Origin of the sequence: Kribbella catacumbae DSM 19601, from assembly GCF_000372465.1 — a bacterium.
Classification (GTDB): Bacteria; Actinomycetota; Actinomycetes; order Propionibacteriales; family Kribbellaceae; genus Kribbella; species Kribbella catacumbae.
Map to the genome: position 1 here is coordinate 1 of NZ_AQUZ01000067.1, position 45623 is coordinate 45623.

The 45623-nt window shown below is 67.8% G+C and carries 36 protein-coding genes; 23 read left to right on the forward strand and 13 right to left on the reverse strand.

The features are described 5' to 3' along the window. Positions 1 to 212: 212 nt before the first annotated feature. The 3 genes from A3ES_RS0139695 to A3ES_RS0139705 form a co-directional block, all read right to left on the reverse strand. Positions 213 to 746: a DUF6886 family protein gene (locus tag A3ES_RS0139695; RefSeq protein WP_020392408.1), complete on the reverse strand. Its 534-nt coding sequence runs from the start codon at positions 744 to 746 to the stop codon at positions 213 to 215. A 62-nt stretch (positions 747 to 808) separates the two neighbouring features. Then, the gene (locus A3ES_RS0139700) at positions 809 to 1567 is read right to left on the reverse strand and encodes a M23 family metallopeptidase (protein ID WP_020392409.1); all 759 of its coding nucleotides are present in this window, start codon (positions 1565 to 1567) and stop codon (positions 809 to 811) included. Between the two features lie 347 nt (positions 1568 to 1914). Then, positions 1915 to 2760: an esterase/lipase family protein gene (locus A3ES_RS0139705; RefSeq protein WP_020392410.1), complete on the reverse strand. Its 846-nt coding sequence runs from the start codon at positions 2758 to 2760 to the stop codon at positions 1915 to 1917. Positions 2761 to 2957: 197 nt separating this feature from the next. On the opposite strand from A3ES_RS0139705, the gene A3ES_RS0139710 reads away from it, so the two are divergent. From A3ES_RS0139710 to A3ES_RS54655, 5 genes are all read left to right on the forward strand, one after another. Then, positions 2958 to 3374 (forward strand): coenzyme B12-dependent isobutyryl CoA mutase small subunit, encoded by a 417-nt coding sequence (locus A3ES_RS0139710; protein ID WP_020392411.1) that lies wholly within the window; start codon positions 2958 to 2960, stop codon positions 3372 to 3374. 352 nt (positions 3375 to 3726) lie between these two features. Next, complete coding sequence (locus A3ES_RS0139715) at positions 3727 to 5043, forward strand: ABC transporter substrate-binding protein (protein ID WP_020392412.1); 1317 nt, start codon at positions 3727 to 3729, stop codon at positions 5041 to 5043. A gap of 94 nt (positions 5044 to 5137) precedes the next feature. Then, positions 5138 to 6187, forward strand: a complete 1050-nt coding sequence (locus A3ES_RS0139720) for a carbohydrate ABC transporter permease (protein ID WP_020392413.1) — start codon at positions 5138 to 5140, stop codon at positions 6185 to 6187. Further along, positions 6187 to 7035, forward strand: coding sequence for a carbohydrate ABC transporter permease (locus tag A3ES_RS0139725; protein ID WP_020392414.1), 849 nt, complete (start codon positions 6187 to 6189; stop codon positions 7033 to 7035). Before A3ES_RS0139720 ends, A3ES_RS0139725 begins: the two co-directional genes overlap by 1 nt. Positions 7036 to 7131: 96 nt before the next feature. Further along, the gene (locus A3ES_RS54655) at positions 7132 to 7290 is read left to right on the forward strand and encodes a hypothetical protein (protein WP_020392415.1); all 159 of its coding nucleotides are present in this window, start codon (positions 7132 to 7134) and stop codon (positions 7288 to 7290) included. 25 nt (positions 7291 to 7315) lie between these two features. On the opposite strand, the gene A3ES_RS0139735 is transcribed toward A3ES_RS54655, so the two are convergent. Further along, positions 7316 to 7912: a TetR family transcriptional regulator gene (locus A3ES_RS0139735; protein ID WP_063746047.1), complete on the reverse strand. Its 597-nt coding sequence runs from the start codon at positions 7910 to 7912 to the stop codon at positions 7316 to 7318. Positions 7913 to 7969: 57 nt separating this feature from the next. Between A3ES_RS0139735 and A3ES_RS0139740 the strand changes: the two genes are divergently transcribed. Continuing rightward, positions 7970 to 9226 (forward strand): cytochrome P450, encoded by a 1257-nt coding sequence (locus A3ES_RS0139740; RefSeq protein ID WP_020392417.1) that lies wholly within the window; start codon positions 7970 to 7972, stop codon positions 9224 to 9226. Here A3ES_RS0139740 and A3ES_RS0139745 read toward each other — a convergent pair. Then, the gene (locus A3ES_RS0139745; RefSeq protein ID WP_026163623.1) at positions 9223 to 10875 is read right to left on the reverse strand and encodes a glycoside hydrolase family 13 protein; all 1653 of its coding nucleotides are present in this window, start codon (positions 10873 to 10875) and stop codon (positions 9223 to 9225) included. The genes A3ES_RS0139740 and A3ES_RS0139745 overlap by 4 nt on opposite strands. Positions 10876 to 11056: 181 nt before the next feature. Here A3ES_RS0139745 and sucC point away from each other — a divergent pair, with 181 nt between their 5' ends. Together sucC and sucD are read left to right on the forward strand one after the other, a co-directional pair. Then, entirely contained in the window at positions 11057 to 12229 is a 1173-nt protein-coding gene (sucC, locus tag A3ES_RS0139750) for an ADP-forming succinate--CoA ligase subunit beta (RefSeq protein WP_020392419.1), read from the forward strand. 12 nt (positions 12230 to 12241) lie between these two features. Then, entirely contained in the window at positions 12242 to 13147 is a 906-nt protein-coding gene (gene sucD, locus A3ES_RS0139755) for a succinate--CoA ligase subunit alpha (protein WP_020392420.1), read from the forward strand. 61 nt (positions 13148 to 13208) lie between these two features. Here the strand turns inward: sucD and A3ES_RS0139760 are convergent, their stop codons facing one another. Further along, complete coding sequence (locus A3ES_RS0139760; RefSeq protein ID WP_020392421.1) at positions 13209 to 14543, reverse strand: hypothetical protein; 1335 nt, start codon at positions 14541 to 14543, stop codon at positions 13209 to 13211. 190 nt (positions 14544 to 14733) lie between these two features. Here A3ES_RS0139760 and A3ES_RS0139765 point away from each other — a divergent pair, with 190 nt between their 5' ends. The 5 genes from A3ES_RS0139765 to A3ES_RS0139785 all read left to right on the forward strand — a co-directional run bounded on the left by A3ES_RS0139765 (position 14734) and on the right by A3ES_RS0139785 (position 20283). After that, positions 14734 to 15993, forward strand: a complete 1260-nt coding sequence (locus tag A3ES_RS0139765) for a cell division protein PerM (RefSeq protein WP_020392422.1) — start codon at positions 14734 to 14736, stop codon at positions 15991 to 15993. 10 nt (positions 15994 to 16003) lie between these two features. Beyond that, a complete protein-coding gene (purN, locus tag A3ES_RS0139770) occupies positions 16004 to 16636 on the forward strand; it encodes a phosphoribosylglycinamide formyltransferase (RefSeq protein ID WP_026163624.1) in 633 nt (210 codons plus the stop codon). Beyond that, positions 16633 to 18192, forward strand: a complete 1560-nt coding sequence (purH, locus tag A3ES_RS0139775) for a bifunctional phosphoribosylaminoimidazolecarboxamide formyltransferase/IMP cyclohydrolase (RefSeq protein ID WP_020392424.1) — start codon at positions 16633 to 16635, stop codon at positions 18190 to 18192. The genes purN and purH overlap by 4 nt, the downstream gene beginning before the upstream one ends. Before the next feature lie 177 nt (positions 18193 to 18369). After that, on the forward strand, positions 18370 to 19647 hold the full coding sequence (locus A3ES_RS0139780) for a glycoside hydrolase family 18 protein (protein ID WP_020392425.1): 1278 nt from the start codon (positions 18370 to 18372) through the stop codon (positions 19645 to 19647). Continuing rightward, complete coding sequence (locus A3ES_RS0139785; RefSeq protein WP_020392426.1) at positions 19648 to 20283, forward strand: phosphotransferase; 636 nt, start codon at positions 19648 to 19650, stop codon at positions 20281 to 20283. Here the strand turns inward: A3ES_RS0139785 and asnB are convergent. After that, positions 20252 to 22063, reverse strand: a complete 1812-nt coding sequence (asnB, locus tag A3ES_RS0139790; RefSeq protein WP_020392427.1) for an asparagine synthase (glutamine-hydrolyzing) — start codon at positions 22061 to 22063, stop codon at positions 20252 to 20254. The genes A3ES_RS0139785 and asnB overlap by 32 nt on opposite strands. A gap of 130 nt (positions 22064 to 22193) precedes the next feature. On the opposite strand from asnB, the gene A3ES_RS0139795 reads away from it, so the two are divergent. After that, positions 22194 to 23507, forward strand: coding sequence for a beta-ketoacyl [acyl carrier protein] synthase domain-containing protein (locus A3ES_RS0139795; RefSeq protein WP_020392428.1), 1314 nt, complete (start codon positions 22194 to 22196; stop codon positions 23505 to 23507). A gap of 19 nt (positions 23508 to 23526) precedes the next feature. Here the strand turns inward: A3ES_RS0139795 and A3ES_RS0139800 are convergent, their stop codons facing one another. From A3ES_RS0139800 to A3ES_RS0139815, 4 genes are all read right to left on the reverse strand, one after another. After that, the gene (locus tag A3ES_RS0139800; RefSeq protein ID WP_157631000.1) at positions 23527 to 23961 is read right to left on the reverse strand and encodes a hypothetical protein; all 435 of its coding nucleotides are present in this window, start codon (positions 23959 to 23961) and stop codon (positions 23527 to 23529) included. 136 nt (positions 23962 to 24097) lie between these two features. Next, on the reverse strand, positions 24098 to 25084 hold the full coding sequence (locus A3ES_RS0139805; protein WP_020392430.1) for a pirin family protein: 987 nt from the start codon (positions 25082 to 25084) through the stop codon (positions 24098 to 24100). 362 nt (positions 25085 to 25446) lie between these two features. Beyond that, entirely contained in the window at positions 25447 to 27618 is a 2172-nt protein-coding gene (locus tag A3ES_RS0139810) for an MMPL family transporter (protein WP_020392431.1), read from the reverse strand. An 84-nt stretch (positions 27619 to 27702) separates the two neighbouring features. After that, a complete protein-coding gene (locus tag A3ES_RS0139815; protein ID WP_020392432.1) occupies positions 27703 to 28254 on the reverse strand; it encodes a TetR/AcrR family transcriptional regulator in 552 nt (183 codons plus the stop codon). Positions 28255 to 28342: 88 nt separating this feature from the next. Here A3ES_RS0139815 and A3ES_RS0139820 point away from each other — a divergent pair, with 88 nt between their 5' ends. From A3ES_RS0139820 to A3ES_RS0139840, 5 genes are all read left to right on the forward strand, one after another. Next, positions 28343 to 29209, forward strand: a complete 867-nt coding sequence (locus A3ES_RS0139820) for a bifunctional methylenetetrahydrofolate dehydrogenase/methenyltetrahydrofolate cyclohydrolase (RefSeq protein WP_020392433.1) — start codon at positions 28343 to 28345, stop codon at positions 29207 to 29209. Further along, positions 29209 to 29478, forward strand: a complete 270-nt coding sequence (locus tag A3ES_RS0139825; RefSeq protein WP_020392434.1) for a DUF3017 domain-containing protein — start codon at positions 29209 to 29211, stop codon at positions 29476 to 29478. Before A3ES_RS0139820 ends, A3ES_RS0139825 begins: the two co-directional genes overlap by 1 nt. Before the next feature lie 402 nt (positions 29479 to 29880). Further along, complete coding sequence (locus tag A3ES_RS0139830) at positions 29881 to 33186, forward strand: S8 family serine peptidase (protein ID WP_020392435.1); 3306 nt, start codon at positions 29881 to 29883, stop codon at positions 33184 to 33186. Between the two features lie 148 nt (positions 33187 to 33334). Continuing rightward, positions 33335 to 36673, forward strand: a complete 3339-nt coding sequence (locus A3ES_RS0139835) for a S8 family serine peptidase (protein WP_020392436.1) — start codon at positions 33335 to 33337, stop codon at positions 36671 to 36673. Between the two features lie 90 nt (positions 36674 to 36763). Next, a complete protein-coding gene (locus A3ES_RS0139840; protein WP_020392437.1) occupies positions 36764 to 40102 on the forward strand; it encodes a S8 family serine peptidase in 3339 nt (1112 codons plus the stop codon). Between the two features lie 57 nt (positions 40103 to 40159). On the opposite strand, the gene A3ES_RS0139845 is transcribed toward A3ES_RS0139840, so the two are convergent. Next, positions 40160 to 41152 (reverse strand): malate dehydrogenase, encoded by a 993-nt coding sequence (locus A3ES_RS0139845; RefSeq protein WP_026163628.1) that lies wholly within the window; start codon positions 41150 to 41152, stop codon positions 40160 to 40162. Positions 41153 to 41326: 174 nt separating this feature from the next. On the opposite strand from A3ES_RS0139845, the gene A3ES_RS0139850 reads away from it, so the two are divergent. The 4 genes from A3ES_RS0139850 to A3ES_RS50100 all read left to right on the forward strand — a co-directional run bounded on the left by A3ES_RS0139850 (position 41327) and on the right by A3ES_RS50100 (position 45249). Continuing rightward, the gene (locus tag A3ES_RS0139850) at positions 41327 to 42463 is read left to right on the forward strand and encodes a glycerophosphodiester phosphodiesterase (RefSeq protein WP_020392439.1); all 1137 of its coding nucleotides are present in this window, start codon (positions 41327 to 41329) and stop codon (positions 42461 to 42463) included. A gap of 21 nt (positions 42464 to 42484) precedes the next feature. Beyond that, positions 42485 to 43285 (forward strand): spermidine synthase, encoded by an 801-nt coding sequence (locus tag A3ES_RS50095; protein ID WP_020392440.1) that lies wholly within the window; start codon positions 42485 to 42487, stop codon positions 43283 to 43285. Between the two features lie 96 nt (positions 43286 to 43381). Next, a complete protein-coding gene (locus A3ES_RS0139860) occupies positions 43382 to 44245 on the forward strand; it encodes an MOSC domain-containing protein (RefSeq protein ID WP_026163629.1) in 864 nt (287 codons plus the stop codon). 35 nt (positions 44246 to 44280) lie between these two features. Next, positions 44281 to 45249 carry a gluzincin family metallopeptidase gene (locus A3ES_RS50100; RefSeq protein ID WP_020392442.1) on the forward strand — a complete coding sequence of 323 codons (969 nt, stop codon included), beginning with the start codon at positions 44281 to 44283 and terminating at the stop codon, positions 45247 to 45249. A 104-nt stretch (positions 45250 to 45353) separates the two neighbouring features. Here A3ES_RS50100 and A3ES_RS50105 read toward each other — a convergent pair. Next, a partial coding sequence (locus tag A3ES_RS50105) for a DUF6788 family protein (protein ID WP_020390865.1) occupies positions 45354 to 45623 on the reverse strand: 270 nt, incomplete at its 5' end.

The following is a 45623-nucleotide window of genomic DNA, read 5'->3' on the forward strand; positions in this document are numbered from 1 at the left end:
GCGCACGCTGTACGCGGGGTGGGTGCGGGCGGGGTGCTGTACGCCGTACGCGGGCGGCGGTTGGGACGGTGGCTCGACTTTGGGCAGGGGCCAGGTAGCCCGAGGTGGGTTGGGTGGCTGGGCGGTGCTCAAGGTCGGAGGGCCGCGAGTACCCGTACGAGGGCGGAGGCAGCGCACGCCGTACGCCGGTGCTGGCGGTTGGGGGATGGAAGTCAGCGGGTGAGGGCGTTGCGGAGGCGGATGCCGCTGAACTCTAAGGTGCTGGTGGTTACGGCGTCCCAGAAGTCGTGCAGGCGTGGCAGCACGCGGAGCTGGATCCCGGCCTCCGCGTGTAGCTCGAGCAAGTCGCCAACCCGCTGAGGCGGGCCGAGCGGCTTGACCTCGGTTGTCGCTACCACGGCCGCCTCCGCGGGCTGGAAGGGCTCGGCAGGCAACCGGTACGCGTAGAGCTCGACCGTGCGCATGGCCTCCAGCCAGCCGTACTCGATCGCGTGGACTCGCGTGCCGCAGCCGTCGCCGATGATCCGTGAGCGGTCCTCTGCCGACGTCTCGGCACTCACCCATGCCATCGCACGAGGACACTGCCGGGGAAACCAGTAGTCGGGCGCACGATCGTGGCCGACGGCCCAAACGTACGGGGTGCCCACCCTGTCGACACGGACCGACGTCGGAGCGATCTGCGGGCGGAAGATCCGGATCGCCGGATCTTCGGAGAAATGCAGTACCTGACCAGGCGCCGGACGCATGCGCGTCAGCGTAGTACGGCGAGCCAAGCCTTAAAGGCCAAGCCGTGCAGGGAAGGGCTGGATCAGGGGTTGAGGCCGCAGTGGTCGCGCAGCCACGGCATCGGGTTGATCGGCTCGCCGCCGCCGGGGCGGACCTCGAAGTGCAGGTGCGGGCCGGTGGTGTTGCCGGTCATGCCGACCGCGCCGACCTGGTCACCGGCGTACACGGTCTCGCCGAACGAGACGCTGAACTTCGACATGTGGTTGTACCAGGTCTCGGTACCGTCCTCGTGCCGGACCCGGACCTGCCGGCCGTAGGCCCCGGCGAACTCGGCGCCGACAACCTCGCCCTTCATCACGCTGCGGATCGGAGTGCCGAGATCGGCGGCGAAGTCGGTCCCGGTGTGGTTGCGGGCCCAGCGGCCGCCGCCCTGACCGAAGGTGGCGGTGATGCGGTAGTCCGAGATCACCATCTCGCAGCGGGTGGCCGACTCGCGGGCCTTCTGCTGCGCCAGGTCGATCGCGGCCTTGGCTTTGGCGAGCGCGCTGGCGCGCTTGGCAGTCAGCGCGCGGGTGGCGTCGAGCTTCGCGGCCCGGGCCTTGGCGGTCCGGTCGGCCGCGGCCTGCTTCTTGTTGGTCTGTGTGACGGCCAGCTCGACCCGGGACGAGTCCCGGGTGGCCAGGTTGCGGCGCTCGATCCGCGCCGTGGTCAGCTCGGACAGTTGCCCGTTGCCCATGCTGAGGGCAGCGATGTTGACCGCGGAGTTCGCCTGCGTCGGTGCTGCCAGGGAGCTGTGGCTGAAGCCGACTGCACCTGCCGCTGCCGCGAGGGCTGCGGTCAATCCGACTACCTGCGTACTACTGGGGGTGTTACGCCTGGCAACACGATGCTTGGCACTGTGACGTCCTGCGCCGGTCTTGCGCGCAGCGTTGCCTGGCGTGACGCGGCTGGCCGCGGCACGGTGCTGGGACACAACGTGGCCTTTCGGTCACAGGGGAGGGGCTGGAGCACTGTCCACTCCCGGGGAGGTTTTATTCCCCTCGGGGGCTCATGCACCATAACGGAACCGCAACGAGCCGACAAACCCTGCCACCCCTTTTTGGGCCCCTCCTTCACGAAACCTTTGCATGCGCTGCTGCACGTGCATCGGCTTGAGCGCTCAGAAGGCTGCTATGTCAGGAAGAACTTTCATGCAACTGTGTCCTGCTCGTCGAGGTGCGAGAGCATCCCGGTGATCTGGTGGACCACCTCTCCGTGGAACGGCAGCGACAGGTGTCCCACCCCGTCGACCCGGATATTGCGCGCGATCAGGTCGGGGTGCCGGATCCGGGCCCGGCGCTGCGGCACGATCAGCTGGTCGACGTCGCTGTAGAACGCGACGAACCGGGTCATGCAGTCCGGAGCCGGCTCGGCCAGCTCCTCCATCAGGTCGCTGTCCGGCCGCAGTTGCTTCACCAGTGGCCAGGGCAGCAGCCGCGCGGCGACGGTGCCCTGGTGTGGGGTCCCGAGCGTTACGCAGGTGTGTACGCGCTGATCGCCGCCGAGCCGCTGGACGTAGTACCGGGCGATCAGGCCGCCCAGGCTGTGCCCGACGATGTGGATCTGCTCCGATCCCGACTCCTCGCAGAGTCGCTCGACCTCGGCGGCCATCCGCTCGGCGGTACTCCGGACGTCGAGCGTCAGCGGCGAGTAGGAGAAGGACTGGATCCGGGTGAAGCCACGACGGAGCAGTTGGCGGCGCATCAGGGCGAACACCGTGTGGTTGTCGATGATCCCGTGCGCGAGCAGGATCGGCGTACCGGCGGCTTGGACGTCCCCAACCAGCAGACTGCGCTGGGCCGGCGTCAGGCCGCTCAGGTTGAGCCGCTCGGCCCGGCTGCCGGAGCCGCTGACCAGGCCGAGGGGATACATCGCGAGACGGGTGGTGATCCAGCCGATCTCCACGGCGGCACCCTGCAGCACGCGGGGTGACAGCGCCGAGCGGGCGCCGTACCTGAGTCCTTCGAGAGCCTCGCGGATGCCGTCGGCGCTCATCGCGTCTCCTCACTCCCGAAATCAGACCCCCCAGGCAACGTCACCGCACTGGTCCGATCACTTTCAACGATATCCGGTTCCCGGTTCGCGTGGCCGGGAACACACACCTCCGTGTCTTATCCGTGAGGTGCGGCTCGGATAGCCTGCCAATGTTCCTTGGCGCAACGCCGCGTCCGCGTACCGAGAGGCCTGTTCATATGCCAGCCACCAGCCCACTGCGAGTCGTCGTCGCCAAGCCCGGACTGGACGGACACGACCGGGGCGCGAAGGTGGTCGCCCGCGCCTTGCGGGACGCCGGCATGGAGGTCATCTACACCGGCTTGCACCAGACGCCGGAGCAGATCGTCGAGACCGCGATCGCCGAGGACGCCGACGCGATCGGCCTGTCGGTGCTGTCCGGCGCGCACATGACGCTGTTCAAGAAGGTCCGCGAGCTGCTCACCCAGCGCGACGCGGACGACATCGTGGTGTTCGGCGGCGGGATCATCCCCGAGGCCGACCTGCAGCCGCTGGCCGAGCTCGGCGTGCACAAGATCTTCACCCCCGGCGCGACCACGGTCGAGATCGTCGAGTGGGTCCGCGGCAACGTCGGCGACGCCTCCGCGACCGCCTGAACCCATCGCAGTCGTTGCCTTCCACAACTCCGTTGCCTGCGCGACGGATCCGTTCCGGAGCGTGTCGGCGACTTAGTGCAGCGGATCTGGGCTCTCCTGCCCGTGGATCGCTTGTTACTGATCGGTAATACCGAATCGTTAAGAAACACCTGGTTGTGCCCGATGGGGAATCGCGGTCGCATACAGCCATGCGCTTGTCCGTGCATGATGCTGGGATCGACAAGATGTGTGGCTCAGGACACATCGCCCCCGATCTCGGTTACTGTCCGGATAGGGCGTTTCGCAGTGTGGTGGGGAGCTGCGGGCGGCCTGCGCAGGACCAGAGTTCGCATCGGGAGAGGGCAGGTACACGATGAGGTTTGAACGATCACACACACGCAAGGCGGTCGCTACTGCGGTCGCCGGCAGCCTTCTGCTGCTCGCGTCCGCGTGTGGCGGTGACGACACCAGCGGTGGTGGGGCGACGACTGGGGGTACCGCACTCGAGGGTAAGGGCCCGATCACGTTTGCCACCGGCAAGGACACCTCCGGCAACCTGACGAGCCAGGTCGCGGCGTGGAACTCGCAGCACCCGGAGGAGAAGGTCACAGTCTCGGAGCTTCCCGAGTCGGCCGACGCTCAGCGGCAGCAGATGGTCCAGAACGCCCAGAACAAGCAGGACTCGTTCAGTGTCCTCAACCTGGACGTCGTCTGGACCGCGGAGTTCGCCGCGAACCGGTGGGTTGTGGAACTGCCACAGGACCAGTTCCCCAGCCTGACCAGCGCGATCCCGGCGACAGTCGAGACCGCGAAGTACCGGGACAAGCTGTACGCGGTCCCGATCACGTCGGACGGCGGGCTGCTCTACTACCGCAAGGATCTGCTGGACAAGGCCGGTCTGAAGGCGCCGACCACCTGGGACGAGATGCTCGCTGCCTGCCTGAAGGTTGCGGCATTGCCCGAGGGTAAGGGCATGAGCTGCTACGCCGGTCAGTTCGAGAAGTACGAAGGCCTGACGGTGAACTTCTCCGAGGCGGTCAACTCCGCGGGCGGCGTCGTCGTCGGCAAGGACGGCAAGCCGAACGTGGACACCCCGGAGGCGCTGGCCGGTCTCGAGGAGCTCACCAAGGCCTTCGCGTCGGGAGCCATTCCGAAGGCCGCCATCACCTACAAGGAGGAAGAGGGCCGTCGCGCCTTCCAGGACGGCAAGCTGCTCTTCCACCGCAACTGGCCCTACGTCTACTCGCTGGCATCGAAGACCGATGGCTCGTCGAAGATCGCGGGTAAGTTCGGTGTCGCTCCGCTGGCGGGCAAGACCGGCCCGGGTGTCTCGACGCTCGGTGGTCATAACTACGCCATCAGCGCTTTCGCGAAGAACAAGGCGACCGCGGCCGACTTCATCAAGTTCATGGCCAGCGAGGAGCGGCAGCGCGCCAACATCGAGAAGACTTCGCAGGCACCGACCTGGGCGTCGCTGTATGACGACCCGGCGCTGAACAAGTCGTTCCCGTACCTGGCGCCGCTGAAGGCCTCGATCGAGAAGGCGCAGCCGCGTCCCTCGGTGGTCAAGTACGGCGATGTCACCGCTGCCGTCCAGGAAGCGGCGTACGACGCTCTCACCAACAAGAAGCCGCCGAAGCAGGCGCTAACCGACCTGCAGACCAAGCTGAGCAGCCTTATCACTCAGTGATCCGAGTGGAAGGGGTCGGTGCGCGGCAGCACGCCGCGTACCGGCCTCTACCTGTCAGAGCCCGGGCTCTGCCCGGAGCTAGAAGGAGGCAGAGGTGAGTGCATCCGCTCCGGTCGCGGCACGACCGGCGAACGAACCCCCGAAGTCCGGGAAAGCGAGACGGCACGACGAGGGCACCGGGAAGCTTGCGGCCCTACTGCTGTCGCCAACGCTGCTGGTGCTTGGCCTGGTCGTCATGTTCCCGATCATCTCGGCACTGCGTACGTCGCTGTACAAGCCGGGCGGCGTAGATCCCGAGACCGGCTTCGTCACCGAGGGCGACACGTATGTCGGCTTCGACAACTACACGGCGATCTTCACCGGCGACACCGCCGAACGATTCTGGAACGCGTTTTACAACACCACGTTCTTCACGATCACCTGCGTCGTCCTCGAGACGATCCTCGGTGTCGCGATGGCCCTGGTGATGCACAAGGCGTTCAGGGGCCGTGGCATCGTCCGTGCCAGCATCCTGGTCCCGTGGGCGATCCCGACCGTGGTCTCCGCCCTGCTGTGGAAGTGGATCTTCCAGGCAGACGGTGCCGCGAACGCGATCCTCGGCACGCAGATCCTCTGGTCAACGGAGGGCTGGCAGTCGGTGGCCTCGGTCATCGTCGCCGACACCTGGAAGACCGCTCCGTTCATCGGACTGCTGGTACTGGCGGGCCTGCAGACGATTCCGGCGGACGTCTATGAGGCTGCCAAGGTGGATGGTGCCAGTCCGCTCCAGCAGTTCCGGATGATCACGCTTCCGCTGGTGAAGCCGGCATTGCTGGTCGCAGTACTGTTCCGGATGCTCGACACGTTGCGCATCTTCGATCTGCCGTTCGTGCTGGTCGGTCCACACAAGGACTCGGTGGAGACGCTCTCGATGCTTGCCTACGACGAGGCGTTCAACACCAGATACGGGCCGGCGGCGGCCTACGCGACGATCCTCTTCCTCTATGTCGCGGTCGTGGCGTTCGCCTTCGTCAAGCTGCTCGGCGCCGACATCATCGGTGACGTCGCGGCGAAGAAGTCAAAGAAGAAGAAGTCGTCGGGCGATGCTGCACCGCCCGGTGTTGGCACAGCCGGCCTGGCCGGAGTGTCCGGCGGGGGTATGTGATGGCTACGAAAATCAGGGCCGAAGGCGGCCCGCTCCGCAAGTACGCGCCGCTGCTCGGCGTTGCCGTGATCGTGCTGTACTGCCTGTTGCCGTTCTACTGGATGATGGTGTCCGCGCTCCGGCGGCCCAGCGACCAGTTCGACAACTCGATCATTCCGAGGCCGTTCTCGATCGACAACATCAAGGACGTCTTCAAGGAGGGCACCGGCTTCGGCCGTGGTCTGCTGAACAGCCTGCTGGTGGCCGGGACGGTGACGATCCTGACCCTGCTGATCGGTCTGGTGGCTGCGTACACGCTGGCGCGGCTGGAGTTCCGGTTCAAGAATCTCGTCCTCGCGATCATCATCACGACGTCGATGTTCCCCGGGATCTCGCTGATCGTTCCGCTGCTGAAGCTGTTCGTCGACATCAAGTGGATCAACACCTACCAGTCGATGATCGTGCCCAGCTTGTCGTTCGCCTTACCACTGGCGGTCTGGACGCTGACCTCGTTCTTCCGGCAGATGCCACGAGAACTGGAACAGGCGGCGATGGTGGACGGCTGTACCCCGGCGCAGGCCTTCCGCAAGGTGATCCTGCCGCTGGCGGCGCCCGGCGTCTTCACGACCGCGATCATCACCTTCATCGCGGCCTGGAACGAGTTCCTGATCGCGCTGGCAATGGTCCAGCAAAAGGATCACCAGACCGCGAACGTGATCATCTCGCAGTTCACCGGTGCGTCGGGACGGGACCAGCCGTTCGGAAGCCAGATGGCGGCCGGTGTCATCGTCACGATCCCACTGGTGATCGCGGTGCTGCTCTTCCAGCGCCGCATCGTCGCCGGTCTGACCGCGGGTGGCGTGAAGTAGCGTCCGTTCGCTGAGAACTGCCGTACCAAATAGCCGGGATGCCTTTCGGAGAGGCATCCCGGCTATGTTGGTTGTAATCCGAGACGGAGGCGCGAAATGAGCTACGGAGACAACCGCAACCGGCGCGATCGTGAGGATCGCGAACGGGCCGCGCGGGAGGACCAGGAGCGCCGTGATCGGGATGAGCGGGATCGCCGTGATCGGGAGGATCAGGACCGGCGCGACCGCGAGGAACGCGACCGCGCCAGGCGCTGACCGCCGGGCTCCGTCGGGGCGGCGGTCAGGGGGTCGGGCCGATGCCGGTGAGGGCGGTGTCGAGTACCAGGGCGGCTGCGTCGCGGGGGGCGAGAAGGCCGGCGGTGATGGCTTCCCAAGCCGCGTAGGTGAGGGCGTAGAGGCTTGATACAGCCCACCACGGCGGTACGCCGGCGCGGAGGGCGCCGGCCCGCTGGGCGCGGCTGACAAATTCCTCCAAGGGTGTGTCGAGCTGGTCGGTCCGGGCCGCCAGCTCTTTGTCCAGATCGAGTTCTGGCTGGCGGAGGAGGAACTCGATCCGCGGGCCGAGCGGGATCATCGCCTCGATGAAACGGCTCAACGCCGCCCGCACCTCTTCGGGAGCTGCGTCGGCGCCGACCTCGGCCAAGCGGGCGTCCTGAATGACAGTGGCGCACCTGTCCAGAGCATCGTGCGCGACGGCGAGCAGCAGTGCCTCGCGAGTCGGAAAGCGGTTGTGCAGCGTCGTCCGGCCGACTCCAGCTGCCGCGGCGACGTCGGCCAGTGAGGCGGCGGCGTTCGCGCTGAACACCTCGGCGGCGATCTCCAGGATCACCTGCGGGTCGCTCGAGCTGACTCTTCGCGCTCGGGATTGAACACTCATGTTCAATAGCATACCGTGATGTTCGGAAATGGCGTCAATCGTTCTGGGGAGGATGTCGTGGATCTCAGACTCAGGTCACAGCTCGCCGGCCAGCGGATGGCCCTTCAGGTACTCCGGCTGCTCGGCGACCCGGTCAGCGAGTACACCGCCGAGCGCTGGCGGGCCGATCCGTACCCGCAGCTCGAGCGAATTCGCCAGCGGGGCCCGCTCTGGAAGTCGCTGTCCGGCGTGTGGGTCGCCACGTCGTACGACGTTTGCTCCGCGCTGCTGCGGGACCGGCGGATCGGAGTACGGCATGCCGACGGGCGGCCGCCGTACTCGATCAGCATGCACAAGGTGCCACCGCCGTGGATGCATACGTTCCTGGAGATGGATGCCCCGGACCACACCCGGCTGCGGCGACTCGCGACACCCGCGTTCGCGCGCAGCAAGATGCCGGCCTACCGGAGCCGGATCGAGGCGGTCACCGACGGACTGGTCGACCGGATGCGGGAGCTCGGCGAGTTCGACCTGGTTCGCGAGTTCGCCAGGCCGCTGCCGATCACGGTGATCAGCGACCTGCTCGGCATCCCAGACGGGGACAACGAGACGTTTGCCCACTACGGGCGGATCGTCGGGGCATCGCTCGATATGGAAGCCATGAGTCAGGTGGAGGAGGTCCAGGAGGTCAGCATCGCGCTGCGCAGGCTGTTCGCCGAGCTAATCGACGAGCGCTCGGTGAACCCCGGTGACGACGTGATCAGCACGCTGGTCGTCGCCCTGCGGGAGGACGAGCTCACCCCGGAGGAGCTGATGACAACGGCCGGCCTGCTGTTGCTCGCCGGCTTCGAGACGACGGTGAACCTGCTGGGCAACGGGGTCCGGCTGCTGCTCGATCACCCCGAGCAGTGGCGTGCGCTCTGCGCCGACCCCAGCCTCGCGCCGCAGGTCGTGGAAGAGGTACTGCGCTTCGAGACGCCCTTCCAGTACGGCGCCCGCTTCACCCATGAGCCGATCGAGGTCGACACCGGCCGCGGCATCGTGAAGCTTCCCGCCGACGCGGAGGTGTTGATCCTGTTCGGCCTGGCCAACCGGGACCCGGAGGTGTTCGACCGGCCCGGCCAGTTCGACATCTGGCGGGTGCCGGACCAGGAGCACCTCGCCTTCGCGAACGGAGCGCACTATTGTCTGGGCGCTCCGCTCGCGCGACTCGAGGGTGAGATCGCGTTCCGGACACTCGCGACCCGGCTGCCGTCGTTACGGCGTACCGGGCCGGAAGAGTGGCGGATGTCCAGCTTGGTGCGTGGTGTCAGTGCTTTGCCGGTAGCTGCCTAAAGGGTCTTCAGCCACACAGTGGCGTCCACCGGCAGCTTGCCGTCGGTGGGTGACTCGCTGGACAGCAGTACTTCGGTGTCGCCCGGCAGGTCGAGTGGCTCGTCGCTCAGGTTGACCACGCAGCGGAAGCCCGGGTCGCGGGTGAACGACAGCACGCCCTCTGGTGCATCGGTGTCCCACTCCAGCCGGCCCTCGCCAAGAGCTTCCTGCTCGTGGCGGATGCGCAGTGCTGCCTTGTAGAGAGCGAGATGGCTGTTGGAGTCGGTCGCCTGGGCTTCTGCCGTCAGGGGCGCCCAGTCGGCCGGCTGCGGCAGCCACGGCTGACCGTCGCCACTACCGAACCCGTACGGCGGTTCGCTGCCGCTCCACGGGATCGGCACGCGACAGCCGTCGCGCCCGCGCACTGTGTGACCCGACCGCTCCCACGTGGGGTCGTCCAGCACCTCCTCCGGTAGGTCCTCGACCTCCGGCAGGCCCAACTCGTCGCCCTGGTAGATGTACGCGCCACCGGGTAGCGCCAGCTCCAGCAGCGCGGCAGCCCGGGCCCGGCGCAGGCCGAGCGCCAAGTCCGTCCGCACGGTGCCCGCAGGCATACCCGCCTCCTTCTGGTCGCGACCGTAGCGGGTGCGGTGCCGGATTGTGTCGTGGTTGCTCAGCACCCAGGTGGCAGGTGCGCCGACGGCCCAGAGGTGCTCAGTGGTGTGGTCGATGACCTCACGCAGTTCGGCGGCGCTCCACGGGCATTGCAGGGCGTCGAAGTTGAAGGCCGAGTGGAGCTCGTTCGGCCGGACGTACTGGGCGAGCCGATCCGCCGGGGACAGCCATGCCTCGGCGACGAAGACCCGCGGGCCGAGTGGTGTGCCGGCGTACTCGTCGGCGATCATCCGCCAGCGCTGGTGGATGAGATGTACGCCGGGCTGGTCGTACGTCGGATGGCCTTCGTACTTGTCCCGCGTGACATCGCCGTCCGGGCCGGGCACCACGTCGGGCAGGGACGCGTCCTTCGCCATCGAGTCGGCCACGTCGATCCGGAAACCGTCGACTCCGCGATCGAACCAGAACCGCAGGATCGAGTCGAACTCCTCGATCACCTTCGGGTGATCCCAGTTCCAGTCGGGCTGGCTGATGTCGAACAAGTGCAGGTACCACTGACCATCGTCGATGCGGGTCCAGGCCCCACCGCCGAAGGCCGCCGGCCAGTTCGTCGGCGGCTCTGAGCCGTCAGGGCCCTTGCCGTCGCGGAACCAGAACAGGTCCCGCTCGGGCGAGCCCTTGCCCGCCGCCAGCGCCGCCTTGAACGCGGGGTGCTCCCAGGAGCAGTGGTTCGGCACCAGGTCGATCAGGATCCGCATCCCCAGCGCGTGCGCCTCGCCGATCAGCGCGTCGGCGTCGGCCAGCGTGCCGAACTCCGGGTTGATGTCGCGATAGTCGGACACGTCGTACCCGCCGTCGAGCAGTGGGGACGGGTACCACGGGCTGATCCAGATCGCGTCGATGCCGAGCTCGGCCAGGTACGGCAGCCGGGCGCGGATCCCGTTCACGTCGCCGGTCCCGTCACCGTCCGCGTCCGCGAACGACCGCGGGTAGACCTGGTACACGACGGCGCTACGCCACCACTCGTCAGCTGGTCTGGTTGCTCCTTCAGTCATGCCGTCCAGCCTTTCACGGCCGGGCAAGCGCGCTGTGACGGTCGTCTCAGCCTGTACCCCGGCTGTCGCAACGTGTGCGGAGGTGGCTAGTCTCAGGCCGACGGAACGCGCCGGCGACCGTGCCCTCCGCACCGCAGCCTGCCGCGGCCTAACTCGAACAGGCGAGAGAGGGACCACACTCGTGGATCTGATGGAGTACCAGGCGAAGTCTGTCTTCGCCAAGCACGGTGTACGGACGACGGTGGGTGAAGTCGTCCACACGCCCGAGGAAGCCCGCGCGGCGGCCGAGAAGCTCGGTGGCACCGTGGTCGTCAAGGCCCAGGTGCTGACCGGTGGCCGCGGCAAGGCCGGCGGCGTCAAGCTGGCCTCCTCGCCCGATGAGGCGGAGGAGAAGGCCCGCGAGATCCTCGGTCTGGACATCAAGGGTCACATCGTCAAGACGCTGAACATCGTGCCGGCCGCGGCGATCGCGGAGGAGTACTACTTCTCCTTCCTGATCGACCGGGCCAACCGCAACTACCTCTGCATCGCCTCCGCCGCCGGCGGGATGGAGATCGAGGAGGTCGCGCACACGAACCCGGACGCGGTCGCCAAGATCTCGATCGACCCGGCCACCGGTGTCGATGAGGCGAAGGCCCGGGAGATCGCCGAGGCGGCGAAGTACCCGGCCGACATCCTCGACGCCGTCGTACCGGAGATCGTGAAGCTCTACCAGGTGTTCCTGGCCGAGGACGCGACGCTGGTCGAGGTGAACCCGCTGGTCAAGCTCAAGGACGGCAACGTCGAGGCGCTCGACGGCAAGGTCAGCCTGGACGAGAACGCCGACTTCCGGCACCCGGAGCACGCGGCGTTCGCCGACGCGTCCGCCGAGGACCCGCTGGAGGCCGCGGCCAAGGCCAAGGGCCTGAACTACGTGAAGCTCGACGGCTCCGTCGGCATCATCGGCAACGGCGCCGGCCTGGTCATGTCGACGCTCGACGTGGTCGCGTACGCCGGTGAGGAGTTCGGGGGCGTCAAGCCCGCCAACTTCCTCGACATCGGTGGTGGCGCCTCGGCCGAGGTGATGGCCAACGGGCTGGAGATCATCATCTCCGACTCGCAGGTGGAGAGTGTCTTCGTCAACGTCTTCGGCGGTATCACCGCCTGTGACGCGGTCGCGAACGGCATCGTGCAGGCGTTCGAGCTGCTGGCGAGCCGGGACGAGCACGTCGACAAGCCGCTGGTCGTCCGGCTGGACGGCAACAACGCCGAGGAGGGCCGCCGGATCCTCGACGAGGCGAATCTGCCCGGACTCGAACGGGTCGACACGATGGACGGCGCCGCCAAGCGGGCCGCCGAGCTGGCTGCGAAGTAAGGGATCGCTGAAATGTCTATCTTCCTGACCAAGGACAGCAAAGTCGTCGTCCAGGGCATGACCGGCTCGGAAGGCACCAAGCACACCACCCGGATGCTTGCCTCCGGCACCAACATCGTCGGCGGCGTGAACCCGCGCAAGGCCGGCCAGTCCGTTAAATTCTCAGCCTTCGACGGCCAAGACACTGAGGTCGCGGTCTTCGGTACCGTCGCGGACGCGATCAAGGAGACCGGCGCCGACGTGTCGATCATCTTCGTGCCGCCGAAGTTCACCAAGGACGCGGTGCTCGAGGCGATCGAGGCCGGCATGCCGCTGGTCGTGGTGATCACCGAGGGCGTACCGGTGCACGACACCGCCGCCTTCCACGCCGCCGCGCAGGCCTCCGGCACGACCCGGATCATCGGGCCGAACTGCCCGGGCATCATCACCCCCGGTGAGTCCAACGCCGGCATCATCCCGGCGAACATCGCCGGCGCCGGCCGGATCGGCCTGGTGTCGAAGTCGGGCACGCTGACCTACCAGATGATGTACGAGCTGAGCGACATCGGCTTCTCCACCGCGATCGGTATCGGCGGCGACCCGATCGTCGGGACCACCCACATCGACGCGCTGCGGGCGTTCCAGGACGACCCGGACACCGACGCGATCGTGATGATCGGCGAGATCGGAGGCGACGCCGAGGAGCGCGCGGCGGCGTTCATCAAGGAGAACGTGACCAAGCCGGTCGTCGGCTACGTGGCCGGCTTCACGGCTCCCGAGGGTAAGACGATGGGCCACGCCGGCGCCATCGTCTCCGGCTCCTCAGGCACCGCGGCCGCCAAGCAGGAAGCTCTCGAAGCAGTAGGCGTCAAGGTCGGCAAGACCCCGACCGAAACCGCCAACCTGATGCGCGAAATCATGCAGAACCTCACCAAGTAACACCCAGCAGCACCAAGCAGGCCCCCGGGATCACCCGGGGGCCTGCTGGCGTTGCAGCGATCTACTTGTACGACGCCGAGCGTTCGGCGGCCCGGATCAGGACCTCGTTGAAGGCTGAGTTGGCGATGTCCAGGTCTTCGAGCAGGGGGTAGAGGACGTAGACGGCGCGGGAGCCGGCCGCGGCGATGCCGATCCGGTAGGTGAAGATCTTGCCGCCGCCGGTGTCGTAGGAGACTCGCCAGCTCTCGCCCTTGATGCTGCCGAGCGTCACCTCGCCGGTCTGCTTGACCGTTGCGTTCGAGGTCGTCTTCTTGCAGCCGTCCACGGCTTTGCGGATGTCGCTGACGAAGCTGCTCGCCGCGGCCGGGGTGGCGAACGCGGCCACCATCGTGTCCAGCCCGAACTCGGTCGGCACCTTGGCCTCCGGTACGACGTACGTCTGCGACTTGTACGCCTTGGCCTTCGCCTTCTTCAGGTCGAGCCGGTCGCAGCCGGTGCCCTTCGGGGTGGTGCTCCCGGTGCTCACCCAGGGCTTGTCGATGCTCGGCAGGACCGGCAGGTCGATCGGTGCCATGAAGCCGGCCGGCTCGGTGGTCGGCAGCAGTCCGGGCTTGGCCGTCGGCGTACCGGTTGTGCATTTCGCCTCGGCGCAGATCCGCTTCAGCGCGGCGCCGGCAGTGGCGATCACGCTCTCCGGCTTGGGCGGGGTGGTGCCGACCGTGTCGTACTCCACCACCATCGTCGCCTGGCCGGCGGTGCTCACGCTGATCGTGCGGTACTTGTTCGTCTTGGGACCGGGCTGGCCGAAGACGGCCACCACACCCTTGCTGCCGAGGCCCTGCGTCGTGTAGCTGGTGATCAGCCGGATCTGCGGGGTGTTGCAGGCGCTGAGCCAGCCGAGGATCGTCGAGTACGCCTTGCCGGCCGCGGCCTCGTCGTTGGAGACCTCGACGTACTGGACGGCCGTGTCCTTGGTCGACGGGTTGCGGAAGTTGCGGATCCACGTCCGGATACCGGCCGGGTCGGCGAAGCGCTGCGACTGGCAGACGAAGGACTTGTCCGGGGCGTTGCTGCCGTTGTCGGTGCTGGCGACGGCCCATGCTCCGGCGGCCGGGGCGAACTGCTTGGCCGCCGTACCGTCGAGCAGGACCTTGGCGTCGCCGAGCAGGCCCGAGTCGTTGCCGCCCGGCCGGTCGTCCGGGTTGCTGGACTTGGCGTCGCCGGGGGAGCCGTCACCGCCGAAAGCGTTCAGGGCCACTATCCCGCCGCCACCGAGGAGTACTGCGACGGCGGCGCCGGCGCCGATCAACTGGTTCCGTCGGCGCGTCTGCTGACGGCGAGCCTCCCGGGCGGCGGCACGACTGCCGCCCCGCGAGGCGCGGTGGGAACCGGTCACTAGTTCTTGACCTCCAGACTGATTCCACCCGACGGTACCTGGTGGCCTGTTGTCATCCACCCCGACCAAGAAAATGAGACAGCACAGCGAGTAAACGAAGACAGACCACAGCGAGCAAGCGGGCCGAAGTCTTCCATATCCGGCGTGTCAGAACGAGCAGTCCCCCGGCAGCGGGTGACGATGGCTACAGATGACCGACATGTTGAGCCGTCCGGGCGCCCGTGACGGCGGATCTCACCAGGCGCCCGGGCCCGCCCAGCCCGACGCCACCGCACCGACCAAGCCGGTAGTCGTTTCGGCCGTGATCGGAGCGGGTGCCTGCCTGCTCACTGGGCTGCTGGCCTGTGCGGTTGTCGCAGTGATCGGCTGGCTGGCTGCGGCCTTCGGTGGTGCGTCCGGTGCGGTGCGGGCCGGTGCCACTGTGTGGCTGGTCGCTCACAAGGCCGGTGCCACGCTCGGTGACGCCAGACTCACGATTGCTCCGCTGGGGCTGACTCTGTTCCTCGCCTGGTGTCTGTACCGCGGTGGCCGGTTCACCGCCCGAGTCAGCGGCGCAGACGAGACCAAGGACCTCGCAATGGCCTCCGGGGTGTTCGCAGCCGCCTACGGGCTTGGTGCGCTCGTCATCGCGCTCCTGACCTCCGACGGCTCAGTGAAGATCTCTCCAGCGAGTGCCTTCCTCGGTGCCGCCACACTGGCGTTGATAGCGGGCACGGCCGGGGTACTGGTCGAGTCCGGAGCGGCAGGCGACATCGCCGAAGCGACTCCACAGGGCCTGCGTGACGCGTTCACTGCCGCTGCGGCCGCAGTACTGACGATCGTGGCCGTCGCAAGCCTCCTGTACGCCGTACTGCTGGCCGTGCACTTCTCCCGGGTCACCTCGATGCTGGAACTGCTCGACGCCGGTGCTGTCGGCTCAGTGGTCCTCTTCGGCATCTGCTTGATGCTGCTGCCCAACATGGTCATCTACGTCGTGGCGTTCCTCGCAGGACCCGGCTTCCAGCTAGGAGTCGGTACGACGATCGCCCCGACCGGGGTAGACGTCGGCAACCTGCCTGCGCTGCCGCTGCTGGCCGCAGTACCGGCTGATGGCGCGACACCGACGTACCTGCTGGTGCTGACGGCTCTGGTGCCGCTGGCGGCTGGGGTAGTCGCCGGCTTCGTGGTAGCCCGGCGAGGGCTAGCAGCGGAGGACTCGGATGCGCTGGGCTGGGACGCCTTCGCGCTCCGCGGCGGCATTGCGGCTCTGCTGGCCGGTGTCGGCTTGCTGGTGCTGATGGTGCTCTCAGGTGGCGCTGCCGGACCGGGCCGGATGGCTGAGGTCGGCGTACCGGCTGCGGTGCCGGCGGCCGGCGTACTGGTCGCCGGGATGGCGATCGGCGCGGCCATCACTGCTGCCGCCGTGGCTGCGCGGCGACCGGTTGAGAGCGGGAGCGACCCCGAGCGATAGGGTTTGCCGCGTGACAGACCCGGTTGCGCCCACTCCTGAGCCCGCGCGCCTCGTCGTGCTCATCTCCGGTTCCGGCTCGAACCTGCAGGCCCTGCTCGACGCGTGCACCGATCCGGCGTACGGCGCCCAAGTGGTGGCCGTCGGTGCGGACCGGGAAGGCATCGCCGGACTGGACCGGGCCGCGAGCGCCGGAGTGCCGACGTTCGTGCACAAGGTCAAGGAGTACGCCGAGCGGGCCGACTGGGATCGCGCGCTGACCGCGTCCGTCGCGGAGTACCGGCCTGACCTGGTCATCTCGGCCGGGTTCCTCAAGCTGGTCGGCGACGACTTCCTGAAGAGTTTCGGGGATCGCTACATCAACACCCATAACGCGCTGCTGCCGGCCTTTCCCGGCATCCACGGACCGCGCGACGCGCTCGAGTACGGCGTCAAGGTGGCCGGCGCGACCCTCTTCTTCGTCGACGGCGGGGTGGACACCGGGCCGATCATCGGCCAGGTCGTCGTACCGGTCGAGGACGACGACACCGAAGACACCCTGACCGAACGGATCAAGGAGGTCGAACGCCGCCAGCTGGTGGAGTGGGTCGGCCGGCTGGTCCGTAACGGCTGGACCATCACCGGACGAAAGGTTCGACTGAAGTGAGCACCGACCGCAGGCCGATCCGCCGGGCGCTGATCAGCGTCTACGACAAGACCGGTCTGGAGGAGCTCGCGAAGGCACTGTCCGGCGCCGGGGTGCAGATCGTGTCCACCGGTTCCACCGCGGGCCGGATCGCGGCCGCGGGCGTGCCGGTGACCAAGGTCGAGGAGCTGACCGGGTTCCCCGAGTGCCTCGACGGGCGGGTCAAGACGCTGCACCCGAAGGTGCACGCCGGACTGCTCGCCGACGTCCGCAAAGCCGACCACGTCGAGCAGCTGGCCGAGATGCGGGTCGAGCCGTTCGACCTGCTGATCAGCAACCTGTACCCGTTCAGCGAGACCGTCGCCTCCGGTGCGTCGCCCGACGAGTGTGTCGAGCAGATCGACATCGGCGGACCGTCGATGGTCCGCGGCGCGGCCAAGAACCACGCGAACGTGGCCGTCGTGGTGTCGCCGTCGCGGTACGCCGACATCGTCGCCGCGCTCGACGCGGGCGGGTTCACGCTGGAGGAGCGGCGTCAGCTGGCCGTCGCCGCGTTCGTGCACACGGCGGACTACGACGTCGCCGTCGCGTCCTGGATGGGCAGCGTGCTCACCGACAGCAGCGCGGGGTCGGGCTTCCCGGCCTGGGTCGGCGCGGGCTGGGACAAGAAGGCGGTACTGCGCTACGGCGAGAACCCGCATCAGCCGGCTGCCCTTTACAGCAACGGGCGCAACGGTCTGGCTTCCGCGGAGCAGTTGCACGGCAAGGAGATGTCGTACAACAACTACGTCGACGCGGACGCGGCCCGGCGTACGGCGTACGACTTCAGCGAGCCGGCGGTCGCGATCATCAAGCACGCGAACCCCTGTGGCATCGCGGTCGGCAAGGACATCGCGGAAGCACACCGGCGTGCGCACGAGTGCGACCCGGTCTCGGCGTACGGCGGCGTGATCGCCACCAACCGGCCGGTGTCGGTCGAGCTGGCCAAGCAGGTCGCGGAAATCTTCACCGAGGTGCTGGTCGCCCCGGCGTACGAGGACGGTGCGGCCGAGATCCTGCAGGCCAAGAAGAACATCCGGCTGCTGGTCTGCCCGGCGGGCGAGGACGGTCCGCCGGTCGAGATCCGTGCGATCAGCGGCGGCCTGCTGATGCAGCAGAAGGACGTCTTCCAGGCCGACGGCGACGACCCGTCGAACTGGACCCTCGCCGCCGGCGAACCCGCCTCCGAGCAGGTGCTGGCCGATCTCGCCTTCGCCTGGAAGGCCTGCCGCGCGGTCAAGTCCAACGCGATCCTGCTCGCCTCCGACGGCGCCTCGGTCGGCGTCGGCATGGGCCAGGTCAACCGCGTCGACTCCTGCCGCCTGGCCGTCTCCCGCGCCGGCGAGCGCGCTGCAGGCTCAGTGGCCGCCTCCGACGCCTTCTTCCCCTTCCCGGACGGCCTCGAGGTGCTCCTCGAAGCCGGCGTAAAGGCAGTCGTCCAGCCCGGCGGCTCCATCCGCGACGACCTAGCCGTAGCAGCCGCCACCAAGGCCGGCGTCACCATGTACTTCACCGGCACCCGCCACTTCTTCCACTAGAGGTCTTGGTGCGGCGAACAGCCCCCTGCCCTCCGGTCCGGAAGGCGGGGGCTGTTGCGTTGTCGCAGCAGCCGGAGCCAGCGGGAAAAATGCTTTCGTTAGAGACGTTGCCTAAATAACTCGACGCGCCCTAGGGTGAGGCCACCTGTCCCTCAAACCCGCCCGTTGGGGAGAAGCATGTCGGTGAAACGTCGGAGTCTCGCGCTGCTGCTGGCAGCCGTGGTCACGGTCCCGGTCGGACTGTCCGCGGTGCCCGCCGAGGCCCACAGTCAGAAGCGTGTTGTCGGTTACTACACCCAGTGGAGCGGCTACGACCGCAACTTCCTGGTCGGCGACCTGGTCAAGAACGGAACGGCCGCCAAACTCACCCACCTGAACTACGCGTTCGGCTTCCTGGACGAGCACGGCAAGTGCATCAGCAGTGATCCGTGGGCCGACTACCAGCGGCCGTTCACCGCCGAGCAGAGCGTCAGCGGCAAGGCCGACGAAGCGGGCCAGCCGCTGTCCGGCAACCTGAACCAGCTCAAGCAGCTGAAGCAGAAGTTCCCGAAGCTGCGGATCAGCATCTCGCTGGGTGGCTGGACCGGGTCGAAGTACTTCTCGGACGCCGCGCTCCCCGCCAACCGTGCCGCGCACGTGAAGTCGTGCCTGGACATGTGGCTGAAGGGCAACCTGCCGGGCGCTCCGGCCGGGGCCGCGAAGGGGGTCTTCGACGGCATCGACCTGGACTGGGAATGGCCTGCCAGCGAAGGCAATCCCGGCAACGTGATCCGTCCTGAGGACCGGGAGAACTTCACCGGTCTGGTGCGCGAGTACCGCAAGCAGCTCGACCGGGCTTCGTGGCCGTTCCGCGGCCGGTACAACCTGACCGCGTTCCTGCCTGCCGATCCGGTCCAGATCGACCGGGGGTTCCAGGTCAAGGAGGTCTTCAAGGAGCTGACCTTCGCGACGACGCAGGGCTACGACTATCACGGCGCGTGGGACCCGGTGACGAACCAGCAGTCCGCGATCGACGGACCGGAAGGTGATCCGTCGACGGCGGAGTTCAGCTCGCAGGTCACCATCGATGCGTACCTGACGCGAGGTGCGTCGCGGAACAAGCTGGTGATGGGCGTGCCGTTCTACAGTCGCGGCTGGACCGGCGTGACGAACCAGAACAACGGCCTGTTCCAGCCCGCGACGGGGCCGGCGCCGGCGACGTACGAGGCGGGCTATGAGGACTACCGGATCCTCAAGACGAAGGCGAGCACGTTCACGGTGCACCGCGACACCAAGGCCGGGTTCGCCTGGCTGTTCGACGGAACGACCTTCTGGACCTGGGACGACCCGACGGAGATGAAGCGCAAAGCGCAGTACATCTCCCAGCGCGACCTCGGCGGCGCGATGATCTGGTCGCTCGACGGTGACACATCAAATGGGGAGCTGATCTCTGCGTTGCACCGTAATCTGCGGTAGGTGAGCAACGACTTCCTGATGGACCGGTTCGCCGCGACGAGCGCCGAACCGGTCCATCTCGGTCTTTCCGAGGCGACCGTGACCCGGCTACACCGCGGCACCGAAGTCCTTTTCCACAAGGAAGGCCCGGGTGTTGACGACGAGGCCGACCGCCTCGCCTGGCTCGGCAGCACAGGCTTCCCGTGCCCTCAGCTCCTCGACCGCGGCGTCAACTGGATGCTCACCTCCGAGCTCCCAGGCCGAGACGCTTCCCAACCCTGGCCGGCTGCCCAGCGCCCCGCCGTACTGCGAGCGATCGCCGACGGCCTGCGCCAACTCCACACCTTGACCGACTGCCCTTTCATCTCACCGTTCCCAGGCGATCCCCAGGTCCTCACCCACGGCGACTACTGCGCGCCAAACGTCTTCATAGACCCGGAAACCCTCCGTTTCACAGGCGTCCTGGACCTAAGTCACCTCGGCCTCGGCGACCCCTACGTCGACATCGCCCTGATGATGAACAGCCTCTCCAACAACCTGAACCCCCAGTACGGCGGCCCACCCGCCGCCCGCCTCTTCGCCAAAACCTACGGAGCCAACCCCGACGACCCACGCGTCAAGTACTTCATCGACTGGACAGCCACAGGTTCAGGTTGAGGGTGAAATCGATGCCTGCCCGGGTGGCGCGGGTGGTGATCGGGCGGGTCAGGCGGTCGCGGAGGCGTTGGGGGTCCAGGTAGGTCCAGACGGGGGCGGTCGGGGTTGCCAGGAGGTCGGAGGCCTGGTCCCGGATCGCCCTGTCGTACAAGGGATCCTGGGTGATCGGGTAGGGGGCTTTGGTGCGGGTGGCGACGCTGGCTGGGAGGAGATCGGCCGTGGCGGCTCGTAGTACGGACTTCTCCTGGCCGTCGAAGGTGTGGTGGGTCCAGGGTGTGTTGAAGGCGTACTCGACCAGCCGGTGGTCGCAGAACGGGACCCGTACTTCGAGACCGACGGCCATGCTCAACCGGTCCTTGCGGTCGAGCAGATCGGGCAGCCAGCGGGTCAGATGCAGGTGGAATATCTCGCGCATCCGGCGCTGGATACCCGTTTCCCCTGCCAGTACAGGGACTTCGGCCAAGGCCTGCCGGTAGTGGTCGGCGCGGTAGGTGGCGAGTGCGAGACCGGCAGCGACCTCGTCTCGCAGTAGAGCCTGGTACGTGCCGCTGCGGCCGGTGAAGTAGCGCCACGGGTACCCGTCGGTGGTCAGCGTGTCCGGCTGATGGAACCACGGATAGCCACCGAAGACCTCATCGGCGCTTTCCCCAGAGATCGCCACGGTCGTGTGCTCGCGAACCGCCTTGAACAGCAGGTAGAGCGACGTGTCCATGTCGCCGGTCGCAGGTGCATCGCGCGCGCTGACCGCCGCCTGCCGGACGGCCGGATCGGTGAGGGCGGCCGAGTCGAGCACGATGTCGTGGTGATCGAGGCCGCAGTGCGCGACCATGTCCCGCACGTACGGAGCGTCCGGAGTGGTGCGGAGCTGGTCGGGAACGAAGTGACTTCCAGCGAAGTCGACAGAGAACGTGCGCAGGGCACCCTGTCCGGTACGACGTGAGGCGCGTTGCCCCAAGGCAGCCAGCACACTGGAGTCCAACCCGCCCGACAGCAACGCACCGAGCGGAACATCAGCGTGCACGTGGCGTTCGGCGATGTCCTCCAGCAGGCCACGCACCCGATCGACGGTGGTGGGCAGGTCGTCGAGGTGCGGACGAGCCTGCAGTTCCCAGTAGCTCCGCTCGCGGAGGCCGTGAGCATCCAGCACCAGCATGCTGCCCGGCCGGAGCTCGTGAACCCCTTGGTAGAGGCTGCTCCCCGGCGTACGGACAGAGGCGAGGAAGTCGCGCAGACCGTCCGTAGCGACGGCCGGGGTGATCATTCCGCTGGCGAACAACGCCTTGGGCTCGGAGGCGAACAGCAACCCGTCGCCGTGACGGGCGTAGAACAGCGGCTTGACGCCCAGCCGGTCGCGGACGAGCAGGAGCTGGTGCCGCGCTGCGTCCCACAGCGCGAAAGCGTACATCCCGTTGAAGCGGGCGGGAGCGTCTACTCCCCACTCCTGGCAGGCGTGCAGCACGACTTCGGTGTCGGTGTCGGTGCGGAACTTGTGGCCGGCCAGCTCCAGCTCGGCCCGTAGCTCGAGGTGGTTGTAGACCTCGCCCGTGTACGCCAGTACGACGACGGGCCGGTCCTGGTCGTCATGGACGAACATGGGTTGCTGGCCGTGCTCGGGGTCCATCACCGCGAGCCTGCGATGTCCGAGTACGGCGTGCGCGCCGGCCCACTGGCCCGCGTCGTCCGGTCCTCTGGCGGCCAGGGTGTCGGTCATCATCCGGACCGTTCGGTCCTGGTCCTGCAGCGGGCGTGCCAGATCGGCCCAGCCGGCGATGCCACACATCTACTGAATTCCTCCGAGGGAGAAAAGTGGCGCTGCCGCGACGGCCAGCCATCCGGGTGATCACCCTTCCGGCTCGAATGATTACATACGGTAGTTACAGTCCGGTCACGCTAAGAGCAAACGAGGTCAGATGAGTCCGCACGAGCCGATCGCGATCGTCGGGATGGGTTGCCGCTTCCCCGGCGCCGCCAGCCATCGGGAGGTGTGGCAGCTGCTCGACGACGGGGTCGATGCCGTCGTACCGGTGGGTCCTCCAGGACGCGTCGAGACGGCCGACCTGTACGACGTGACGCCACGCCTGCGGGGGCGACTCGTCAGCCGCGCCGGCGGCTTCATCGATTCCACAGGTGACTTCGATGCCGACGAGTTCGGGATCTCCGACCGTGAGGCGGCGGTGCTGGATCCGCAGCACCGAGTGCTGCTGAGCACGACCAGAGACGCGTTGCTCGATGCCGGCCTCAGCGCGGAATCGATCGCCGGTCAGGATCTTGGTGTCTTCATCGGTCAGAGCACGGGTGAGCACTGGGACATCCTGCGGACCAGCGGTTCGGTGGACATGTACGCGATCGCGGGCGCGGCTGCTCGCAGTATGGCGTCGGGACGGATCAGCCACGCCTGGGATCTCCGCGGGCCGTGCGCAACGGTCGATGCCGCGTGCTCCTCAGGCACTCTAGCCGTGCATCTGGCCTGTCAGAGTCTGCGCACCGGCGAGTGCGACACCGCCGTAGCCGGTGGAGTCAGTCTCGTTCTGGGCACCGATCACACCGTCGGCTACTCCGCGGCGGGCATGTTGTCGGCTACCGGACGCTGCCGCTTCGGCGACGAGGAGGCAGACGGCTTCATTCGCAGTGACGGAGCGGGCGTCGTGGTCCTCAAGCGGCTCGCCCAGGCGCACGCCGACGGAGACACGGTGCATGCGGTGATCCTCGGCAGCGCCCAAGCGAGCAAAGGGCGGACCGCCAAGGCGATCATCGCTCCATCGGTCGAGGGTTATCTCCAGGTGATCAACCGGGCCTGTGCCAACGCCGGCATCGCACCAGAACAGATCGGCTACGTAGAGGCGCACGGGAACGCCGCGCCGGCCGGCGACACCATCGAACTGCAGGCGATCGGCACGGCCATCGGGCTGCGCCGCCCGCCGGGCCAGCCCTGTCTGGTCGGCTCGATCAAGACGAACATCGGCCACCCGGAGGCCGCCGGTGGTCTCGCCGGCCTGATCAAAACCGCCCTGGTACTACGGAATCGCAGCCTCCCCGCCAGCCTGCACTGCTCCCAACCCACCTCGAGCGTCGACTGGACGGGCCTCGGTATCGCACCCGTCCCTGACCGACTCGCCTGGCCCTACCCCGGCCCAGCCATCGCAGGCCTCAACACCTACGGCCTCTCCGGCACCTTCGTCCACCTAATCCTCACCGAGCCGCCCGTTGGTCGGCTGCCGCACTGAGCCACCAACGCATCCAGGCTCAGCCGTTTTCTTCCTGCTCGTCAATCGTTTCGCAGCGAGTGGCCGTCAGGACAAGAGCGGACGTTGTCTCTGCCCAGTACGAACGCTTGCCGACGGTGTAGTCGACGCGCAGGGCACGGAATGACGCGTCGCCGTTGCCGGAGTCTCTGACGATGTGGGCCAGCAGGTTGTGGGTCGTGCCCGCCGGTACGACGTACCCGGCCGCAGGTTTTCTGCTCTCCCACTGCGTTCCTCTGGCGGGCTCTTCAGCAGTTCGGGGCGGCCATTTGGTCGAGCTGCCGAACAGGTCACCGGTGGCAGGCAGTAAGGCAGCCTCGGTCAGCTGCAAACCCTTGGGGTCGACCAGTGAAACACCTGTGATGGTGGCCGGCTCGTCGCCGTTGTTCCTGACGACGTCGCCGCCCGAGGTGGCATCACGGGTGCCCGAAGGCATCGGCATACACAACTTGATGGCGGATTCGCCTGCAGACAAGGGGCCGTCATGATCGGACCCAAGCGAGCAACTCGCGCATGCGAGCGCAGTCAGTGCTGCTGCTACCCCGAAGATTCTCACTTCGGGACTGTAGTGGTCAGTTGGACTCGTGGAGGGTGGTGGTGAGGCCGTGGACGGCGGGGATGGTGCCTAGTTTGCCGGCCTGGAAGTCTTCGAAGGCTTGGATGACTTCTTCGCGGGTGTTCATCACGAAGGGGCCGGCCATGGCGATCGGCTCGCGGATCGGGCGGCCGCCGAGGATGAGGACTTCGAGGTTCGGTTCTGCGGAAGGTTGCGAGAGGGCGGCCGCAGTACGGATGGTGTCGCCGGGGCCGAAGAGGGCGAGTTGGCCCTTGCGGATCGGGCGGTGGTCGGCGCCGACCGTGCCTTGGCCGGCGAGTACGTAGGCGAGCGCGTTGTACTCCGGTTGCCAGGGCAGCACCATCTCGGCGCCTGGGCTGACTGTCGCGTGTATCAGCGTGATCGGCGTGTTCGTCGAGCCGGGACCGTCATGCCCGTCGACCGAGCCGGCGATGACGCGGATCAGCGCGCCGCCGTCCGGTGTGGACAGCAGAGCGGAGTCGCCACCACGGATGTCCTGGTACTTCGGTGCTGCCCACTTCTGCGCCTTGGGCAGGTTCACCCAGAGCTGGATGCCGTGGAAGAGGCCGCCGCTCAGCACCAGGTGCTCCGGCGGCGTCTCGATGTGCAGGAGTCCGCTGCCGGCCGTCATCCACTGGGTGTCGCCGTTGGAGATGACGCCGCCGCCACCCTGGGAGTCCTGGTGCTCCATGATCCCGTCGAGCATGTACGTGACGGTCTCGAATCCCCGGTGCGGGTGCCACGGCGTGCCCTTCGGCTCACCCGGTGCGTACTCGACCTCACCCATCTGGTCCATGTGGATGAACGGATCGAGATCGCGCATGTCGACCCCCGCGAAGGCCCGGCGTACGGGGAAGCCCTCACCCTCGTACCCACTCGGTGCGGAGGTCACCGAACGCACCGCTCTCTCCTTGGCGACGGCCAGGTCGGGCTGGTGAACGCGCGGCAGCACGGTGATGTCGCTGACGGTGACGGCAGGCATGGCAGATCCCCTCGATCGAATAGTTAAAGAATAAACTACCCACCTCAACCCCGGCAACACACCCCGCATTCCGCCGCCTGACCGAGCCCACCACTGGTGGGCTTGAACACGAAATGGCGGGTCTGAACAAGGCACACCTTGTTCAGACCCGCCGCAGGCGGTCCGAGCCCACCAGTGGTGGGCTCGCGTCAGTAGGCGGTGACGAGTTGCTTGTCGGCCCGGCTTCGCGTCGGACTGTGGCGCTCCGGCCGACCCGGCTGACCTGTCGTTGGGCGCCGGACTCGGTGTGACTCTGTGCACCGGGTAGGCATCTACTCGCGAGTAGGATGCTCAGCCGGTGCCCAAAGTGGGGTAGGGGGCAGTTAGTCGACCGTGACGAGTTCCTTGTCGGCGGGCTTTGGGGGGACGTGGAGGGATTCGCCTTCGATGTCGACGTTGGGGGTGATGCGGTCCAGCCAGTTCGGGAAGGACCAGGCGCGGTCGCCGAGTAGGGAGAGGACGGCCGGTACGACGGACATCCGGACGACGAAGGCGTCGATCAGTACTCCGATCGTGAGCCCGAAGCCGATCGTCTTGATGATCGGGTCCTCGACCAGGATGAAGCCGGCGAACACCGCGGCCATGATCAGCGCGGCCGCCGTCACCACCCGGGCGCCGTGGCCGACGCCCTGGATCGTCGCCTCGGTGGCGTGCTTGCCGTGGACGAACTCCTCCCGGACCCGCGACACGATGAACACCTCGTAGTCCATCGCCAGCCCGAACAGGATGCCCATCATGATGATCGGCAGGAAGCTGACCAGCGGCCCTGGGGAGTCGACGCCGAGCAGCGACGCGCCCCAGCCGTTCTGGAAGACGCCGACGGTGATGCCGAAGGTCGCGCCGATCGTCAGCAGGAACCCGAGCGTCGCCTTCAGCGGCACAAGAATCGACCGGAACGCCAGCAGCAACAGCAGGAACGACAACCCGATCACGACCAGCAGGTAGATCGGCAATGCGGCGGTCAGCTTGTTCGACACATCCACCCCGACCGCGGTGTTGCCGGTGATCGAGATCGACGCGTCGCCGGTCGCCAGCGGATGCACGGCGTCCCGCAGGTCCTTCACCAACTCGGCGGTCTCCTCGGTCGCCGGCCCGCTCTTCGGGATCACGCTGACCAGCCGGGTCGACCCATCAGCGCTGGCCGGACCAGGCTGCGCGGCAACAACATCCGCGAGGCCCTTGGTCTTGGCCATCACCTGCTCGACCAGTACGCCGGACGTCGCCGCGCTGTCGCTCTTCACCACAACCACCAGCGGGCCGTTCGACCCAGGACCGAAGGCCGCCGCGGACAAGTCGTAGGCGACGCGCTGATTGGTACCAGCCGCAGCCGAAGCGCCATCGGGCAACGCGAGCTGCATGTCCTTCGTCGGAATCGCCAGTACCCCGAGCCCAATGATGCCGATGGCAACAATCGGTACGCGGAAGCGCGTCACCAGCCGCGCCCACCGGAACCCGAAGCCCTCGGCCTCAGGCGTGATAGCAGTCTTGCGGATCTTCCGCGGCAGCACCCGCCGGCCCATGAAGCCGAGCAACGCGGGCAGCAAGGTCAGAGCAACCAGTACTGCGGTCAACACCGTCGCCGCCGCCGCAAGCCCCATCGCCGTCAGGAACGGAACGCCGACCACACTCAACCCGGCCAGCGCGATCACCACGGTCGCACCCGCGAACGTCACAGCCGAACCAGCCGTCGCGGTAGCTCGAGCGATCGACTCCTCTTCATCCATCCCCGCAGCGAGTTGCGTGCGGTGCCGCGAGCTGATGAACAGCGAATAGTCGATACCCACTGCGAGGCCCAGCATCAACGCCAGAATCGGCGCGCTCGACGACACATCCACGAACGAGGTGACGATGAACAGTCCAGCCATCCCGGCCAGTACGCCGAGCAGCGCGGTCAGCAACGTCATCCCGGCCGCGACCAGCGACCCGAAGGTGACGACCAGGACGAGGGCCGCGATGGCGACGCCGATCGCCTCGGTCGACCCGATCTCCGGCGGTCCGCCGACGATCTGGCCACCCGGTACCACCTGCAGGTCGCCGGTGCTCAGCGACTTGAGGTGGTCGTAAGCCTCGGTGCTCTCCTTCGACAGTTCGTCGGCGGGCTTGTCGAACTGGACGCTGATCAGCCCGGTCGTACCGTCCGGGCTGATCGCCTTGCTGGCGAAGGGATCGATCGCGGCGACCACCTCGGGCACCTTGGCGACCTTCGCGACGGTCGCGCCGACGGCGGCCTTCACGCTGGGATCCATCAGCGTCTTGCCGTCGGGTGCCTTCACCACCACCGACGCCGAGGCGCCGCTCGCGGCGGGCAGGTCCTTCTGCAGTGCGTCCAGCGCCCGCTGCGACTCGGTCCCGGGGATCGAGAAGGTGTTCGAGGTCTGGCCGCCGAGCGTCAGCGCGCCGACGCCGAGCAGGACCAGGACGAAGGTCCAGATCGCCGCGACGAGCCGCCGCCGCTGGTAGGAGAACCGGCCGAGCCGGTAGAGCAGATTGGCCATCAGAAAGCGTCCGTTCGCTGAAGCAGGCAGGCGGGCAGGGGAAGAGCAAGGGCAGGCGGGCAGGGGATCAAGCGGTACGCCGGATCATGTGGGCGGCCGGAGCAACCGGCGCAGCGCCGTGTCGCAGAGAGCGCGCAGTTCGGTGTCGGTCTGTTCGCCCGGGTGCCGGCACTCACCGAGCAGCCCGCCGATGGCGAACCTGGCGATGGCGTTCTCGAGCGGGTCCGGGCTGCCGGCCAGGTGCGCCGTCAGTCGCATCCCGGCCGTGATCAGGTCGGTGAACTCGGGCATCGCCTCGATCGACGGCAGCACGTCCTGCAGCACCTGGATCATGCCGCGGAACTTGACCGAGAGCTCGACGAACCGGCTGATGGCCAGCTCCTGAGCGGCGGCCGGGGAGAGTCCTTCGAGCTCGGCGAGCACTTCGTCCAGCGCGACCGCGGACGGCTCCAGGGCGGCGGACAAGACGGCGGCCTTGCCGTTGAAGTGGTAGAGCACGGTCGCCTTGGAGCAGCCGGCGGCGGTGGCGATGTCCTGCAACGAGGTGGCGTTGTACCCGTTGGTCGAGAACAACTCCATCGCCTGCTGGACGATCTCGCGCCGGGTCCGCTCGCGGACCGGAGTACTGGGAGCCATATCTTGATAGTCCTGACCGATCGGTCAGTAGTCAACCGATCGGTCAGGATTGTGCTGCACCTCACCCTGCCTGGCAGACTCCGGTGTTGTGACGGCGGAGATTCTGGACGGAAAAGCGACCGCGGCGGCCATCAAGGCCGAGCTCGCGGTCCGGGTGGCGAAACTGGCCGAGCAGGGCGTCGTGCCCGGGCTAGGCACGATCCTGGTCGGCGACGATCCGGGCAGCCGGGCCTATGTGGCCGGCAAGCACCGCGACTGCGCGGCGGTCGGGATCTCCTCGATCCAGGTCGAGCTGCCGGACACCGCGACCCAGGACGAGATCGAGGCGTTGGTCATCGAGCTGAACGAGAACCCGGAGTGCACCGGCTTCATCGTCCAGCTCCCGCTGCCCAAGCACGTCGACACCAACGAGATCCTCGGCCTGATCGACCCGGTCAAGGATGCCGACGGGCTGCACCCGATGAGTCTCGGCAAGCTCGTCCTCGGCCAGGACGGCCCGCTGCCGTGCACCCCCAAGGGCTGCGTCGAGATCCTCCGCCGGTACGACGTACCGATCGCCGGCGCACATGTGGTCGTCGTCGGGCGGGGCGTCACCGCGGGGCGCCCGATGGGGCTGCTCTTCACCCGGCGGTCCGAGAACGCGACCGTGACCCAGTGTCACACCGGTACCAAGGATCTGGCCGCAGTCGTGAAGACCGGTGACATCGTCATCGCCGCGGCGGGCTCGGGCGGGCTGATCACCGCCGACATGGTCAAGCCGGGCGCGGTCCTGCTGGACGTCGGCACCAGCCGCAACGCGGAGGGCAAGATCGTCGGCGATGTCGACGACGCCGCCCGCGAAGTGGCGAGCTGGATCGCGCCGATGCCGGGCGGGATCGGGCCGATGACGCGCGCGATGCTGCTCACCAACGTGGTCGAGGCGGCCGAGGCGGCTCAGTCGGTCGCGGCCGGCTGATGGCGGGCGAGGCCGAGCGGCGCAGTGAGTGGCCGCTGGCGCTGTCCGGGCTGGTGGCGATCGCCGGCCTGGTCACCCTCACCTTTTACGACTGGCGCAACGGCGTCCTGATCTTCGCCGGCGGGGTCCTGCTCGCGGCGCTGCTGCGGCTCAGCCTCAGCGACAACGCGGCCGGTCTGCTCCGGGTCCGCGGCCGGATGTTCGACACCTTCCTGCTGGCCGGCGTCGGCGCCGCCATCGGCCTGCTCGGGTTGATCGTCCCGAACTGACCTCAATCGCCCAGGCAGGGTCTCTCATTGTCTCGCCCATCAGCGGTGGGTTCGAACCCCTAACGGCGGCCGTGAACAAGGTGCACCCTGTTCAAGGTCACCAGAAGGTGTTCAAGCCCACCACTGGTGGGCTCGGCCGCCGGGCACATCGGCACCACGGCGGAGCTGACCGTACTGCGCGCCTTCGGCGTTCGGGGCTGATCGCTCGAAGTCAAGAGGTCGGGCGTCATTTGCATTTACGTGCGAATAACGCCCGGACATGCAACCTGCGCCGCAGTTGTGCGTCTCACTCTATGTGGCGTCCCGATTCCGTCCTGTGAGGTCGCGGGATGCCACCTGTTGAGGACAACCGATTGGGAGGGACTCATCGTGGGATCCAGAATCAGATCGAGACGGCTGGGGTTGACCGCAGTCGCTTCGCTCGCCGTGCTGAGCTTGGGCGTCACCGCCGTTGGGCAGGCACAGGCAACCAGACCGGGACAGGCCGGCGACAGCACTGCCAAGACAAGCAAGACCTCTGCGCGGGACAAGATCGTCACCCTCGTCACCGGCGACCGGATCATCTTGCGGGGCGGTGACCCGGCCAAGGCCTCGATCCAGCCAGGACCCGGCCGCGACAAGGTGTCGTTCCGCGCGCACCGGCAGAACGGCCAGTTGCTGGTCATTCCGTCCGATGTCAGTGCGGCGATCACAGCCGGCAAGCTCGACCGCCGCCTGTTCGATGTCACCGCGCTGATCAAGGCCGGGTACGACGACAGCGCGAGCAAGGTCATCCCGGTCGTCGTCACCTACCAGGGCAAGGCGAAACGGTCGGCTCCCGCCGGCGCGACCGTCAGCCGGAACCTGCCGGTGATCAACGGCGCCGCGCTCAAGGTGGAGAAGAAGCACGCGGTGGCCTTCCTGACGGCCGCCCGGTCGGCCCGGTCCGCGACCGGGATCGACAAGATCTGGCTGGACGGCAAGCGGCAGCTCTCGCTCGACCAGTCCGTCCCGCAGATCGGCGCACCGGCGGCCTGGCAGGCGGGCTTCACCGGCAAGGGCGTGTCGGTCGCGGTCCTCGACACCGGGATCGACGCCACCCATCCCGACCTGGCCAGTCAGGTCGCGGGCGCGAAGAACTTCACCACGGATCCCGCGGGCGACCAGGTCGGCCACGGGACCCACGTCGCCTCGACCATCGCCGGTACGGCGGCCGCGTCGGCCGGCAAGTACAAGGGCGTCGCGCCCGACGCGAAGCTCTATGACGGCAAGGTCTGCGAGCAGGGCGGCTGCACCGAGTCCGCGATCCTGGGCGGGATGGAATGGGCCGCCACCGAGGTCAAGGCGAAGGTCGTCAACATCAGCCTCGGCGGACAGGACAGCCCGGAGCTCGACCCGCTCGAGGAAGCCGTGAACCGGCTGACGGCCCAGACCGGCACGCTGTTCGTGATCGCGGCCGGCAACAGCGGTCCGGACGCCGGCACGGTCGACTCGCCCGGCAGCGCGGACGCCGCGCTCACTGTCGGCGCTGTGGACAAGGAGAACCAGCTGGCCTTCTTCTCCAGCCGTGGACCGCGGACCGGTGACGGCGCGCTCAAGCCCGACGTCACCGCGCCGGGCGTCGGCATCGTCGCCGCCAAGTCAAAGGACGGCGTGATCGGCGAGCCGGTCGGCGACAAGTACCTGCGCCTGTCCGGTACGTCGATGGCCACCCCGCACACCGTCGGAGCGGCCGCGATCCTGGCCCAGCAACACCCGGGCTGGAAGGCGACCGAACTCAAGGGCGCGCTGATGGCGTCAGCCAAGGCAGCCGATGGCCAGACCTCGTACGAGCAGGGCGCGGGCCGGATCGACGTCGCGAAGGCGATCACCCAGTCCGTCATCGCCGAGCCGGGCGGCGTCTCGTTCGGTACGGCGCTGTGGCCGCACACCGACGACACCCCGGTGACCAAGACCGTCACCTATCGCAACCTCGGCGACCAGCCCGTCACGCTCGCTCTCGCGGCGACGCTGACGGATTCGGCCGGAGCCCCGGCGCCGGCCGATTCGCTCAAGCTGAGCGCGACGTCGGTGACCGTGCCGGCCGGTGGCACCGCGAGCGTCCGGGCCACCTCGAACACCAAGCACAACGGCCCGGACGGCATCTACTCCGGCCGGATCACCGCGACCGCAGGGGGCACGTCCGTCGTCGCCCCGGTCGGACTGAACAAGGAGGTCGAGAGCTACACGCTGACGGTCGATCAGCTCGGCCTGGACGGCAAGCCGATGCCGGAAGGCGGCACGCTGGTGTGGGGCGTCACCCAGCGCTGGTTCAACTTCTACTCCGACCCGAGCGGCACGGTGAAGGTTCGGCTGCCCAAGGGTGAGTACCTGTTGCAGGGTGATCAGTTCGTGCAGCGGCCCGGCACGGAAATCTACGACACCTACATGATGGTCCAGCCACTGCTGGAGCTGAAGAGTGACCAGAAGGTGGTGATGGACGCCCGGACCACGAAGCCGGTGACCACCACGATCCCGAACAAGGACGGCAAACCGATCCTGGCCGACCTCGGTTACGACCGGACCAACGCGGATCAGAACGGCGGTCTGAGCTCGACCATGCTGACCTTCGACTTCGAGGGCATGAACGCCGCACAGCTGGGCGGGCCGGCCCCGGCCGGTCAGATGATGGGGCACCTGATCTCGGACTGGGGCCTGCAGGGTGCCGACGGGAGGTTCACCAACACGCCGTTCCTCTACGGGCTGGTGAACCTGAAGCCGGACGGGTTCTTCACCGGCTTCCACCGCGCTGTCCAAGCCAGGGAACTGGCCACCGTGACGCAGCGGGTCAACGCCACCGGCGATCGGCGTGCCGAGCGGATCGTCATGCCGAGCGCACCCGGTCTCGGCGGTGCCTGGACGCCGATCCTGAACTACAACCTGCCGGCCAAGACCACTCTGCTGGTCGATGCAGGCCCGGTCGGCTGGCAGACCGACCTCAGCGAGGTCATTCCGGATCCCGATCCGGAGATCCCGTGGCCGGTCACCATGACCCGCGTGTCGGGGCCGGAGACGAGGTACAAGGCAGGCAAGGCCTATCAGGAGCGCTACAACGCTGCCACCTTCGCCCCGACGCCGCTGTACACGACTCGCAACGGCAACACGCTCGAGCTCGGCATCTTCTCGACCACCGATGCCGATGGCAACAGCGGGGCGACTCTCGCGGACAGCCAGGGCAGCAAGCTCTACCGGGACGGGAAGCTGGTCGGAGAGTCCGAGTGGTTCGGCGACCTGCTGGTCGAGGACCTGCCGGCGGAGAAGGGGTCGTACAAGTTCATCAGCTCGCTGGACAGGTCGTCGCTGACGAAGTTCTCGAGCAAGATCGACCTGACCTTCACGTTCAGCTCGGCCCAGACGGGTTCCGAGGGACCGATCCCCTTGAGGACGGTGGGCTACCAGCCAGCCGTGGACAGCCGGAACACGGTGAAGCGATCTCCGGTGACCGTGCTGCCGATCACCCTGGCGGCCCAGCCGGATGCGGCGCTGCCGGCCGTGAAGAAGCTGGAACTGCAGGTGTCCGGTGATGACGGCAAGACCTGGAAGCCCGCGTCCGTCGTACGGGCCGGGGCTGGGTACAAGGCGATCTTCGCGACGCCGGCGGGCGGCGCGATCTCGCTGAAGGCACACCTGGTCGACGCGGTCGGCAACACGACCGATCAGACCGTCATCGGGGCCTACCTGCTCCGCTGATCAACTGAACGCCGCGACAGGTTCCGGGGTTTTCCCGGAACCTGTCGTGCGTTCCGGACACTAAAGGGCCGTGCAACCCCGACGGCGCGTCACTCCGTCTTTGGGCTACGTAGTGAGGACATTTCCGCAAACTGGGGAGGAGCCCCTCGTGGCTTTCCGTTCGAGATCGAGACGCATCGGCCTGCCCGCCGTCGCGTCACTGGCGATAGTGGGCATCGGACTGGCCGGCGTCGGCAGCCCAGCGGTAGCAGCCCAGACAGCACCACCAGGCCCCGCTGCCGGTACTGCGAACAAGGCGCCGGCAACTGGACCGGACGTACGCGTCACGCTGATCACCGGTGACCGGGTCACCGTCCGCGGCGGCGATGCGACCAAGGCGACCATCGAGCCCGGGCCCGGCCGGGACAAGATCGTCTTCAACACGTACCGGACCAAGCAAGCGTCGTACGTGATCCCGTCGGACGTGGGGCTGCAACTCGCGACCGGGCAGCTTGATCGCCGCCTGTTCGACGTCGCCGGGCTGATCAAGGCCGGGTACGACGACAAGTCGAGCAGCTCGATCCCGTTGCTGGTCACGTACAAGGGCAAGGCGAAACGCTCCGCCCCCATCGGCGCGACCGTGACCCGGCAGCTGCCCGCGATCGACGGCGCGGCCGTGAAGGTGGACAAGAAGAACGCCGGACCCTTCCTGGCCGGCACTGCCCTGACTGGTACAGCCAAGGCCCGGTCGGCGAGCGGCGTCGACAAGATCTGGCTGGACGGCAAGCGAAAGGCCGTGCTGGACCAGTCGGTGCCGCAGATCGGCGGCCCGGCGGCCTGGCAGGCGGGCTACACCGGCAAGGGCGTCACCGTCGCAGTCCTGGACACCGGCATCGACGCCACCCACCCGGACCTCGCCACCCAGCTGGCCGGTGCGAAGAACTTCACCGGCGAATCGGCCGACGACGTGGTCGGGCACGGCACCCACGTGGCGTCGACGATCGCGGGCACCGGCGCCGCGTCGGACGGCAAGTACAAGGGCGTTGCCCCGGACGCGAAGCTGTACGACGGCAAGGTCTGCGAGGTCTGGGGTTGCCAGGACTCCGTGATCGTGGCCGCGATGGAATGGGCCGCGACCGAGGTGAAGGCCGACGTCGTCAACCTCAGCCTCGGCGGCCAGGACTTCCCCGAGATCGACCCGCTGGAAGAGGCCGTGAACCGGCTGACCGCGGCTACCGGCACTCTCTTCGTCATTGCCGCCGGCAACGATGGCCCGGGGGACAGCACGGTCGGTTCGCCGGGGAGTGCGGACGCGGCGCTGACGGTCGGCGCGGTGGACAAGCAGGACCAGCTGGCCGACTTCTCCAGCCGTGGCCCGCGCATCGGTGACGGAGCGGTCAAGCCTGACGTCTCGGCGCCGGGAGTGAGCATCGTGGCGGCGAAGTCGAAGGACGCCACGATCGGCGAGCCGGTTGGCGACCAGTACCTGAACCTCTCCGGTACGTCGATGGCCACACCGCACACCGCGGGCGCCGCGGCACTGTTGCTCCAGCAACACCCGTCCTGGAAGGCGAACGAGCTCAAGGGCACGCTGATGGCCTCGGCGAAGGTCGCCGCCGGTCAGACCTCGTTCCAGCAAGGAGCGGGCCGGATCGACCTGACCACCGCGATCAAGCAGACGGTGATCGCTGAGCCGGGCTCGGTGTCGTTCGGCGTCGCGTCCTTCCCGCACACCGACGATGAGCCCGTGACCAAGGACGTCACCTACCGGAACCTCGGCGACCAGCCGGTCACTCTGGCGTTGACCGCCTCGATGACCACAGCCGACGGTACTGCGGCGCCGGCCGGCGCGTTGACGTTGAGCGCCAACACGCTGACCGTCCCAGCCGGTGGTACCGCGTCGGTCAAGGCGACCTCGGACACCAAGCACACCGGCCCGGACGGCCTGTACTCCGGCCGGATCACCGCGACGGCGGAGGGCACCTCAGTGGTCGTGCCGGTGGGTGTGAACAAGGAGGGCGAGAGCTACACGCTGACGGTCAAGCTGATCCGTGCGGACGGAACCCCTGATGACCAAGGGCCCGCACTGCTCGTCGGCGTCGGAAACGACACCTTCCAGCAGCTCTACGATCCCAGCGGCACGGTGCAGGTCAGGTTGCCGAAGGGCGAGTATGTGCTCGACCAGTTCCAGGAGTTCGCGGTCACCGAGGAGGACTACCAGGTCTACAAGCTCGCCGCCCCGAGCGTGCAGCTCACCTCGGACCAGACGGTGGTGCTGGACGCGCGCAAGGCGAAGGCGGTCACCACGACCGTTCCGAACCCGGAGGCCAGGCAGGCCCTCTCGGACATCGGTTACGACAGGTATGCACCCAACGGCGAGTTGGCCATCCTGTCCGGGATGTCCGGTGGGTCCGGTAAGGCTTTCACCCTCAGCACCGGACCGGCGCTGCCGGCCGCGCAGCTGACGGGGCACGTCATCTCGCAGTGGGGCGCCCCCGGGGCCGACGGCCGGTTCACGAACACGCCGTATTTGTACGGGATTGCGAACTCGCAGCCTGGTGAGTTCGTCACCGGATTCCATCGGACCGTGAAGGCCGAGGATCTGGCGGTGGTCGACCAGACGATGAACGCGACCACGAGCGCGGAGATGTACAGGGCCATCTTTCCCGTGCTGCCCGGCGTCACTATGACGTGGACGCGGCTCATCCGCGTCGACCTGCCCAGGACGATCCGGTACTACCTGGATGACGTGCAGGGTGGCTGGACCGCTGACTTGCTCGAAATAGCTGAGGGTCGGCCGCCGCGCCACCTTTCCATGGTGACCAGCGACCCGGTGAAGTACCGGGCCGGGCGGACGTATCGCGAGCGCTGGAACGCGGCTGCTTTCGTGCCGAAGGTCAATTGGTTCAGCCGGACCGGCGCGGACCTGTCCCTCTGGGTCGGGAAGCACGGGGATGCCGACGGGCACGGTGGCACCGAGCGAAGCGACAGCGCGAGCAGCAAGCTCTACCGCAACGGCGAGGAGGTCGCTTCGGCTGATTCGTTCGGGTACCTGGACGTAGCAGGGCTGCCGGCCGGGAAGGCGGCGTACAAGCTCGTCATGACGGGGACGCGCACCGATACGGCGTACTCGCGCCGGACGGATCTCACCGTGACGTTCAGTTCGGCGGCGACCGGGGAGAAGACCGCGTTGCCGGCCCGCACGGTTCGGTACCAGCCGGACGTGGACAGCCGGAACACGGTGAAGCGGACGCCGGTGACGGTCTTGCCGGTGGTGCTGGACGGAACGCCCGGCGCCACGCTGCCGACGGTCAAGAAGGTGGAGGTCCAGGTCTCGGGCGATGACGGCAAGACGTGGAAGGCGGCGACCGTCGTACGGTCCGGCGCCGGCTACAAGGCCATCTTCGCCACACCGGCCGGCGCGACGGTCTCGCTCAAGGCGCACGTGGTCGATGCCGCCGGCAACACCACCGACCAGACGGTGATCGGCGCCTATCCGCTGCGCTGATCGCCTTGACAGCTTGGCAAGTGGAACCGGACGGCGTGAGCAGACACGAGGAGGTGCGCGCCTGAATCGAATGAGCGAGAGGTAGTCACCGTGGTTTTCACACCGAGCTCGAGAGCGAGGCGGATCGGCCTGTCAGCCGCCGCCTCGCTCGCCGTCTTGGCCACCGGCATGACCGGGGCATCCCAGCAGGCAGTAGCCAACCGGCCGGCCCCGACTGGTCCTGTGGCGAGGCCTGCCGCCCAGGCAGCGGACCGGCACGTCACCTTGCTCACTGGTGATCGGGTCACCTTGGTGGGCGGCGATTCGGCGAAGGCGTCGGTCGAGCCTGGACCAGGTCGCCGGCACATGACGTTCAGTACGCAGCGGGTGAAGGACCAGCTGTTCGTGATTCCTTCCGACCTGAGTGGTGCGGTGGGCTCCGGCCGGCTGGACCGCCGGCTGTTCGACATCCAAGGGCTGATCAAGGCCGGGTACGACGACCGGGCCAGCCAGGTGATCCCGCTCGTCGTCACGTACCGCAGCAAGGCGAAACGTGGCGCTTTGCCAGGGGCCACCGTCCACCGGGCGCTGCCGGCGATCAACGGATCAGCGGTCAAGGTACAGAAGAAGGACACGGCCGCCTTCGTCAACGGGCTGCGGTTCGGTTCGCCGGCGGCGTTGGCGTCCAACGGGATCGCCAAGGTGTGGCTGGACGGCAAGCGGCACGTCTCGCTCGACCAGTCCGTCCCGCAGATCGGCGGCCCCGAGGCCTGGCAGGCGGGCTATACCGGCAAGGGCGTGTCGGTCGCGGTGCTGGACACCGGCATCGATTCCACTCACCCCGATCTGGCGCCTCAACTGGCAGGTGCCGCGAACTTCACCGACGAATCGGCGGGAGACTTGGTCGGACACGGAACCCACGTCGCCTCGACAATCGCCGGTACCGCGGCCGCGTCGGCCGGCAAGTACAAGGGCGTTGCCCCGGACGCGAAGCTGTACGACGGCAAGGTCTGTGAGGTCTGGGGTTGCCCAGAGTCCGCGATCCTGGCCGGGATGGAGTGGGCGGCGACCGTGGTGAAGGCGAACGTCGTCAACCTCAGCCTCGGTGGCTACGACACCCCGGAGGTCGATCCGCTCGAGGAAGCCGTCAACAGGCTGACGGCACAAACGGGCACGCTGTTCGTGATCGCGGCCGGTAACAGCGGGCCCGGTGAATCCTCGGTGGAATCGCCGGGCAGTGCGCACGCGGCGCTGACCGTTGGCGCGGTGGACAAGCAGGACCAGCTGGCCGAGTTCTCCAGCCGGGGCCCGCGAACCGGCGACGGAGGGCTCAAGCCGGATGTGACCGCGCCTGGCGTGGCCATCGTGGCGGCGAAGTCGAAGGACTCCACGATCGGCGTACCGGTCGGCGACCAGTACCTGAACCTCTCCGGTACGTCGATGGCCACGCCGCACGCCGCGGGCGCCGCGGCGCTGTTGCTTCAGCAGCACCCGACCTGGAAGGCGAACGAGCTCAAAGGCGCCTTGATGGCGTCGGCGAAGAGCGCGCCGGACCAGGGCATCTTCGAGCAGGGCGCGGGCCGGATCGACCTGACCAAGGCGATCAGGCAGACCCTGATCGTCGAGCCGACCGGCCTTGGCTTCGGTACGGCGCTGTGGCCACACACCGACGACGCTCCGGTGACCAAGGACGTCACCTATCGCAACTTCGGCGACCAGCCGGTGACGCTGAATCTCTCGGCCGAGCTGGCGGGACCCGACGGTGCTTCGGCGCCGGCCGGTGCGCTCAAGCTCAGTGCTGACACGCTGACCGTCCCGGCCGGAGGGACGGCAACCGTCACGGCGACCTCGGACACCAACCACAGTGGGGCGGACGGCAACTACTTCGGCCGGATCACCGCGAAGTCAGCCGACACCACGCTGGTGACGCCGGTCTGGCTGACCAAGGAGGTCGAGAGCCACACGTTGACGCTCAGCATGATCGGTCCCGACGGTCAGCCCGCGCAGGATGCCAACTTCTTGCTCTTCGGGCTGGACGACTACCTGTTCGAGAGCCCGGAGGTGCGCGACGGCACGGCGCGGGTCCGGCTGCCGAAGGCGGGCTATCACGTCTCGGGTGGGCTTTACGCGCAGCGACCCGGGAGGGAGGACTACAACAACTTCGAGATCGTCCAACCGACCCTGCAGCTCGATGCCGACACGACGATCGTGATGGATGTCCGCAGCACCAAGCCGGTGAACACCACGGTCCCGCGGGCAGACGCGAGAGTCATGATCACCAGCGTCGGCTACGTCCGCTGGAACCACGACCGCACCAGCGACCTGCGCTCGTCCCTCATCTCCGACTACATGGGTCAGGCCTACACCGCCCAACTGGGAGCATCGGCGCCCGCCGAGCAGCTCACCGGGTTCGTCTCGTCGCACTGGGGACTGCCCGGGCCGAACGGGGACTTCAAGAACACGCCCTTCCAGTACGGCTTGCTGATCACGATGCCGGGCCGGTTCCCCACCGGATTCGAACGGACGGTGAAGGCGGCCGACCTGGCCGTGGTGGATCAGACCCTCAACGCGACCGGTGACCGGACGGGCCTGCGGGAGCTCGGCGGGGCGGCACCCGGGGTCCCCGGGACCTTTTCGCCGAACATCGTCCATGACCTACCCGCCACCACCCGGCTGTATCTCGACGCGGCCCCGGCCGAGTGGAGCACCCGCGTCGCTGGTCTGGCGCCAGGGCCGCGACCTGACGAGGTGACCGTGGTGAGCTCCAGCGGGCAGCAGTACCAGGCAGGACGGACCTACCGGCAGCGGCTCAACGCGGCCGCCTTCGGTCCTGCGCCGAACACTGTCAGCAGGCAGGGGAACGACTTGCTCGTCCTCCTTTCCTCTACCGCCGACGCGGGTGGCAACCGTGGTGGCACCCGGGCGGACACGCAGAGCAGCAAGCTCTACCGCAACGGCCAGCAGATCGCGGAGTTCCCGTACTTCGGAGCGGCCGAAGCCTTCGACCTCCCGGCGGAAAAAGCGCAGTACAAGCTGGTCACGTCGCTGACGCGGCCGTCGTACTCGAGTTTCTCGACCAGGATCGACCTGACGTCGACGTTCAGTTCGGCGAAGACGGCGACCGAGACGTCGTTGCCGCTCCGCACGGTCCGGTACCAGCCGGCCGTCGACCAGCGGAACACGGTACTGCGGACCGCGGTGACCGAGTTGCCGGTCGTGCTGGACGGGACGCCCGGCGTTGTCCTGCCCACGGTGACGAAGCTGGAGATCCAGGTTTCGGGCGATGAGGGCAAGACCTGGAAGGCCGCGGCTGTCGTGCGATCCGGGGCCGGCTACAAAGCGATCTTCGTGACCCCGAAGGGAGGGTCCGTCTCGCTCAAGGCGCAGGTGGCCGATGCCGCCGGCAACACCACCGACCAGACTGTGATCGGCGCCTATCCGCTGCGCTGACCTCGAACGACGAACCCCCCGGGGATGTCCCGGGGGGTTCGTCGGTGCTGGCGGAGGTCAGCCGAGCAGGCCGAGGGCTTGGACTGCGTCGCGCTCCTCGCCGAGCTCCTTGGTGCTGGCGTCGATGCGGGCGCGGGAGAAGTCGTTGATCTCCAGGCCCTGGACGATCTCGTAGTCGCCGTTGCTCGTGGTGACCGGGAAGGAGGAGATCAGGCCCTCCGGTACGCCGTACGAGCCGTCGGAGACGACGGCCATCGACAGCCAGTCGCCGTCGGCCGAGCCGCGCAGCCAGTCGCGCGCGTGGTCGACGGTGGCGGCTGCGGCCGAAGCGGCCGAGGAGGCGCCGCGCGCCTCGATGATCGCCGCGCCGCGCTTCTGCACGGTCGGGATGAAGTCGTTCTCCAGCCAGGTCTGGTCGTTGACGACCTCGGCCGCGTTCTTGCCGGCCACCTCGGCGTGGAAGATGTCCGGGTACTGCGTGGCGCTGTGGTTGCCCCAGATGGTCAGCTTCTTGAGGTCGGTCACGTGCGTGCCGGTCTTCTTGGCCAGCTGGGCCAGCGCGCGGTTGTGGTCCAGCCGGGTCAGCGCGGAGAACCGCTCGGCCGGGATGTCCGGCGCGTTGCTGCGGGCGATCAGCGCGTTGGTGTTGGCCGGGTTGCCGGTCACGGTGATCCGGATGTCGTCGGCGGCGTGCTCGTTCAGCGCCTTGCCCTGGACGGTGAAGATCGCGCCGTTGGCCTCCAGCAGGTCGCCCCGCTCCATGCCCTTGGTGCGCGGGCGGGCGCCGACCAGCAGGGCGACGTTCGCGCCCTCGAAGATGGTGTTGGCGTCGTCGCCGATCTCGACCCCGGCCAGCGTCGGGAACGCGCAGTCGTCGAGCTCCATCACGACGCCCTCGAGCGCCTTCAGCGCCGGGGTGATCTCCAGCAGCCGCAGCTCGACCGGCGTGTCCGGCCCGAGCAGCGCACCGCTCGCGATCCGGAACAGCAGGCTGTATCCGATCTGACCGGCGGCGCCGGTGACGGCGACCTTCACGGGTGATTTGCTCACGACACGCTCCTCAAAGGATTCAACGACGGACTCTGTTCGGACGCTAGCAAGTCCGCCCGGCGTAGGCGACGGTGGGTCAGGTGATCCACACCACCCGTTCACCAACCGGATGCCGTCACGCCTTCTGATCCACCGAGGGTGTGCTCAGTCCCTGACTTGTAAGGAGAAATTTCGATGAAAACGGTGTTGCCCCGCCGGTTCGTCCCGGCGACCGCCTCAGCACTCGCGGTCGCCGCCGCGATCCTCGTGCCGCAGGTGTCCGAACCGTCCCAGAACACTGCTGCCACGCCTGCCGCTGCAGCCGCCAAGCACGATGACTTCGTCGTGGTCGGGCACCGAGGTGCTTCCGGGTACCGGCCCGAGCACACGCTGGCGGCGTACGAGCTGGCGGCGCGGATGGGCGCCGACTTCATCGAGCCCGACCTGGTGACGACCAAGGACCGCGTGCTGGTGGCCCGGCACGAGCCCGAGATCGGCGGTACGACGGATGTCGCCGCGCACCCGGAGTTCGCCGCGCGGAAGAAGACCAAGGTGCTCGACGGCGCCCCGCTGGCCGGCTGGTTCGCCGAGGACTTCACGCTGAAGGAGCTGAAGACGCTCCGCGCCAAGGAGCGGATCCCGGCGCTCCGGCAGCAGAACACGGTCTTCGACGGGAAGTACCAGGTCCCGACGCTGCAGGAAGTCATCGACCTGACCAAGCGGCTTTCGCGCGAGCTCGACCGGCCGATCGGGATCTACCCGGAGACCAAGCACCCGACGTACTTCCAGCAGCAGGGCCTCGCGCTCGAGCCGGAGCTGGTCAAGACGCTGACCCGCAACGGCCTCAACCGCCCGGACGCGAAGGTGTTCGTGCAGTCCTTCGAGGTCGCGAACCTGAAGGCGCTCGACAAGCAGCTCCGGGTCCCGCTGGTCCAGCTGACCAGCGCGTCCGGCGCGCCGTACGACTTCGTCGTGAGTGGTGACAAGCGCACGTACGCCGACGTCGTCTCGGCCAACGGCCTGCGCGAGGTCGCCACGTACGCCGACGGCGTCGGCCCGGCGAAGGACCAGGTCATCCCGCTCGACAGCACCGGCAAGCTCGGTACGCCGACCGCACTGGTCCGCGACGCCCACCGCGCCGGCCTCGTCGTGCACCCGTACACCTTCCGGGTCGAGAACAACTTCCTCCCGGCCAACCTCCGCAGCTCCACGGTCCTGGCCGACTCCGGCAACCTGTTCGCCGAGATCGACACGTTCCGCAAGGCCGGCATCGACGGACTGTTCTCCGACAACGCAGACATCGCGCTTGCCGCCGAAGCGGAGTCTAAGTAGTCCTGCTGACAAGATGACCGGGTGGAACGCAAGGTAGGTAGTGGCAATGCGACCGTCGAGGCTGAGGCGGACGGGACGTTTGTCCTCCGCGTCGACGGGTCGCTGCAGTCGCAGGTCGATCTTGCCGACCCCACCCATCTCGGGTTCGAGTACGTCCGCCGCATCGGGGACGTACTCGACCTGATCGCACCTCGCAAGCAGCCGATCTCCGCCGTCCACATCGGCGGCGCAGGGCTGACGCTCGCCCGGTACGTCGCCGTCACCCGCCCGCGCTCGCGGCAGGTCGTGCTGGAGCCGGACGAGGATCTGACCGAGTTCGTCCGCGAGACGCTGCCGCTGCCGAAGCGCTCCGGCATCAAGGTCCGCGGCACCACCGGCCGGGCCGGCATCACCGACCTGTACGACGATTCGGCCGACGTCGTGATCGTCGACGCCTTTGTCCGCGAGGCCGTCCCGGCGAATCTCGTCACCGCCGAGTTCGTCGCGCAGTGTGCCCGGATCCTCCGGCCGAGCGGTCTGCTCGTGTTCAACCTGATCGATGGAACCGCCGGGCTGGGGTTCGTCCGCCGGGTCGCCGCGACGCTGCGTTCAGGACTCGGCGACGGCGTCGTACTGGCCGAACGCAAAGTCCTGCGCGGCAAGGGTTTCGGGAACGTCGTCCTGGTCGGCTCACGCGCATCGGCCCCCGAGCCGGCCGGCTCGCGTGCGCAACCGCCGTACGAGGTGCTGCCGTTGGCTGAGCTCGCGGGCAAAGCGGTACCGCTGACGGATGCCGAGGGGTTCGTCTCCCCGGCGGCCCCGGCAGGGACTTTCGGCCGCTGAGTAAGGCGAACCTAAGCTAGTGGAACCCGACAAAACGTCGTCAGCTTCGGTCAATAGAGGCGGCGGACAGAGCCGGGCGGCAGGTAGCTTGGCCGGGTGTCTGCTGCCAGAGTTGCTGAGCTGAGGTACTACCCGGTGAAGGGTCTTGCCGGGGTTTCTGTCGACCGTACTGACGTACTCGCGACCGGCTTGCGACACGACCGGACCTTCATGTTGGTCGACCCCGACGGCACCTTCCTCAGCCAGCGCACCGTGCCGGCGATGGCGGCGCTGCGTACCGAGGTCCTGGGGGACGGGGAGGCGCTAAGGCTGTCCGCCGCCGGAGCCGACGACCTCGAAGTACCGGTCGCGTACGACGGGAAGCGGCGCGACGTGAGCCTGTTCGAGCGTTGGTTCGGTGCCGGCGTGGTGCAGGATGCCGCCGCCGACGAGTGGTTCTCCGAGCGGCTCGGCCGGCCGGTCGCGCTGGTCCGGGTCACGCCGGAGCACGAGCGGCCCGGCTGGGGCGTGCACAAGGGGCTGACCGGCTTCGGCGATGCGCACGCGCTGCTGGTCACGTCGCTGTCGTCGCTGGACGGGCTCAACGAGCGCATCGTCGAGGCGGGCGCCGACCCGATCCCGATGAACCGCTTCCGCCCGAACCTCATCATCTCCGGCTGGCCCGTCGCCCACACCGAAGATCGCGTACTGCGTGCGTCGGTGGGCGGTCTCGAGCTCGGCTACGCGGCCCGCGCCATCCGCTGCGCAGTACCGACGGTCGATCAGGCGACGGGGGAGAAGCGCGGGCCGGAGCCGACGCGCACCTTGGCGAAGTACCGTCGCCAGCCCGACTACGGCGGCGGCGTCAGCTTCGGCATGAAGGCCGCCGTGCTGACGCCGGGAGTGGTCACCGTGGGCGATGAGATCTTGGTACACGACTGGCTGCCCGAAGGCACGGATCCCGCCCCTGCAACTCGTTAGTCTGCGAGGCTCCACCTGAGTCCTGGGGAGTCGCCGTGCGTCGTGTCTTCGTTCTCCTGTCCACTCTGTTGCTCTGCTCGGGGTTGCTCACCTCCGAGGCCGTTGCCGTCAGCAACAGTGCGCGCGGGCCCGGCAAGGCGGCGTACGACGTGAAGCTGACCAGCGACGCGAGCGGGCGGACCTGGACCGGGCGGGAGCGGATCGCCTTCACCAACACGTCGGGCAAGCCGTTGGCCGAGATCTACCTGCGGCTGTGGGGCAACGGCTGGGACGGGTGCAAGCAGCCGGTCAAGGTCAGCAACTTCAGCGGCGGCGTCGCGGCGAAGCCGTCGGTGAACTGCACCGCGGTGAAGGTGAAGTTGCCGCGGGCGCTGGCTGCCGGCAAGCGGACCTCGGTCGCCTTCGACGTAACGATGACGGCGCCTGATCGGGCGGACCGATTCGGGAGATCAGGCGTCTACAGCTTCTTTGGCAATGCCCTGCCAGTACTGGCGGTTCGGGACGGCGCCGGCTGGCATCTCGAACCCGACGTCGGGATCGGCGAGAGCTACTACACGCTCGCCGCCGACTTCGTAGTACGGCTCAACCATCCCGCTGCCGTCCAGGTCCCCGCGACCGGCCGGACCTCGACCGTACGCCGGGGCAAGCAGGTGTCGACGGTCAGTATCGCCAAGCAGGTCAGGCTCCGAGCCGCAGGCATGGCTCGGAAGGCGACGCGGACCGCTGCGCACGCACACCCCGGCGCCGAGGCCCCGACACGCCGAGGGAAGCGTTTGCTAGCCGGAGACGGGTATGCGTGGGCGTCCCGGTCCTCGCCAGGCCCGACAGCGCTTGATCATTCGCCCCCTTTTGACCAAGCCCACCCACTTTGCACACCGGCCAGGCAGCCGACCCGCCGGACGGCGCTCAGCCGGTACCCAAGGCGATCCGCCCTCGGCGGATGCGGAGGGAAATGTCCCGGGTCGGGGGCAAAATCCTCCGGGGTTCGGCGAAAATCCTCCTAGGCCCCTCGTGCGCCGCTCTCCAGGATGGCACTCGTCACCGGTCCCGCCGGGTTGCGGGGTGCCGGTGGCGGGTTTTGTTACCGATGGCGCTTTGTAGCTTGCGTTTAAACCTCGGCCGCCTTGGTGTCGTGTCTGGTGATCAGTTCGGTGGCTTCGGCGGCGATGTCGCGCATCTGGGTGATGAGGGCGCGTAGCTGCCGGTCGTTGTTGATCCATTCGGCGTACAGGTTCGCCTCGTGTTCGGTGAGCCGACGGGTGACGGTCTTGCCGTTGATCTTGCGTGTCCACTGGTAGTAGGGGCCGTGCATGCGTGGCGGGTCGGCGTGGCAGCCGCAGTTGGGTTTGCCGCAGCGGGTGTGACGGCGGGTGATGGT

Excerpts from the sequence above, each read along its gene's own strand:
- A3ES_RS0139745 (WP_026163623.1), bottom strand. The coding sequence starts at position 10,875 with ATGACTGAAGGAGCAACCAGACCAGCTGACGAGTGGTGGCGTAGCGCC.
- A3ES_RS0139805 (WP_020392430.1), bottom strand. The coding sequence starts at position 25,084 with ATGCCTGCCGTCACCGTCAGCGACATCACCGTGCTGCCGCGCGTTCAC.
- A3ES_RS0139800 (WP_157631000.1), bottom strand. The coding sequence starts at position 23,961 with ATGCCTTCGGGCACCCGTGATGCCACCTCGGGCGGCGACGTCGTCAGG.
- A3ES_RS0139695 (WP_020392408.1), bottom strand. The coding sequence starts at position 746 with ATGCGTCCGGCGCCTGGTCAGGTACTGCATTTCTCCGAAGATCCGGCG.
- A3ES_RS0139810 (WP_020392431.1), bottom strand. The coding sequence starts at position 27,618 with ATGGCCAATCTGCTCTACCGGCTCGGCCGGTTCTCCTACCAGCGGCGG.
- A3ES_RS0139795 (WP_020392428.1), top strand. The coding sequence starts at position 22,194 with ATGAGTCCGCACGAGCCGATCGCGATCGTCGGGATGGGTTGCCGCTTC.
- A3ES_RS0139725 (WP_020392414.1), top strand. The coding sequence starts at position 6,187 with ATGGCTACGAAAATCAGGGCCGAAGGCGGCCCGCTCCGCAAGTACGCG.
- A3ES_RS0139765 (WP_020392422.1), top strand. The coding sequence starts at position 14,734 with ATGACCGACATGTTGAGCCGTCCGGGCGCCCGTGACGGCGGATCTCAC.
- A3ES_RS0139825 (WP_020392434.1), top strand. The coding sequence starts at position 29,209 with ATGGCGGGCGAGGCCGAGCGGCGCAGTGAGTGGCCGCTGGCGCTGTCC.
- A3ES_RS0139815 (WP_020392432.1), bottom strand. The coding sequence starts at position 28,254 with ATGGCTCCCAGTACTCCGGTCCGCGAGCGGACCCGGCGCGAGATCGTC.
- A3ES_RS0139705 (WP_020392410.1), bottom strand. The coding sequence starts at position 2,760 with ATGAGCGCCGACGGCATCCGCGAGGCTCTCGAAGGACTCAGGTACGGC.
- asnB (WP_020392427.1), bottom strand. The coding sequence starts at position 22,063 with ATGTGTGGCATCGCCGGCTGGGCCGATCTGGCACGCCCGCTGCAGGAC.
- sucD (WP_020392420.1), top strand. The coding sequence starts at position 12,242 with ATGTCTATCTTCCTGACCAAGGACAGCAAAGTCGTCGTCCAGGGCATG.
- A3ES_RS0139850 (WP_020392439.1), top strand. The coding sequence starts at position 41,327 with ATGAAAACGGTGTTGCCCCGCCGGTTCGTCCCGGCGACCGCCTCAGCA.
- A3ES_RS0139715 (WP_020392412.1), top strand. The coding sequence starts at position 3,727 with ATGAGGTTTGAACGATCACACACACGCAAGGCGGTCGCTACTGCGGTC.
- A3ES_RS0139735 (WP_063746047.1), bottom strand. The coding sequence starts at position 7,912 with ATGAGTGTTCAATCCCGAGCGCGAAGAGTCAGCTCGAGCGACCCGCAG.
- A3ES_RS0139710 (WP_020392411.1), top strand. The coding sequence starts at position 2,958 with ATGCCAGCCACCAGCCCACTGCGAGTCGTCGTCGCCAAGCCCGGACTG.
- A3ES_RS0139780 (WP_020392425.1), top strand. The coding sequence starts at position 18,370 with ATGTCGGTGAAACGTCGGAGTCTCGCGCTGCTGCTGGCAGCCGTGGTC.
- A3ES_RS54655 (WP_020392415.1), top strand. The coding sequence starts at position 7,132 with ATGAGCTACGGAGACAACCGCAACCGGCGCGATCGTGAGGATCGCGAA.